47 protein-coding genes (2 of these 47 cut by a window edge) are annotated in these 57,671 nt (G+C 50.4%); 36 read left to right on the top strand and 11 right to left on the bottom strand.

The window, feature by feature from the left end; translation table 11 throughout:
• Nucleotides 1-639, bottom strand: partial view of a PSD1 and planctomycete cytochrome C domain-containing protein gene (locus B036_RS0102335; protein WP_157472003.1) — the start only. Its footprint begins 1,623 nt before the window's first position; 639 of the gene's 2,262 nt are visible here — the first part of the coding sequence; its start codon is at nt 637-639; its stop codon lies beyond the left edge, outside the window.
• A gap of 219 nt (nt 640-858) precedes the next feature.
• Between B036_RS0102335 and B036_RS0102330 the strand changes: the two genes are divergently transcribed.
• The 3 genes from B036_RS0102330 (at nt 859) to B036_RS0102320 (ending at nt 3,074) form a co-directional block, all read left to right on the top strand.
• Nucleotides 859-1,959, top strand: a complete 1,101-nt coding sequence (locus B036_RS0102330) for an NHL repeat-containing protein (protein WP_020567072.1) — start codon at nt 859-861, stop codon at nt 1,957-1,959.
• A gap of 78 nt (nt 1,960-2,037) precedes the next feature.
• Nucleotides 2,038-2,556: a hypothetical protein gene (locus tag B036_RS0102325; RefSeq protein WP_020567071.1), complete on the top strand. Its 519-nt coding sequence runs from the start codon at nt 2,038-2,040 to the stop codon at nt 2,554-2,556.
• Nucleotides 2,556-3,074, top strand: a complete 519-nt coding sequence (locus B036_RS0102320; protein ID WP_020567070.1) for a hypothetical protein — start codon at nt 2,556-2,558, stop codon at nt 3,072-3,074. Before B036_RS0102325 ends, B036_RS0102320 begins: the two co-directional genes overlap by 1 nt.
• 24 nt (nt 3,075-3,098) lie before the next feature.
• Here B036_RS0102320 and B036_RS31530 read toward each other — a convergent pair whose 3' ends face one another.
• Nucleotides 3,099-3,707 (bottom strand): DNA-3-methyladenine glycosylase family protein, encoded by a 609-nt coding sequence (locus B036_RS31530; protein WP_020567069.1) that lies wholly within the window; start codon nt 3,705-3,707, stop codon nt 3,099-3,101.
• Nucleotides 3,708-4,034: 327 nt separating this feature from the next.
• Between B036_RS31530 and B036_RS0102310 the strand changes: the two genes are divergently transcribed.
• The 8 genes from B036_RS0102310 to B036_RS34385 all read left to right on the top strand — a co-directional run bounded on the left by B036_RS0102310 (nt 4,035) and on the right by B036_RS34385 (nt 8,007).
• On the top strand, nt 4,035-4,814 hold the full coding sequence (locus B036_RS0102310) for an SAM hydrolase/SAM-dependent halogenase family protein (RefSeq protein WP_026231599.1): 780 nt from the start codon (nt 4,035-4,037) through the stop codon (nt 4,812-4,814).
• A gap of 314 nt (nt 4,815-5,128) precedes the next feature.
• Complete coding sequence (locus tag B036_RS0102305) at nt 5,129-6,172, top strand: PhoH family protein (RefSeq protein ID WP_020567067.1); 1,044 nt, start codon at nt 5,129-5,131, stop codon at nt 6,170-6,172.
• Between the two features lie 583 nt (nt 6,173-6,755).
• Nucleotides 6,756-6,878: a hypothetical protein gene (locus B036_RS34410; RefSeq protein ID WP_020567065.1), complete on the top strand. Its 123-nt coding sequence runs from the start codon at nt 6,756-6,758 to the stop codon at nt 6,876-6,878.
• 103 nt (nt 6,879-6,981) lie between these two features.
• Nucleotides 6,982-7,104, top strand: coding sequence for a hypothetical protein (locus tag B036_RS34405; protein WP_020567065.1), 123 nt, complete (start codon nt 6,982-6,984; stop codon nt 7,102-7,104).
• Nucleotides 7,105-7,206: 102 nt separating this feature from the next.
• A complete protein-coding gene (locus tag B036_RS34400) occupies nt 7,207-7,329 on the top strand; it encodes a hypothetical protein (RefSeq protein WP_020567065.1) in 123 nt (40 codons plus the stop codon).
• A gap of 103 nt (nt 7,330-7,432) precedes the next feature.
• Nucleotides 7,433-7,555 carry a hypothetical protein gene (locus B036_RS34395; protein ID WP_020567065.1) on the top strand — a complete coding sequence of 41 codons (123 nt, stop codon included), beginning with the start codon at nt 7,433-7,435 and terminating at the stop codon, nt 7,553-7,555.
• Between the two features lie 103 nt (nt 7,556-7,658).
• Entirely contained in the window at nt 7,659-7,781 is a 123-nt protein-coding gene (locus B036_RS34390; RefSeq protein ID WP_020567065.1) for a hypothetical protein, read from the top strand.
• 103 nt (nt 7,782-7,884) lie between these two features.
• Entirely contained in the window at nt 7,885-8,007 is a 123-nt protein-coding gene (locus B036_RS34385) for a hypothetical protein (RefSeq protein WP_020567064.1), read from the top strand.
• Between the two features lie 9 nt (nt 8,008-8,016).
• Here the strand turns inward: B036_RS34385 and B036_RS0102265 are convergent, their stop codons facing one another.
• Both B036_RS0102265 and B036_RS0102255 read right to left on the bottom strand, forming a co-directional pair.
• Nucleotides 8,017-9,564 (bottom strand): hypothetical protein, encoded by a 1,548-nt coding sequence (locus B036_RS0102265; protein WP_020567063.1) that lies wholly within the window; start codon nt 9,562-9,564, stop codon nt 8,017-8,019.
• 665 nt (nt 9,565-10,229) lie between these two features.
• Complete coding sequence (locus B036_RS0102255; RefSeq protein ID WP_020567061.1) at nt 10,230-10,742, bottom strand: RNA polymerase sigma factor; 513 nt, start codon at nt 10,740-10,742, stop codon at nt 10,230-10,232.
• Nucleotides 10,743-11,108: 366 nt separating this feature from the next.
• Here B036_RS0102255 and B036_RS0102250 point away from each other — a divergent pair, with 366 nt between their 5' ends.
• The 6 genes from B036_RS0102250 to B036_RS0102225 all read left to right on the top strand — a co-directional run bounded on the left by B036_RS0102250 (nt 11,109) and on the right by B036_RS0102225 (nt 14,846).
• Entirely contained in the window at nt 11,109-11,426 is a 318-nt protein-coding gene (locus tag B036_RS0102250) for a thioredoxin family protein (protein WP_020567060.1), read from the top strand.
• Nucleotides 11,427-11,442: 16 nt separating this feature from the next.
• Complete coding sequence (locus B036_RS27740; protein WP_020567059.1) at nt 11,443-11,976, top strand: response regulator; 534 nt, start codon at nt 11,443-11,445, stop codon at nt 11,974-11,976.
• 161 nt (nt 11,977-12,137) lie between these two features.
• Entirely contained in the window at nt 12,138-12,539 is a 402-nt protein-coding gene (locus B036_RS0102240) for a YtxH domain-containing protein (RefSeq protein ID WP_169435022.1), read from the top strand.
• 117 nt (nt 12,540-12,656) lie between these two features.
• Complete coding sequence (locus B036_RS0102235) at nt 12,657-13,034, top strand: hypothetical protein (RefSeq protein ID WP_020567057.1); 378 nt, start codon at nt 12,657-12,659, stop codon at nt 13,032-13,034.
• Nucleotides 13,027-13,533: a hypothetical protein gene (locus B036_RS0102230; protein WP_020567056.1), complete on the top strand. Its 507-nt coding sequence runs from the start codon at nt 13,027-13,029 to the stop codon at nt 13,531-13,533. The genes B036_RS0102235 and B036_RS0102230 overlap by 8 nt, the downstream gene beginning before the upstream one ends.
• 239 nt (nt 13,534-13,772) lie before the next feature.
• Nucleotides 13,773-14,846, top strand: coding sequence for a glycosyltransferase family 9 protein (locus B036_RS0102225; protein WP_020567055.1), 1,074 nt, complete (start codon nt 13,773-13,775; stop codon nt 14,844-14,846).
• A gap of 105 nt (nt 14,847-14,951) precedes the next feature.
• Here B036_RS0102225 and B036_RS0102220 read toward each other — a convergent pair whose 3' ends face one another.
• Nucleotides 14,952-17,396 carry a M12 family metallo-peptidase gene (locus B036_RS0102220; RefSeq protein ID WP_020567054.1) on the bottom strand — a complete coding sequence of 815 codons (2,445 nt, stop codon included), beginning with the start codon at nt 17,394-17,396 and terminating at the stop codon, nt 14,952-14,954.
• 641 nt (nt 17,397-18,037) lie between these two features.
• A complete protein-coding gene (locus B036_RS27735; RefSeq protein ID WP_169435021.1) occupies nt 18,038-18,433 on the bottom strand; it encodes a DUF4783 domain-containing protein in 396 nt (131 codons plus the stop codon).
• A gap of 250 nt (nt 18,434-18,683) precedes the next feature.
• Here B036_RS27735 and gpmI point away from each other — a divergent pair, with 250 nt between their 5' ends.
• From gpmI to B036_RS0102180, 6 genes are all read left to right on the top strand, one after another.
• On the top strand, nt 18,684-20,216 hold the full coding sequence (gene gpmI, locus B036_RS0102205; RefSeq protein WP_020567052.1) for a 2,3-bisphosphoglycerate-independent phosphoglycerate mutase: 1,533 nt from the start codon (nt 18,684-18,686) through the stop codon (nt 20,214-20,216).
• 32 nt (nt 20,217-20,248) lie between these two features.
• Nucleotides 20,249-20,698, top strand: coding sequence for an META domain-containing protein (locus B036_RS0102200; protein WP_020567051.1), 450 nt, complete (start codon nt 20,249-20,251; stop codon nt 20,696-20,698).
• A 232-nt stretch (nt 20,699-20,930) separates the two neighbouring features.
• Entirely contained in the window at nt 20,931-21,704 is a 774-nt protein-coding gene (locus B036_RS0102195) for a TIGR02757 family protein (RefSeq protein WP_020567050.1), read from the top strand.
• Nucleotides 21,705-21,894: 190 nt separating this feature from the next.
• Nucleotides 21,895-24,750 carry a peroxidase family protein gene (locus tag B036_RS31525; protein ID WP_020567049.1) on the top strand — a complete coding sequence of 952 codons (2,856 nt, stop codon included), beginning with the start codon at nt 21,895-21,897 and terminating at the stop codon, nt 24,748-24,750.
• Nucleotides 24,740-25,612 carry an RHS repeat protein gene (locus B036_RS0102185; RefSeq protein WP_026231596.1) on the top strand — a complete coding sequence of 291 codons (873 nt, stop codon included), beginning with the start codon at nt 24,740-24,742 and terminating at the stop codon, nt 25,610-25,612. Before B036_RS31525 ends, B036_RS0102185 begins: the two co-directional genes overlap by 11 nt.
• Nucleotides 25,613-25,690: 78 nt before the next feature.
• Nucleotides 25,691-26,263 carry a hypothetical protein gene (locus tag B036_RS0102180; RefSeq protein ID WP_020567047.1) on the top strand — a complete coding sequence of 191 codons (573 nt, stop codon included), beginning with the start codon at nt 25,691-25,693 and terminating at the stop codon, nt 26,261-26,263.
• Nucleotides 26,264-26,821: 558 nt separating this feature from the next.
• Here the strand turns inward: B036_RS0102180 and B036_RS27725 are convergent.
• Nucleotides 26,822-28,105 carry an NAD(P)/FAD-dependent oxidoreductase gene (locus tag B036_RS27725; protein ID WP_020567046.1) on the bottom strand — a complete coding sequence of 428 codons (1,284 nt, stop codon included), beginning with the start codon at nt 28,103-28,105 and terminating at the stop codon, nt 26,822-26,824.
• Nucleotides 28,106-28,933: 828 nt separating this feature from the next.
• Between B036_RS27725 and rnr the strand changes: the two genes are divergently transcribed.
• The 3 genes from rnr (at nt 28,934) to B036_RS0102155 (ending at nt 33,554) form a co-directional block, all read left to right on the top strand.
• Nucleotides 28,934-31,312: a ribonuclease R gene (rnr, locus tag B036_RS0102165; protein WP_157472001.1), complete on the top strand. Its 2,379-nt coding sequence runs from the start codon at nt 28,934-28,936 to the stop codon at nt 31,310-31,312.
• Between the two features lie 154 nt (nt 31,313-31,466).
• Complete coding sequence (locus B036_RS31520) at nt 31,467-32,168, top strand: hypothetical protein (protein ID WP_020567043.1); 702 nt, start codon at nt 31,467-31,469, stop codon at nt 32,166-32,168.
• Between the two features lie 480 nt (nt 32,169-32,648).
• A complete protein-coding gene (locus B036_RS0102155; RefSeq protein ID WP_044101633.1) occupies nt 32,649-33,554 on the top strand; it encodes a DMT family transporter in 906 nt (301 codons plus the stop codon).
• Nucleotides 33,555-33,677: 123 nt separating this feature from the next.
• Here B036_RS0102155 and B036_RS27710 read toward each other — a convergent pair whose 3' ends face one another.
• The gene (locus B036_RS27710; RefSeq protein WP_020567041.1) at nt 33,678-35,159 is read right to left on the bottom strand and encodes an MFS transporter; all 1,482 of its coding nucleotides are present in this window, start codon (nt 35,157-35,159) and stop codon (nt 33,678-33,680) included.
• A gap of 133 nt (nt 35,160-35,292) precedes the next feature.
• Entirely contained in the window at nt 35,293-36,060 is a 768-nt protein-coding gene (locus B036_RS0102145) for a 3-keto-disaccharide hydrolase (protein ID WP_020567040.1), read from the bottom strand.
• A gap of 144 nt (nt 36,061-36,204) precedes the next feature.
• On the opposite strand from B036_RS0102145, the gene B036_RS0102140 reads away from it, so the two are divergent.
• A complete protein-coding gene (locus B036_RS0102140; protein WP_020567039.1) occupies nt 36,205-36,768 on the top strand; it encodes a DJ-1/PfpI family protein in 564 nt (187 codons plus the stop codon).
• 216 nt (nt 36,769-36,984) lie between these two features.
• On the opposite strand, the gene B036_RS0102135 is transcribed toward B036_RS0102140, so the two are convergent.
• Nucleotides 36,985-42,372 (bottom strand): T9SS type B sorting domain-containing protein, encoded by a 5,388-nt coding sequence (locus B036_RS0102135; RefSeq protein ID WP_020567038.1) that lies wholly within the window; start codon nt 42,370-42,372, stop codon nt 36,985-36,987.
• Nucleotides 42,373-42,845: 473 nt separating this feature from the next.
• On the opposite strand from B036_RS0102135, the gene B036_RS0102130 reads away from it, so the two are divergent.
• The 8 genes from B036_RS0102130 to B036_RS34380 all read left to right on the top strand — a co-directional run bounded on the left by B036_RS0102130 (nt 42,846) and on the right by B036_RS34380 (nt 55,230).
• The gene (locus B036_RS0102130) at nt 42,846-44,462 is read left to right on the top strand and encodes a Na(+)-translocating NADH-quinone reductase subunit A (RefSeq protein ID WP_020567037.1); all 1,617 of its coding nucleotides are present in this window, start codon (nt 42,846-42,848) and stop codon (nt 44,460-44,462) included.
• Nucleotides 44,463-44,510: 48 nt separating this feature from the next.
• Nucleotides 44,511-45,923 carry an NADH:ubiquinone reductase (Na(+)-transporting) subunit B gene (nqrB, locus tag B036_RS0102125; protein ID WP_020567036.1) on the top strand — a complete coding sequence of 471 codons (1,413 nt, stop codon included), beginning with the start codon at nt 44,511-44,513 and terminating at the stop codon, nt 45,921-45,923.
• A 145-nt stretch (nt 45,924-46,068) separates the two neighbouring features.
• Complete coding sequence (gene nqrC / locus B036_RS0102120) at nt 46,069-46,806, top strand: NADH:ubiquinone reductase (Na(+)-transporting) subunit C (protein WP_020567035.1); 738 nt, start codon at nt 46,069-46,071, stop codon at nt 46,804-46,806.
• Nucleotides 46,807-46,851: 45 nt separating this feature from the next.
• A complete protein-coding gene (locus tag B036_RS0102115) occupies nt 46,852-47,580 on the top strand; it encodes an NADH:ubiquinone reductase (Na(+)-transporting) subunit D (protein ID WP_020567034.1) in 729 nt (242 codons plus the stop codon).
• A 103-nt stretch (nt 47,581-47,683) separates the two neighbouring features.
• The gene (gene nqrE, locus B036_RS0102110; RefSeq protein ID WP_020567033.1) at nt 47,684-48,292 is read left to right on the top strand and encodes an NADH:ubiquinone reductase (Na(+)-transporting) subunit E; all 609 of its coding nucleotides are present in this window, start codon (nt 47,684-47,686) and stop codon (nt 48,290-48,292) included.
• 174 nt (nt 48,293-48,466) lie between these two features.
• A complete protein-coding gene (nqrF, locus tag B036_RS0102105; protein ID WP_020567032.1) occupies nt 48,467-49,771 on the top strand; it encodes an NADH:ubiquinone reductase (Na(+)-transporting) subunit F in 1,305 nt (434 codons plus the stop codon).
• 165 nt (nt 49,772-49,936) lie between these two features.
• The gene (locus tag B036_RS0102100) at nt 49,937-52,855 is read left to right on the top strand and encodes an ATP-binding protein (protein ID WP_020567031.1); all 2,919 of its coding nucleotides are present in this window, start codon (nt 49,937-49,939) and stop codon (nt 52,853-52,855) included.
• Nucleotides 52,856-52,977: 122 nt separating this feature from the next.
• Entirely contained in the window at nt 52,978-55,230 is a 2,253-nt protein-coding gene (locus B036_RS34380) for a T9SS type A sorting domain-containing protein (RefSeq protein WP_020567030.1), read from the top strand.
• A gap of 89 nt (nt 55,231-55,319) precedes the next feature.
• Here the strand turns inward: B036_RS34380 and B036_RS33375 are convergent, their stop codons facing one another.
• Nucleotides 55,320-55,529, bottom strand: a complete 210-nt coding sequence (locus B036_RS33375; protein ID WP_157471999.1) for a hypothetical protein — start codon at nt 55,527-55,529, stop codon at nt 55,320-55,322.
• Nucleotides 55,530-55,795: 266 nt separating this feature from the next.
• Here B036_RS33375 and B036_RS0102085 point away from each other — a divergent pair, with 266 nt between their 5' ends.
• On the top strand, nt 55,796-57,671 hold the 5' portion of the coding sequence (locus tag B036_RS0102085; protein WP_026231595.1) for a hypothetical protein. 1,673 nt of this gene lie beyond the right edge of the window; the window shows 1,876 of its 3,549 coding nt (coding positions 1-1,876); its start codon is at nt 55,796-55,798; its stop codon lies beyond the right edge, outside the window.

Genomic DNA, 57,671 nt, shown 5'->3' with positions numbered 1-57,671 from the left:
ATGTGGGGAGGCAAGCAGGTCGTCGACGATGGTCAGGTAAGCTTCTTCACTCGGGTTGTCAGCGAAACTTCTGGTGACTTCTAGCGGTGGTGGCAGCCCGATCAGGTCAAGATACAGGCGGCGAATCAGGGTAGTAGGCGCGGCCGCAGGTGCAGGGGATAGGTTGTGCGCAGGCAAACGCTCGCGTACTAAAGCATCAATCGGATGGTCGGCTTTCTCAGGTATAACCGGAGGCTCGGGAAGAGTGTAGGCCCAGTGTTCTTCCCAGACCGCCCCTTCTTTGATCCACCGGCGGATGAGCTCCGTTTCTTCTTCGTTCAACTGTTCCCCATCTGGTGGCATCACTAATCCTGGCTTGTCAGAGATCACCCTTTGGTATAATTCACTTTCTTCTGGCCTCCCGGGTATAATGGCTTTCTTGCCAGATCGTAAGACCGCATACATGTCCTCCTCAAACAGAAAGCTCAATCCGCCCAATTGCCGAACGCCACCGTGGCAAGACATGCACTTCGTTTTCAGGATCGGGCGGATGTCGTTGGCGAAACTGACCTTTTCGCCCCCTTCGTTGCCGCAGCTGTATATAATGGCCCACATGGAACAGATAAACAGGGAGAAGAGAGGGGATTTAGGAAGACGCATTAGCGGGAAGGAAGAACTTTTTGGAGAGTTCTAAAGGTAGGGGTTTCGTTGGTTAGGGCATCATGCCATGGCCAATTTTCCGCCCCTTTCGGCTAGGCGAACTATGTTCCCCGGCACTTGTGCCGTCCCTCTCTTATCAGCCGGCACAAGTGCCGGGGAACCAGGCCCGACGAGCGGTTTCTTCTCTGCGAACTAACTTTAAGGCCATATTCCCAAATCATGCAACGCAGAACTTTCCTCCGCAATACCGCACTGGCCGGCACCGCCATTGTCATGCCCGCTTTTTTGACCGGCCGCGCTGCGGTTTCCGACGACCTCATCGTAGGTCAGGGCGCTCACCAGTATAAAGTGAACGCGAACTGGGCCAAAGTTTCTCCAAGGCAATACCCGCTCATCAACTGCCACGAAATGGTAGCAGATCGGAGCGGAAAACTCTATCTGCTGGGAGACCATCCCAGTAATAACGTATTGGTCTTCGATCGCTCCGGTAAGGTCACAGACAGCTGGGGGTATACTTTTCCCGCCGGGCACGGCCTGACAATCTTCGACGAGGGCGACGAAGAAACGCTCTTTATCTGCGATACCGGTAGCCACTCCGACCAACATGGCCGCCGGCGTAATCAGCCGGGAAGCGTCACTAAAACCCGTCTTAACGGGGAGATCATCTTCCAACTCGGACACCCGCAAACGATCGGTGTCTACCAACCAGGTATGGCTTATCACCCCACCGAAACTGCCGTTGCGCCGAACGGAGACGTCTACGTTGCCGACGGCTACGGCTCCAACTACATCATCCGTTACGATGCCAACGGCCGTTACCTTCAGCATTTTGGCGGCAAAAACAACGAAGATGCCAGGTACAACCTCAATCAGGCTCATGGTGTCGCCATCGATCTGCGCAAAGCGGGGCAGCCCCGCCTGGTGGTCACCAGCCGTAACGATCAGGCATTCAAATTTTTCACCCTCGACGGTAAATTTATTGAGCAAGTAACCCTGCCCGGTGCGTACGTTTGCCGGCCGGTGATCCACGGTGAGAACCTGCTGGCCGGTGTCTGCTTCGCCAATACCGTGGAAGGTAAAATCAGGCAAAAGCACAATGGTTATATCACCATCCTGGATGGGGACAATAAGGTTGTTTCGAATGCCGGTGGAACCGCCCCCACGTATAAGGATGGTCAGCTACAGCCCATGTACCAGGACCCTGCGGTGCATAACCTGTTTCACCACGGGCACGACGTCTGTGTGGATGCGGATGAGAATCTTTACTTGTGTCAGTGGGATGCTAAGGGGAGTGCGCCTATTTTTTTGGAGCGGGTGTGAATTGTCAAGAAGCTGATTATCTATTATCTTTGAACTTAAGCTTGGCGTCATAGTGTTAACCAAGTGAAAACAGTTATCATGTTAGTTGTACCACAACAATCACTGGAGTCTTCAGGCGACGTGCTTTTGAAAAGCATGGTGGCAACTCGTTTATTAAAGTTAGACAGAGACCGATTGAGCTTTCGAGACCGATTGATTTACTCATTTTCGCTGTTCTTTCTCAGAATAATTTGGCTCTTTGTTGATTTTATCATCAATAGAAAAGTTGCAGAAACTGATGACTTAACTTCGAAGTTGTCTTTAGCTGATAATCGAACGCTTTCTGCAGTAAACTACAAACTGTTACGTTTACGCAAAGACAAACTATTGTACCACTTGGAGGACATTCGTAATATAAAAATGGATTTTGATGGAGTCCCGGATTATATGCGCAGTTCAGTTAATAAATATATTGGTTCTTATCAAAAGCAATTAGATGTTCTAAACACGATCTTTGGACAAAGAGGGCTTGATCAGGCGCTCATAGATGGATTTCATGTAATTGACCAAGACGAAGCGTGGAATACGCGTACCACCGCATACGATTATGCCACCTAATGTTTAAAGAAACGTATCCCGTATCTAAGGTTACTGTAAGCAGTGCTTTATCCTCTGATTATCATCTTCGTACTACTATTTACCGTTTCGACGCAAGAGACGATGAGCGCTACTTGATCTATTTAAAGGAGTATCCTGAAAAATTTCATACTGTTGATTTTTGCCGAAACAAAGCTAAGAACTCTCGTCACCGATTTACGGAACTTACTTCTAAGAGAGATGCCATTCGGATTCTTAGTACCGTAGTCGGATTAATGATTCGGCTGTTAGTTGCAGGTCGGGCAGACGCGGTCTGTTTTGGATTTATTGGAGCCAGAATGAGAGAAGAGAATGACGAGGCTAGTTCTAAGCGGTTTAGAGTATATCGCCAAATTATGCTCAACTTAATTGACGCGAATGAATTCCATCATTTAGAAGCTCCAAAACGAGATGCCTACCTCATTATAAACCGAAAGGCAAATGCGCAAAAAGTTGTCGCAGTTGCTAAAAAGGCATTTGAAAAGGATGAGGAAGAGTAGTTGGCAACTTTTATTGCCAGTAAATTACCGTTTCCGCTCCTCCTTCCAGGCCAGTAAATACCGTGTCCCAAACGAACGGTAGGGCGCCCAGGCAGCGCCAACCCTGGTCATCATTTTTGGCAGTTTTTCTCCTTTTTCTCCTTCGTACATATCTTCCATGATCTGCTTCAGGTGGTAGTCGCCGACGGGAAAAACATCGGGGCGGGTAAGGGTGTACAGCAGGATCATATCAACGGTTTGCGGACCGATGCCTTTGATGGCCTGCAGGCGATCCCGGATATCCTTGTCGGTCATCTCCTGCCAATTCCAGGTATCCATCTTCTGGGCGTGCCACGCGTCTGTAACCCGGAAAAGGGTATGGTATTTCGGGTTGGCCATCTTGGCAATGGCCCAGTCTTCTTCCTGAATGGTGTAGATATTGTTGTCGTTGGGGAGCTCTCCGCTGAGCAGACCGATGAGCTTTTTCATGTAGGTGCCACGCGTCCGTTGGGGGATTTGCTGATCAACAATACAACTCACGAGGTCGTGATAAATACCCAGTGAAGGTGCAATGTCGGGGAGGGTCACCTGCGGGATAATGGCGGCGAGAACCGGATCTTTTTGGGACAGTTGGTTGGTGATTTCGGTTAACATAAACGATTCATTATTTGGCGGGCGCGCAGGTGCAATAAATGGTTTTTATGCACAATTGTTCGCGGGTTGTTCTTTGCTTCTATATCCTTTCTTTGCACCTGCGACCGCGCCCTTATTAGTCTCTTAGTCAGTAGTCCATAAATCATAGTCGGTATCGGCGGACACTACCGCCTATGAACTATGGACTACTGACTACCGGATTCCCTATATATTTGTGAAGTTTTTGTTCTGGCTGCTGAGTCCTGAAACCTAAATACTGAGCACTAGCTGCTGAATACTGATCCCTGATCCCTTAACACTATTTTACTGATCCCTGAAAACCAACCCGTGGCAACTCCCTCAACTCCTCTGCTTACCTTAACCTCCGACTTCGGCCGCGAGGATTTTCATTTGGCACGCCTCAAGGCCCATCTTTATTCGGCACATCGCGAGTTGCGAATTGTTGACGTTAGCCACGAGATTCCTACCTACGACATTGTCCGGGCGGCCTTCATCTTTAACCGCGTTTGGCGTCATTATCCGGAAGGGACTATTCACCTGATCAGTGTCAACGATTATTATCAGCCGCGGGGAAGGTTCCTGGCGATCCGGTATGAGCGGCAGTACTTCATCGGCCCCGACAACGGCATCTTTAGCCTTGTTTTCGGTAAGATGCCGACCGAGACGTATGTGCTCGACGGTTATACACGGGAAGACGCGCTTTCCTCTATCTATGCCCGGGCCGTGGGCCACATCGCCCGGGAGAAACCCTTTCTGGAAATTGGACTACCAGCTACCCGCTTCAGCGAGCGACTGGCTTTCCAACCCGTCATCGGCCCTAATTACATCCGTGGGGCGGTGGTCTTCATTGACCGCTTTGACAACGTGACGACGAACATCACCCGGGACCGCTTCGAAGAAATTGGCCAGGGAAGGGGGTTCAACTTACTGATTAAGCGGATGGCACCGATTGATGGCCTGAGCTTCCGTTACCACGACGTGCCCGAAGGCGAACCGCTTTGTCGCTTCAATGGGGACGGGCTGCTCGAGGTGGCAATAAACCTGGGACGGGCAGCAACGTTGCTGGGGATCAATGTGGAGGATATGGTGCAGGTGGAGTTTGTTTAGTCGGGTAGTCAAGTTTGGTCTTGTACAATGACCACTTTGCCCGCTCGGCTTCATTTTTGGTAACCTGATCTGGCCGGACAAAGCGTTCGTTAACTGGCTTTAGCAAGTCTATACTCCTCACGAAGTGGTTTGGGACATTACGTGGCGCTGAGCGCCAGTAAACGCTATTAATCTCAGGTCAACTGTATCCCAAACCTTCACGGTTTGGGTATATTTGACAAATTGGCTTTCAGATCGGCAACTTTTACTGTTATTCCGTAGTTTTGGGGTTAAGCATCAGTCGTTATTTCCATCGGCGATGAAAACCAGTTCATTTGAGCGAAATCATCCTATCCATCGGCGGGGTCGACCCCGTAGCTCTCCTGGGAGAGAACAATAAAAAACTGACCCAAATTCGGGAAGCTTACCCAGAATCTAAGATTACTCAGCGAGGCACCAAAGTCAAGATCAGCGGTGATAAAAGCGAGATGCAAAAGATCAAGCATCATTTTGAGCTGATGATGCGGCTCCTGGAAGATAACCGGGAAGTGAATGCACAAACCGTAGACGATATTCTTGCCGGGGAAAACCCTTTTGTGACCAAACTTGGAAATGGCGCGGCGAACAAGACAATTGTTTACGGCAGGAACGGTAAGCCGATCAAGGCCCGTACGGCTAACCAGGCTAAAATGGTTGAGTCTGCCGAGAAGAACGACATTGTCTTCGCGATCGGCCCTGCAGGTACCGGTAAAACGTATACTGCGGTAGCGCTGGCGGTTCGTGCGCTAAAGAACAAGTCGGTAAAAAAGATCATCCTGACGCGGCCGGCCGTAGAGGCCGGCGAGAGCCTGGGCTTCCTCCCTGGCGACCTGCAGGATAAGATTGATCCTTACCTCCGCCCGCTGTACGATGCGCTGGACGATATGATCCCGGCCGAGAAGCAGGAGAAATTCCGCGAGGAGCGCATCATTGAGATAGCTCCATTGGCCTATATGCGCGGCCGGACGCTGGACAATTGCTTCGTCATTATGGACGAGGCACAGAATACGACTACCAGTCAGCTTAAGATGTTTCTGACCCGTTTAGGTCCTTCCGCGAAGGCCATCATCACTGGAGATTTGAGCCAGGTGGATTTGCCCCATAATCAGCAGTCCGGTCTCCGCCGTGCGGTGAACCTTTTATCTCCGATCAAAGGCATCGGTACCGTCCGGCTTACCGCCGAAGATGTGGTCCGGCACCGCCTCGTAAAATCGATTATCAAGGCCTATGATGCGGCCGATAAGGAGGAGGAAAGAGGGCGTTTCTCAGGCCGACAGGAAAGCACTTTTGAGCGGCTTGGCCCTCCGGGTCGGAGCCGAAATGAAGGTTCAGAAGATTAAATATGCCTTTTTAATAATTGTTTTTAAACGTTTTTTCGCTCACAGGAGGAAAGAAAGCCAGCAACGCAAGTTGCTGGCTTTCTTTGTTTTAGGGCTATGGATTATTGAAATAAGCTTTTTTTTTATGCTAACCGACAGGCGTAAATTGATTTGAGCGGTCGGGGTCTATGTCCTGAGATTTGCAGCAGACAAAAACGAAATACGAACCATGAATAATTCGCTGACTTGCATACTTGATTTAACAATCGATTCTCCATGTTTCTCTGAGTCTTCAACAGCGTGTGATTCATCTTTTTCTCACCACAAAATCAAGCATACTATGATCGACGATATCATGCTTTAATTACCCAGATTATACTAAGCATTATACCTTAGAAAAACAGATTCTTTTACCCATAACCACACCCATCATGATTGATGATATTATGCTTTAACTACTCAGGTGATGCTAAGTATTATGCATCAGGAAAACAGATTTTTTTACCCATAACCTCCTCCATTATGATCGACGATATCATGCTCTAAAAGAGCAACTTTCACCACTGACAAATTCAACTCCTTTCTCACTACTCAATCTACAACAATGTCTACCCTCATTAATAGCCTTACTGTCGACCAAGTCGACGCCATCCTCTCTGCCTACGGCACGATTACCGATTGGCTCGGAACGCTCAATGCTACCGTCATTAACGACCTGATGCTGTAATAAACTGCCTTGGATAACTTCCTTTCGAGGCAACCTAACCAGCCCTCTTTAAGGGTAAAAACTGTCCTACTTCAACTCCTTTCTCACTACTCAACCTACAACAATGTCTACCCTCATCAATAGCCTTACTGTCGATCAAGTTGATGCCATCCTCTCTGCCTACGGCACGATTACCGATTGGCTCGGAACGCTCAATGCTACCGTCATTAACGACCTGATGCTGTAATAAACTGCCTTGGATAACTTCCTTTCGAGGCAACCCAACCAGCCCTCTGTAGGGTAAAAACTGTCCTACTTCAACTCCTTTCTCACTACTCAATCTACAACAATGTCTACCCTCATTAATAGCCTTACTGTCGACCAAGTTGACGCCATCCTCTCTGCCTACGGCACGATTACCGATTGGCTCGGAACGCTCAATGCTACCGTCATTAACGACTTGATGCTGTAATAAACTGCCTTGGATAACTTCCTTTAGAGGTAACCCAACCAGCCCTCTTTAAGGGTGATAACTGTCCTACTACAACTCCTTTCTCACTACTCAACCTACAACAATGTCTACCCTCATTAATAGCCTTACTGTCGATCAAGTTGATGCCATCCTCTCTGCCTACGGCACGATTACCGATTGGCTCGGAACGCTCAATGCTACCGTCATTAACGACCTGATGCTGTAATAAACTGCCTTGGATAACTTCTTTTCGAGGCAACCCAACCAGCCCTCTTTAAGGGCGACAAACTGTCCTGCTTCAACCTCTTTATCACTATTAACCTACAACAATGTCTACCCTCATTAATAGCCTTACTGTCGATCAAGTTGATGCCATCCTCTCTGCCTACGGCACGATTACCGATTGGCTAGGAACGCTCAATGCTACCGTCATTAACGACCTGATGCTGTAATAAACTGCCTTGGATAACTTCCTTTCGAGGCAACCCAACCAGCCCTCTTTAAGGGCGACAAACTGTCCTGCTTCAACCCCTTTATCACTATTAACCTACAACAATGCCTACCATCATTAATAGCCTTACTGTCGACCAAGTTGATGCCATCCTCTCTGCCTACGGCACGATTACCGATTGGCTAGGAACGCTCAATGCTACCGTCATTAACGACCTAATGCTGTAAAAACGGCTTTTATAAATTCCTTCTCAAGGCAGCTTCGTCAGCTCTAGTCATCGTTAAGTGATTGAGTAAAATCAGCCAAAGTTTTTCGTAAGGAATTAACTCTGTATTGTTGAGCTTCGAACGATCAGTTGTGGCTTGTAGCTTTCGAAATACCGCTTCTCCTTTTCTTTCTGCAATTCTGCGATTAAAATTTGCTTTTATCGTAATCAGTAAAAGTTTGAAGAAGCAATTATTCCTCAAGTTTTCATCATCTTTTAAATAACGGTTGCAATAGGCTTCAAGGCTTGCCGTCTTATCTATTGCGTCATCATACTTTTTTCTAATAATGGAGAAAAGTGCTTGAAGAACCAATATCTGAATATTTTCTCCCTTTTTATTTTGAGTAGAAGTGAAAACTTTGTTCATGAAGCTTGAAGCACGAAAATTTCTTAGCTTGGGCCAGTTGTCTTTAGGCACGATTTCACCAGCGGTAACTAAAAAGTTAATACAAGCTTCCAGAATAACCCAATGTTCCTGAGGACGGGAGGTAAGAAACCTGCTTATTTTATGCTGACTAACGGCGGTAAATTGGCGATACGCAAATTCATAATTGTCGGTTCTTAAGCCAAGCCGAACGGCATAGTCTGATAGGGCAAGGTCATTAATCGGATTCTCCTCTACTTGTTTTTTGGCGTACTTTATTTGCTGTTGGCCAAGTTCAAAATCATTAAGCATTATGGTACACTCCACACGGTTTAGCGCCAAAACGCTAAGTACGGTTTGACTGACCCCCTTGCACGCCATAAGCGTCTTACTTCCGCGCAAAGAGACCTCAATGGCTTCACGGTATTCTCCCCGCAACATACACCCCGTAATTTCGGTACCCACGAGCATACCTTGAATTAGAGATATTTTTGGATACTTTTTACTGATCTCGGCACACTCCGCTACGTACCGCCTGGCCTTTTGCCCCGTCTCCATAGGAGAGTCTCGTTGGGCATACATACTATTCCTGACTTCCCGGTAATAGTTAGTTACGATGCTTAGGTCATAACTTGCCTTACTGTAGAAGCGATTAAGTTCACTGTACTTTAAGTATAACTCTTCGTTGTAGAAAAGGCCGAGGTGCAAGGAGGAAATGACATCGGTCAGGCCTTGGTTCAAAGGAATTATTTCGTAATCTCGTACATTTTTAAAAGCTTGGAGGGCAATCTCTTTCGCCGCACTAAATGCTTTCCCTCCCAATAAAAGACGGACAACATCCAATTGTCGATAGCCATGTTGATAAGCCAGATCGTAGGACTTATAGGATGGAGAACTCAATCCTTGCATAATGTAAGCTTCAACCAATACGTGACGCAGCCGAGTTTTTAAGGTGCGGAAAGGTCCATGACTTGGCGTAAGTTTTTGTCCGTAAAGTTTTTTTACGATCTCACTCTCCGTATACTTACGGGCATGAACCAGGTTATAGAGCTTTCTAATGAGGCTTTTCTCCTGTTTTCCACCTTGCTCTTCCCGTAAGATCTTGTTTACCCATTTAGGCAAACAACATGAATCAAGTTCTATGAGTAACGTCATGGTTACAAAAGTACCATGATTTTAGGGTCAAATTCAAATCTTTTAATGATTTGATTTTCAGTTATTTAAGGTGTTTTAGGGCTTATTTAGTGTAAAAAAGCATAGTAACAAACTAGTGTATTTTGATGCTTTTTTATCAAAAACGCACCCTATCTTTGTAATGTCAAAGGGAAACACCTACGACTAGATGGAACTGTCCAATATCCATCTAATACGATTTTCTGTTCATTTTGTCTCTCTTGAAAGTGTTGTTCATAGTGTTATTTCATAGTGTTTCAGAGCATGCAGCAATAGGGACTGCATAGGTGTCTGTTTTGATGTGCCATGACCAGGAAGCTTAACAGTTGCTTTTTTTAGCGCAACTCATAACTTCTTACGGTCATGGCACTTTTATGCCTGCTTAGGTCAGTCTTATAACTATACCAGGCGCTGAAGCTCCCTTTCTTCTCGCTTGGGGATATCCAACTGCTCAAGTATAATTCGCCAAAGTTCTTCGTAAGATACGAGTTCTGTTTCATTTAGTCCAGATTTCCCTGCACTACCGTCCATTTGTTGAGGGTAGCTTTACCTTCCTTAAGAAATTATACAACAAAAAAGCCGGCTCCCTTCAGGGCAGCCGGCTAAAACACGTTAGTCATAAGTTCTTTATACCAGTGCTGTAAATTTTATACGGCAACCGGGCGTTCTCCAATCAGCGCCTTTAGTTTCTTGCGAGCCAGGAAGATGCGGCTTTTAACCGTTCCGATGGGGATGTTCAGGTGGCCGGAGATTTCCTTGTACTCGTAGCCACGGTAAAACATCAGGAAAGGAACACTGTAGATTTCGTTGATCTGGCGCAGTTTTGCCTGCAGTTCGTCCAGGTGAATCTTAGCTTCGCCTCCGTTGGCGGTAGCCGCCTTATTCTCTACTGCGAAGAGGAAGTTTTCCACCGGCTCGTTGACGTGGCGGCGGTTCTTCATTTTACGGTAACGATTGATGTAAGTATTCCGCATAATGGTCGACGTCCAGCTTTTGAAGTTCGTACCGGTAGTAAACTTCTCCCGGTGCTTGTAAGCACGGAAAGTCGTTTCCTGCATCAGGTCCTTTGCGTCCTCATAGTTACGGGTCAAGCGAAGGGCAAAGGAGAAGAGGATGTTTTCTAGGTTGTCCATTTCGGACACGAACTGCTGATTGGTCATAACTGATTGGGTTTAAATAAGAGAGAGAGAGTAGCAATGGGTTAAGGAAACTGTAATAGAAACTCACCAAGGTCTTACCAATAACCGTGCCAAAAACTCAATTTATTGATAATGAGAATGTTATGATAATTTGGTAGCCAGTTTCTCTGCTGACATATCGTGAGTTGATGAAATACAGTAAGTAATCGCCAAGAGGCAAGAACGTGATTAAGGCAAATTCAGAAAAGGAAGAAAAAAATACCATTCACGGAGTAAACACTAAGAGAGAATGTGCTTTCTATCTTCACCCGGCATTACCGGTGCTCTCGCTGAGAGAACAAACTAATCATTCCTTTTATCCCGTTATTGGGATGTGTCATCCTGTTTATGAATAAGCTAACCTCCATTGACGATGGGCAAATCTCTGGTTTGCTGCAAGCCGAAGGGCTTTCTGTTGTTTTGATGACCTCCCCCTGGGATGGTAATGGTATCATCCTGCGCAGCATTATTGAAAACCTCACCGCCCAGTTCCCTGCCGTTCAGTTCAGGGTAGCAGATTACGAAGCCAGCCCGAGGCTGGCCCGTCTATTCAACCTCATGTCTCCTCCTGGTATATTACTCATCAAGGCAGGAGAAATGATTCAACGTGTGACCGGCCCCGTGAGTGCCGGGCGCATCAGTGACCTCATTCGGGAAGCCGCCTGACTAAATAACTTTAACCATGAACACCGACATCTTTAAAGTCTTTATCCTCGAAGACATGCAACTCGACCTTGAACTGAATAAGCGACAGGTTCGAAAATATAACCCAGAGGTACTATTTGCCGTAGCCCGTAACCGGACGGAGTTCGAAGAGAAACTGGTCGATTTTCAGCCCGACATAGTACTATCTGACTACAACCTCCCCGATATGAACGGTCTGGAGGCATTGCTCTACGTACGGGAGCACCTTGACGGTACCCCTTTCATATTCATCACAGGCATTCTTAACGATGAGGAAAAAGTAGCCGAGACCATCTTAAGTGGAGCTTCCGGTTACCTGTTGAAGGAGAACATCAAGAAGCTTCCGGAACTATTAACAACAGTAGTTGCCCAAAACAGCCAGGTGATGCAACAACGTGAGCAGGACTGGCAGCGTCGAAAAGAGCAACAGATGGCTTTGCAAAAAGCCATTGGCACCCTGCGCAATACCGATTTTGTGGGTAAAGACGATGTTTTGGCTCAGTTGTTGAAACTTACGGATGGCCTGGCCTGAAACGCCTGATTTGCGAGGTCTTTAAGAGAATCGTTGAAAAGTTACGCTGTTTGATCATGTTTTTGAAGTGGCTTCGAACAATTTTGCAACTCATCACGATTTATATAGTACTAACCTTGCGGAACAGTTTTACTGCACTCCTCACCAAAATCAAAAAAATAATGAATAAAAATAACGACAACTCAAGTAAAGGATGGATCCTCGGTTTCGGCCTTCTCGCTGGCATCGCCGTTGGTTACTACCTCAACTCTAACGAAGGCCGCGCCGCCCGCCGTAAGGCACAGGTTCGCTTTGATGAATACGGTAATCAGATCTCTGAGTACGGTCATCAGGTATCTCAGCAAGTAAGCGAGCGCGCCAACCAACTGTCTGAAGACGCTAAGCATAAACTCCAGGAAGGCAAACAGTGGGCGGGTGAAACTGCCGACTCGCTGAAGTCTACGATCAATGAAAAAGCAACAGCACTGCGTACAGGTGCCGCAGACACCGTTGAAAGTGTAGAAAACAGCTTTAAGCGTGGCGTCAATAAAGCCAAGGCGAGCATCGAAGGCAAGAAGGCCTAAACAGGCACCTAGCTTTTGCTTGAAACTTAAAGTAACGGCCGCTTGAGCAGATTGCTCTGCGGCCGTTCGCATTTATTATCGGATTGAAATTACCCTCAAGGACACACCAACTAAAGCATGCACGCTAAAGACGAACTAATTGAGAAGCTTGGCGAAACTTATGGCTATATGAACCATATGTTCGACCGGAAAATGGAAGAGTACAAATTGGCCGCCGCTGAGAAATCGGCCATGACCGTCTCTAAAATGATTACCATCATTGTAATGACCATCCTGGGTGTGGTCATGGCAACATTTGGTCTGATCGCTTTCGCCTTTTACCTTGCCGGAGACATGCAAAACTCAGCCAGGGGATTCGGTATCGTCGCGCTGATCATGTTGGTTCTCATGGTGGTAGTCTTTCTGTTGCGTCGCTATATTATTGTCAATCCGGCAGTGACCAAAACCATTTCTTTCTTCTTCCCTGAACCCGAAAACGAAGCAAATAATGAGTAAGTCAAGTAATATCGATAGCCTCGCTGATCTTCATGCGCGCCAGGCTCAAGTGAAGCATGAAACTAAAGCGGCTAAAGAAGGACTGGTAGGTAGCCTCGCTCAGGCGCCCGGAAAAATGAAAAGGTTTGCCTACGAAGATTTAGCCATCCCCGCCATGGGCATTGGCCTGGCGGTTTATGTGGGATACCGGCTGATGCGTTCTACTAATAAGTCGCAGCTCAGCCCTCAGCAGGTTATGCCGGCAGCACAACCAATGGCTCCGGTTCCGGCGACCCCGTCAGCCCCGACCAGGGACATGCCTTCCACGGAGAACCAGGCTCCGCGCCCGGTAAAGCGTTCGATGCCTGAGGTTTCGGCGAAAGAGGTGGCTAAAAGCGGACTGAATCTTGCATCAATTATCTCTGCCGGAAAGCTTCTCATCCCAGCGGCTCAAGCAATTATGAGTGCCGTTCAGGACCATAAGGCGCAGCAGGCTAAACGTGATGAAGCGACTGCGTGACCACCGCTGGTAGCAGCGCAGCTAATTGGCTGACGTAAGTACTGTTCGCATTGCCTTGCGCTTACTCACTAGCGAACAAGTAGTCTGAAGTGAGTGGAAGTAGCGGGAGCTATTCTCCCATTCTTTTATTCACTCAGGCGCGGCCGCAGGTGCAAAGACAGTTTTAAGAAGCAGGCCCTCGGGCGTACGAGTATTCACACTGACTCCCGGACTATTTGACTCTCTGACTATTTCACCCCATGCCCGACAAGGTCCTGATCATCCGTTTTTCTTCCATTGGAGACATCGTTCTCACTACACCGGTCATCCGGTGCGTCAAGCAACAAACGGACCTGGAGGTTCATTTTCTTACCAAGCAATCCTTCGCAGGCGTATTAAGGGACAATCCTTACCTGGATCGGTTATGGACGATAAAGAAGGACATCAGCGAACTCAAAGAATCTCTGCTTAAGGAGCGTTTTAAGTATATACTGGACCTACACGGTAATCTCCGTACCCGGGAGTTGAAAACCCGGCTTGCCCTAAACGCTTTATTGCACCTGCGGCCGCGCCCTAAAACCAGTACTTTTCCAAAACTCAACTTCGAGAAATACCTCCTTACCCGATTCGGTAACAACCGAATGCCGGATATCCATATTGTTGACCGCTACTTAAGTACTGCCCATCGCCTCGGCGTGACGAACGACGGCAATGGCCTGGACTATTTCATCGCCCCAAATGATGAGGTGGACCTGCCGGGCAACGGCCTTCCGGAAGCTTACGTGGCTTTCGTCATCGGTGCCGCCCACGCGACCAAACGCCTGACGGAGACTCAGATGTTGGAGGTGTGCAAACGTTTATCCTTACCCGTCATTCTGCTGGGCGGGCCTGCCGAAAAGGAAATCGGTAGCCGCATCGCCACTGCAGCAGGAAACAGGACATATAATGCTTGCGGTCACTTTAACCTTGGTGGTTCCGCCAGCCTCGTCCGCCAGGCTACCATTGTTCTCACCCATGATACCGGATTGATGCACGTAGCTGCGGCCTTCCGTAAGCCGATCATCAGCGTCTGGGGAAATACGGTTCCAGACCTCGGGATGTACCCTTACCTCCCCGGCCAGGAATCCCTGGAAAAAGAAAGGCGGCAGGAAGTCGTCGGACTTTCCTGCCGCCCCTGTTCGAAGATCGGCTACCAGGAATGCCCCAAGGGGCATTTTCGGTGTATTATGAACCAGGACTTAGCGGCGATCGCCGCTGCAGTTAGTGGTCAGGGTTCAAGAGACATTAATCAGGGATCAGGAGACAGTGATCAAGATTCAGGGTTCAGGATTTAGTGGTCAGCGGGTGTACATGACTGAATGCTGAGTACTTGAAACTTGAAACCTGAAACTTGAAACCTGAAACCTGAAACCTGAAACTTGAAACTTGAAACCTGAATCCTACCGTGCTACCACAAACCGTCGGCTCTCCCCGCCGGCCCGCAACACGTAAGTTCCGCTTTTCAATTTCCCGACGGGTACACGAAAATTCTGCGCTTCGGCTTCTCCACTCAAAACTGTTCTTCCATTGAGATCGAGGATATGGAAGGGGCCAGCGATTAATGCAGCCGGCAGTGAGACGTTGATTTCATAGTTTGCGGGGTTGGGCGTCAGGCCAAGTGATGCCCGGTCATTTGTTTCCGGTAAGTCGGTTTCCGGAAGTTCTGGATTTCCACAAGGCGCTCCTTCGGAAATGACCACGTCGCGGAAGAAGCTGTTTCCGTCCCCGGTACCCACGTCGTGGTCGGCAGTGAAGAAGAGGTACTTGGCTTCCAGGCTATAGAATTGTCCGATAGGAATCTGGTAAAAACGCCAGGCGCCGTCGCCGGGGTAGGTATTGAAATCCCCGATGCCCCAGCCTTGGGTGCCGTACAGCCGGAAGGTAAGATTAGAAGACAGCACTTCGTTATTGTCCATGCCAATACCGTGAACTTCCCCTTCCATCGTCGAACGGAACCAGAAGGAAACCCAGGTGTCTTCCGTCATAGTGTAGTCTACTACGACTGCTTTCCAGGCGTTATTTTCAAGCTTGATACCTTTGTTGCCGGGTAGTAAAGAGAATTGACCACCATCCTGGTTCGTGCCGTAGGTTACAACGGGATATTCGACGAAGTCGATCACCGGGCATTCATTTTCGTCATCATCGTCGTCGTCTCCGGGCGCAACTTCGGGCAAGCAAAAATCAGCAACGGCAAGGGTGTCGAAACGCGTATTGTTTACGATCACGGTTCCGGAAGAGTCCCTTAGCTCGTAACGCCCTTGCCCGTAGGCACAGCAAATACCGTCACCGTCAAGGTCGGAAATCTCGAACACGTAGCAACCGTCGGTTACACATACGGTATCGCGTATGATTCGCCCCTTCTGTTTCTTGGGATAAGGGCCGCCAGTCGCTAGTACTGTACCCGTTTCGGTACGAATTTTCCACATGGTCTCCATGCCGAAGTCATCAAGCGTAACGTTGACGTAGACGGTTTGCTGGTCGCAGGAAATAGGCTCAGCAACATCATCATCATCATCATCATCGCCACCGCCGTTTCCGCCGCCGCCACCGCTGTCACAGACTGCCTGAACGCAACCCTGAGCCGAAGCTACCCGGTTGGCGATAACGGCAGAGGGCTGCGGACCAAAGCCAAAGTCGAAATTTATGCCCTGGGGCCGTAAATGGCAGTAAGACATGATGGTGCCGCCGTTGGTTGGGATGCCGGGAGTGCCGCATAGGCCTTCCGTCAGTCCCGCACAGCCGTCGATGGCCGTATTGTTTCCATTCCATACACAGGCGTGGGTGTGCTGGCTACCCAGAAGGTGGCCGAGTTCGTGCGAAATTACCATCGTCGTCCAGCTATAGACTGGAACGGCGGCAAAATTGGGGTGAATACTGGAAAAGCTCATCCTCGCAGCATTGAACGGATGGCAAAGCCCGTCGAGTACTGCAATGCCTCCACTTGCCTGATAGCTGATGAGCTGAGCAAGATCACCATTAAAGGAGGTGCGTTGTGATTGAAATTGGGTCAGCATCGCACTGCTGGTGGTGCCGAAGTATGGGCTGATTTCATCCCACACCAGTATTTCACTGATCTTTAAGTTGACATCTATTTCAGCATATAAGATGGCTACTTCGTTGAAATTGGCGGCAAGGTGCTGGGCGGCAGCAGTGACGCTGCCTTTGTCGAAAAAGACGTCGTAGTCGATCTCGAAGTAGATGTCTACACAGCCGACTGTTGACTGACTTTTAGCAGTGTAGTCCAACTCTTCGGCGGTGTAAGGAATACCAGTATCGGCAGTTCCACAGTCGAACTCCTGTTTTTCAGCCAACTGAGCATCGGGGAAGACGATGTAGGATATGGCTGAGTTTTTGTTGGATTGACGCTGCATCTTACCAAGGGCAAGGCGCTCGCCACCGGCATAAGTAATGGTGGCGGTCATTTCTCCATCAAGGAGGCTAAGGGCAACCTTACTTTTGGCGTCACCTGCTACTTGTCCGAAGTAATGCAGGCCAAGATTAGGATTGGGCACTGCCTTACCATCAGAAGCACGACGGAGTCGGAAATCAGTCCGCAGAAAAGTGTTGCGCTCTAGCCGTAAGGTCATTTCCGGGTTGATTCCCGCTGTAGCGGGAAGCGTCAGGTTCCAGCTATCTGGCGCATCAGCCAGCAACTGAGAATAATTTTCTGCATCAACTTCAAAAATTCCGTAGCGGACGAGTTCCTTATCCACCAAAGTACTTACCGAAGCCTTATTGGAGACGGGTTGGAGTAGGTTTATCGATTGGCCGGAGGCGAAAGTGGAGAGACAAAAAATAGTTAGTAATGCGAATGCATTACGAAGCGAATAAAAATTAGATTTCATGTTAAACAGCGTGTAGAGAGTGACACGGCTATGTGGGACAGTGTCACAAAGTTAATTATAATTGATATGTTTTCCAAAGACAATAGTGTGCAAGCTGTCTGTACTATGACGTACAGCAGGGCCGTAAGAAAATATATCAGTGATGGCGTCACGGCTCTGGCCGGCTAAATCTCCGTTGGAAGAACGCGTAATGGCGTAGAGAAGCTACCACGGTCAAGGACAGCTCTGGTAGGAACCAGAGCTAAGACCGCCCGGTTATGCTCCGCGCACCATGCGCAGTTCATACTTCGGATCATTATTGATCCAGTACCTTAAATAAGAATGGTTTGGCGAGGGAAGGTGCCAGCTTACGCTACGGGGAAGGGTGTAGCAAAACCAATATGTTCAGCGGGGAATGTTACGGACGCGTTGGGTAGTTAAATCTCAAAGCTCTTTTTTGCGTCTTGTGCGTTTCAGTTCTAATAAGAATCAGTGGTCGTCTGTGTAATGTAGTGCAAAGGTAACGCACCAGCCTAAGGGTAATTTGGACAACCAGCTACCGTTTAGTGAACGGTAGCAGAATAATATAATGCGGAGGCACAAAAAAAAACCGCCGTCGTGCTATGTGCACAACGACGGTCATTAAGTTCTTAAGCTGGAATTTATTCCCGCTCGAAACGTAGCTCCTGCAGAAGTACGCCGTTATTGCGTTTAGCTACGTAGACGTAAACGCGGAACGGACCATTTGCGGTAGCCAGAGTGCCGATACAATACTCCGCATCTGCAGATTTGGAAGCTCCCTGGTGTACTTTTCCAAAGCTGGAGGGCTTGAATTTACCAAAGAACGCTTTCAGGGCGGCAGTGGCTTGTTCGCGGCTGTAGAGGTCTTCTTCGTTGAGGATGCTGAGCTCAACCTCAGCGTCCATGATTGCGGCCAACTCGTCGACATTTCCGCTGCCGATGGCACGACAGACGTCGTCAAGAACAAGTGGTTTCTGTTCCGTAGCGGTAAGCACGGTACTGAAGCTGACCAGAAGGGTGAAGAGAATCGTTTTCATGGGAATATAATTTAGGTTACAAAATTGCCGGTTTCTGAAGAAAACGACGGGTAACCGTTGCATTTGGCCGGGTTTTAGGCCCTGTTGATGGCTAAATGACTATCTATTAGACGTCGTTATGCACAAATGTCACAATAGATACACCTTGCAAACGCCCCCATGGGCATGTGGATTGCTAAGAGAAAGTTAAGTTTTTAGTTGATTTTCAAACAACGTACCTTCGCGGCCAGCAACTCAACTCCCCAAATAAATGAAAACCGGCAAAGCACTTCTCATTATCCTCGACGGCTGGGGAATAGGCCAAAGACCCGAGGCAGACGCCCTCGCTCAGGCCCATACGCCAAACTTTGATCGTATCTATAAGGACAGGCCGCATAGCACTCTGGTAACCTATGGGGAGGAAGTTGGCCTGCCGGAAGGGCAAATGGGGAATTCAGAAGTAGGTCACCTCAATATCGGTGCCGGCCGCGTTGTTTATCAATCTTTTGCCCGCATCAACAAAGCTGTCCGGGAGGGAGAACTCGCTAAACTGGAAGCTTTACAGGATGCGCTGCGCTACGCCCGCGAAAACAAGAAGGCTGTTCATCTTATGGGCCTGCTCAGTGACGGAGGAGTCCACTCCCACATCAACCACTTGCTGCGCTTGTCGGACATTGCCACCGCTGCCGGAAACCGGCGCATCTTCGTACACGCGTTCACCGACGGTCGGGACGTCTCTCCCGACTCCGGCAAAAGTTTCGTGAAAAGACTCATCGAGCACCTTGCCGACCAGCCCACCGAATTAGCCACCGTAACCGGCCGTTTCTACGCAATGGATCGCGATACCCGCTGGGAACGGATCGAAAAAGCCTACGACGCGATGGTGAAGGGAGAAGGCTCCCCGTCAACGGATATCCTGGCCAGTATCGACGCAAACTATGCAGCGGGTACCATGGATGAATTCATCGAACCTATCGTGATGTACAAAGCCGGTGACCCGGTAGCAAAGATCGAGGACGGAGACGTCGTGATCAACTTCAACTTCCGTACCGACCGCCCCCGCCAGATCACCCGCGCTCTGACACAAGAAGATTTTCCGGAGTATAGAATGCAACGACTGCCCAACCTGCGCTACCTGTGCATGACGCAGTACGACGAGAAATTTGAAAACGTCACGGTCCTCTTCAAGCCGGATGACCTCACCCAGACTATGGGGCAGATCGTCAGCGAAGCCGGACGTACGCAGGTCCGCATCGCCGAGACGGAGAAATATGCCCACGTTACCTTCTTTTTTAGTGGAGGGCAGGAAGATGAATTTCCCGGTGAACGCCGTATCCTGATCGATAGTCCGCGGGATGTGGAGACTTACGACCAGAAACCGGAGATGGGGGCCTATGAAATCACCAAAGCCATCATTAAGGATATCCAGGAAAACCAGCCGGACTTCATCTGCCTCAATTTTGCCAATACCGATATGGTGGGGCATACCGGAGACTGGGATGCGGCCATCAAAGCCGCGGAGGTGGTGGATGAATGCCTGGGGGAGCTGCTGAACGTCAGCCAGAACTATGCCTATCACGCACTGGTGATTGCTGACCACGGCAATTCCGACGTTATGAGAAATGAGGACGGCAGCGTTCATACGGCACACACCACGAACCCCGTTCCCGTAATTTACGTTGGAAGCGAAACAGATCTGGTGCTGCGTTCCGGTGGAAAACTAGGTGACGTAGCCCCTACCTTGTTGCAATTTATGGGCATCACCCCGCCATCCGCCATGACCGGCAGGTCGTTGGTCGGATAAACTTATCTTTCTGGTAACCAACAGCTTTCTTTATGCGTATTCTATCCATCCTCGTGGTCCTCTTCCTCGCCCTGGCCTGTCAACCTAAGACCGGTGCCGTGGCCGGAGAAGCCGCAGACAACAAAAAAGAAATGGCTACTATTCCCGTCCCTTCTGCCTGGGTTATTAAGACCTGTGAGCAAAATGGTAAAAGCATTCCCGCAGTAAACAGTAAAGGTTTTATTGCTATCCGTGAGGGCCAAATAGGGGGTAACTCCGGTTGTAACACCTTTGGAGGTGACTGGACGGGCAGCGCCGCAAAAATGAAAGTCCCCGGTGTCATGTCAACAAAGATGTACTGTCAGGATGCCGCCGAACAAGAGCAGATGGTCTTTGACCTGCTGAACGGCACGGTGACGACTAAGGTCTCTGGAAACGAACTCACCATGAGTGGCTCGGGAATTACCCTTACCCTGATGCGGAATGATAAATTGCTGAAGTAGATCATAGATCACAGGCTCCTCTCCTTGTTCTTTTAGCTGGTATTGCACCTGCGGCCGCGCATTATTAGTCAAATAGTAGATAGTCAAGTAGTCAGATAGTAGCTACCGCAAGGGGGGGCTCGCTTCGCTCGTGCGGCATTAAATCTTCCCGATATATGCACCTGATTACCGAATAACCAGACAACCCCGAAACCCCGATAACCCGACATCTGGAAAACCCGAAAACCGGACCATGACCAAAGCTGAACTCCGCGCAACCCTGGACCACTACCACGACCGGTACAATCGCCCAGACTTCATCCCTGATGATCCGATCGGCCTCGTACATGCCTTCGATGATCCGCGTGACCGGGAAGTTATCGGGTTTTGGGTGGCTACTCTTGCCTGGGGGCGGCGAGCCACCATTATCAATAAAGGCGCTCAATTGATTGAGCTGATGGGCGGAGAACCCTACCGTTTCATCACCGAACACCGGGAGGAAGACCGCGCGCGCTTTGCCGATTGGAAACACCGGACATTTACCTATACAGATACCCTGTATTTTTTGGAGTACCTGCAACGGTTTTATCAGGAAAATGCAAGTCTGGAAACTGCCTTCTCCCGCCACCTGACGCCGGAGGACCAAACAATCGAGCCCGCACTTATTGGTTTCCATAACGATTTCTTCAGTTTGCCGGAAGCCCCGCAAAGGACCCGGAAGCACGTGGCCAGCCCCGCCAGAAAATCGCGCTGTAAACGCTTGTGTATGTACCTGCGCTGGATGGTCCGTCAGGATGACCGGGGTGTGGATTTTGGCGACTGGCATCAAATCTCTCCGGGGCAACTTTGCCTCCCGCTCGATGTGCACGTCGAACGCCAGGCCCGCCGCCTGAAACTATTGAAACGCAAACAAACAGATTGGCAAGCGGTACTGGAATTGACGGCCGCGGTACGCCGGTTTGATCCAGAAGATCCCGGTCGCTATGATTTTGCCCTTTTTGGCATGGGGATCGACGAGTCTAAGTAAATAATCACCGGGGAATTCTTTGCTAACCTGCAAATAACCCTCCGTTATCGGGATTGAGTACAGCGCCCATTTTTTCCTGATAAGCCTGGTAGAATCGTCAAATTTCTGTCCTTTCCCTTTACTGATGCTACCGGTTGTGCCGTGTTTCTTACCTTTAGATGTCTTTTTTTACATAATCTCAACATGCGTTATGACTAATAAATTACGCTACGGCCTCTTCGGCTGTTTATTTGTGTTGTCGTTCAATCTTTCCGCGCAAACTGACGATGTTTCCCTGTACCGGACGATCGATGGCCAGTATAATAACCCGAATAACCGCCAACGCGGTGCCACGCATACTGCCCTGATCCGGCTTGCGGGTGATGGGTATGTTGACGGGCAGTCGGCTCCCGCCGGCCCGAACCGACCTAACCCACGCGTTATCTCTAATACCCTGTTCGCTCAGGAAGGGCTACTCAATGACCCCGTGGGCCTGAGTGACTACACCTGGGTTTTTGGTCAGTTCATTGACCACGATATTGCACTTACGGATCAACTGGGAGAAAACCTGCCGATTCCCGTCCCAATGGGAGACCCTGACTTTGACCCCTTCTTTTTCGGTACCGTTCACATCCCCTTTCACCGGAACCTCCCCCGCCTGGGAACAGGGTTCGGTATTGGAAACCCAAGGAATTATGATAATGAGATTACCGCCTTCGTTGACGGTTCAGGTGTTTATGGTTCTGATGAGTCCCGAGCCAACTGGCTCCGGTCCTTTGAGGATGGCAAATTAAAAGTTAGCGCAGGAAATATGCTGCCCTACAATACCCTGAATGCAGAAATAAATGGTCCCCGGGACCCCAATGCGCCTTTCATGGCCAATGGGACGGGATTCGGCGGAGCACTGTATGTGGCCGGAGATGTGCGTGCCAACGAAAACCCATTACTGGCAAGTTTCCACACTTTATTTGTTCGGGAACACAACCTGCAATGTGACCGCCTGAAGCAGGAGAATCCGGATTGGACGGATGAACAACTCTATCACCATGCCCGCAAGCTTGTGGGTGGGTTGATCCAGAGCATCGTCTACAATGAGTGGCTCCCAGCTATGGGCGTACCGGTAGGGGATTACCCGGGATACGATATGTCGATCAACCCCCAACTGGCTAATTCTTTCTCTGCGGCGGCTTTTCGGGTAGGTCACACTTTACTGAATGGTAATATCCGCCGGCTTGATGCTAACGGCGAAGTGCTGGCCCAGGGCAATATGACCCTGCGGGATGCCTTTTTTAATCCATTAGCTTTACAAGAAACCGGACTTGATCCTTTTCTGCGCGGCATGGCCGAGCAAACCCAGCAAATGATGGACAGCCGGGTGGTGGACGATGTCCGCAATTTCCTCTTTGGCCCTCCCGGTGCCGGCGGACTTGACTTAGCCTCCATCAACATCATGCGTGGGCGAGAGCGAGGTCTCCCTTCCTACAATATAGTTCGTCGGGCCTACGGTCTTCAAACCCTCTTTGAATTCGACGCGATAAACCCGGATTTTGAAGTTTATAATACCCTGGAGGAACTGTACGCAGGGGACATCGACGAAATTGATCCCTGGGTCGGAATGTTGGCGGAGCGACCCATGCCCGGTTCCATCTTTGGTCCTACGATCCGGAAAATTATGGAGCAGCAATTTGGCGACTTGCGGGCGGGAGATCGTTTTTTCTACCTCAACGATCCCGTGCTTACTGAAGCTGAAAAAGACTGGATTCATAACACGACTTTTCGCGATGTCATTTACCGCAACAGCGGCGTGGACCTGATGCAGGAAAACGTTTTTGAGGCGATGCCCTTCAGCGAAATTTGCGGCGGCGCTACCGTTGCTGCCGACGGTCTGATCCGTGTACACAGCACCAATGCCAACCTGGAAGGAGTAACGGTTTCCGCCGTGGACGCTAACGGTGAAGTTATGAGCGCAGACCTGACGACCGCCCTTGGCTTTTACGATTTTGACGAACTCCCCGCCTGTCGGGAACTGAAATTGGTTGCAGAGTTAGATGATGACTGGACAAACGGTCTCGACATCTTCGACATGGTCGACATTAACCTCCACCTGTTGGGGCGGCAGGAATTTTCGAGCCCCTACCAGCTACTGGCGGCGGATGCTAACGGAGATACTGAAGTTGACGTTTTCGACATCATCGCCCTCGCACGGCAGATTCTTGGCCTGGCCACTAGTTTACGGCCTGAACCGGAGTTGCCATGGATATTCGTACCAGCAGGCTACGAATTTGAAAACCCGGCCAATCCCTTCCTGGAAAACTATCCTACCAGCATCGATTTTGCTGACGTAGATCCGGCGGACATCAATCAAGGATTCGTGGCGATGAAACGCGGAGACGTGAATGCAGATGCGGAACTAAACGTTAGTAACCTGCGCGTGGGGTTGGTTGTCGATCTACCCGATGCCGTAGTTTCGGCGGGGGCAGAGCGCCTGGTTGAAGTACGCTTCAGCGGTGACGAGCTGGCAGGTTTTCAGTTGGAACTAGAAACGGAAGGCCTGGAGTTACTCGGCGTGGCGTACACTGATCTGCCAGCGGAAAACTACCGGGTTGCGGCCGGTAAATTACAGCTGCTTAACCTGGAAAGTGGCGCTGCGGAGCATGCGGTAGTGCTACGGGTAAAGGCGAATAGTACGGGCAACCTCCGGGAAATGTTCTCCATAGCGGAGGATGCCGGGCGGTCCGTTGCGGTTGCCGCCGATGGCTCGCCATTGCGCGTGGTTTTGGGCGCGGTCGCGGGTGCAGAGGAAGGTTTTTTAGAAAGCAAGATTTTCCCTAACCCCTTTGCCGATGTAGTTACTCTGAACTTCGCCGCTCCGCTGGAGACAAGCTCTACCGCCGAGATACTGGACGTAAATGGCCGGGTACTCCGCACGCAGGCTTTGCCTGCGGGTACTGAAACGACCCGGTTCAGCGGCTTGGCGCTTCCGTCTGGAACTTACCTTCTTAGGGTGGTTGGTGCTGCGGGTAAAGTTGAGATGGTACGGGTGCTGGAGACGGTGAGTGCGCGCTAAGGGAAGTGACTGGAAGTTGGGGGGATCTCCTCACTATCGGTTTAATGGGATCGAACGGAATGAGGACTTGGGACTAGATTTAGCGGCATTTAGAAGCTATGATCCGGCGATAGGACGGTGGTTGCAAGTGGATCCTAAGGCTGAGTCTTTTGTCCAAATGTCTCCTTACACTGGAATGGGTAACAATCCAATTTCATACGCAGATCCTCTTGGAGATAGCATATGGGTCACTATCGAACAGTCACGTAATAATGACGGAGTATTAGTCAATAACTTCACCATACATGCTGAGGGGAAAGTGCTTAATTCAGCAGGTTGGTTTGGCAACGCTAAAAAAGTAGCCACTGGCATAAATGATTATTACAACGGGCAATCATCAAGCACTCAATCAGGCAATGGAATTACTAATATATCATTTGATGTTAATTTTTCGGAGGCCAGCTCTATGAGCCAGGTTGCCAAAAGTGATCATTTATTAGTGATAGTTGACAATGTTTTAGGTAAAGCCGACCCCGACCTAGGAGGAGGAAATGCTGGGGGATTAGCTAATACTCCAGGTAAGATAGGATACATCGAAGGTAATTCCGTCTCTACAGCAATCCATGAGTTCGGGCACAATATGGGTTTGCCCCATGTGCCCAACGGAACGAGCAATATCATGTCATACGATAATCCAAAGTCAGTTTTGACGGGTTCACAGATGGTCAATATTCTATCTAATGTGAGTGATGCAAATCGGGGGTCAAACCGAGAGATATCCAAATTCACTAATACCAATTGGTTTTATCATACTTCGACGAACATTGCGCCCTGGGGCTTCAATGTGAAGAAAGGTGATATAATACCTAAAAGAATATATTAAAAGAGGCAATGTATGATAAACCGACTTAAGGCACTGGTGCTAATCAACATATTTCTGTTTTTCTTAATAGGCTGCCACATGCAACATGATATAGCCTACGGTTTTCCTATTTCAAATTGTGAGAAGAAAACAGAATTTTATAGTGACACGCATTTCATAATCTATGATTGTGAAGAATGGGAAGTTCAGATTGACTATGGATATGGAGTTTACTCTTCGAGTACTCCATATTCCGGTGAAGAATATATCAAAAGCGGTCAGTGGAAAATAAATGCGATTCCGAAGCTAAAAATCAATAACGGAGAAAAGGTTGACATTGAAGCCATCATGGACAGTATGAGTGTCGTGTCAATTGGCGATGATTTACACGTCAACTTTTCATACTTCGATAGCAACTATTCTCATGCCATTACAGTTCCAGAGGAAGTTGCAAAATTCTCTAAAATGAATAGCCTAGATGATGGCGAAGTAACGATACAGCTATACGGCAATGCAAAAATGAATGAATTTCAATATTTCATGATTGACAATTCCAACAAAAATAGTAATTTTCCAAAATCTCTTTCCATTCATGTAAAAACGGAAAGAACGATGACCACCTCTGAAGTATCTGCTCTTTTTGAAAACATAAGTTTCCCCCCCAATGAATAGCTACCCGCAGGTGTCTCAGCACTTGTCGGGTAGCGGCAATTGGGTAGGGCGACTAAATTGTTTTTATTGTGGCGTTGTTTTGGAACGCAGAACGGGTTTCAGCTTTGCTGTTTATTCCTTCTGCGTTCGTAACGAAGGCCGTTCCGTTAACCTAAGCGCCCCCAGTCTTAGCCGCTCAAACCAGTACATCAATAGCCCTGGTATTCCGTTCGCTCACACCCTGAGAGGAAAGCACGCAACTCGACCAAAATCGTCTGACGAACCTCTGGCCTATTAAAGGTCGTCTGGCGGCTAACTCAGAATTCTAAACGGAATAACCTATGTATGATGATTATGGTCGAACCTGCAACAGCGAACGAAGTGAGCGGCTGCAACCTGCAACGTGAGCGCAAGCGAACGCTGCAACCTGCAAAAAAAGAACCCCCGTACCCATCAAATAGGGTCGGAGGCTCACTTTACACTCACTAGTATATGAAACTTAATCAACTAATTCTTTAACTCCACTTTGGAGCAAATTGTTACGAAATATAACTTAAAAAATGTTAAAATTTCGTTAGGTTATTTTGAAACCGTTGAATCTACTGCCGGAAGCTTGCCAGATTTGGCCCGAAAGAGCTTCCACCAGAACATTGGTTTGACCAATTGCTTGCGCAATTCAAAGTCGGTGTACATTCTACAGAGTACCTCAATCACCTTAGGGTTGGCTGCAACGATGCCAGTTAGGAAATTAGTTAGCCATTTAATCTGCATGATTTGTTGCATCCGGTAACTCAGACGGAGTTCGGTACGCAATACCCGTTCGATGCGAACGTCGTAATCTTTCAGAAAAACAGCGTCGAACCGGTTTTCGGCCAGGCATTTCTCGGCCAGCTCGGCGGCGATGAACCCTGAATAAGTGGCGTTGCCGATCCCTTCTCCCGTTAAAGGATCGATCAGGTGCCCGGCATCACCGACCAGCAGGTAGTTGTCTCCCGATAACACCCGGTCTTTAGAGCCGAGGGGAAGACCGTAGCCCATGGTCGGGTCAATCTGCTCGGCATCTTTGAAGCGTTCTTTGAATTCGTCGGAGGTAACGATCTCGTCCAGCGCCTCGCGGAGGTTGATCTTTTTCTTCTTCACAATGTCTGACCGCATACCGAGGCCGATGTTGGCTTCTCCGTTGGGCAAGGGGAAGATCCAGAAATATCCGGGGTTGTATTTTTCCAGGAAGTGGAGTTCGATGAAATTGTCTTTGTGAAATCCGGTGATGCCTTTCCAATAAGCACGCACGGCCGCAGCGTAGTGGTCGTGGTCGATTTCCTGACCGGCCTCCTTACGGCTGAAACGGCTGTGGGCGCCGCTGGCATCGACGAGGAGGCGGCAGCTCCAGCTTTCGGATTTGTCTTTGGTCGTCACGGTGTAGCCGTCCTCCGTTTTTTGCCAGCTGCCGATCTCCGTATTCAGCCGCAGGTCAATATTGTCCCGGCGTTGCACCTCCTCGATGAGGAAGGCGTCGAAGTCCATCCGCTTGGAAACGTAGCCTGGTGCTGCGTCGGGAATACGCTCGTAGCCAACTTTGAATGGTAGCTCGATCAACTTTTTAGAAGGTGGAATGAAACGGATACCCCAAACATCAATGGGCGTGAACCGCTGCCGGAACCGCTCCATAATGGCTGGGTCCAACCTGTTGAGCAGGGTAGGGACCTTGCCGCTAAGGGCATCACCGCAAATTTTATCGCGGGGGAACGTCGCTTTATCGATCAGAACGCAGGGAATATCCAGGTAAGAGAGCCTTAGGGCGGTGGCTGCGCCACCGGGGCCGGCGCCAATAATGACGATGGGGGTTTCTTGGAGGGTTGACATGGGGCTAAGGTACGGCGGTTTTTACTCCTCTTCCGTAATTAGCGCGTCATGGATTTGCCGTTCCGCCTCACTAAGAAATGGGTGGTCTACGTTACCTCTTGGATAAACTTCTCCATACTTTGAGCGGTAGTAAGGAGTAAAGTCATCTTCAGTAGCCCTTCCCCGTAAGCGGCTGTCAATTTTGCGTTTAACTATTCTTCCAGAGTACCTTTCAAACCCCGCATACAAATTGCCTTTCTAATGTGAGTTCTTATTCTCTTGGTAAGGTCATCAACACCAATTTCCTCATCAGTTATACCAAAGTACCAGATGAACTTTTCATGGTGGTCGTAGAGTATGTTCTTGTCGATCAGGTTCCAGTAACGCTCTTCACGGTTTTTTCTTGGCCTGAAGTTTAGACAGGTTCGTAATGAAGTTAATGGCCTCTTCCTGCCAGTCCTTAGGTAACGCAATGAAATGTTCCTTGAGGGTATCGATACTCATACTTCCAAAGCTAAGGTTTTCAACATAATAACGCCTTACCTCCCAGGGACGTTGCAGAAGCCTGCTATCTCTAACCTTAACGGCACCTGCGGCCCCGCCCTGATTATTCACAAAGTCAAGCAGTCAGGTAAAGCCAACGTAAAGGATACATAACTTCCTTCAATCAGGACCATCCGAAAAAACAAAAACAGAACTTTTCCAGCTGTCCAACCGTTATCCCACCGATAACAACATAACCCAATACCAAAAATCCGCGTACCGGGCCGGCCTTGTTCTAAGGCAAAAGGCTCACTTAACCAAGCCGCGCGGTGGTGTCAAATGGGCACCGAACTCAGTAAATTTTACATGTCTAGAAATAAGATTAAGGGCACTAAGCTCAAGGCTCGCGAATTAGAGCGCGCCATCCTCAAAGAATTAAAAGCCAACGACCGCAAACAGTATAACCCCAAACAGCTCATTCGTAAGCTAAAGGTTAAAAATAGCCAGGACAGCGTCCTCAGCGCGCTCGAAAACCTGGAAAAGGCCGGCACCATTCGCCCCACCGACAACTTCAAGTACCAGATCGCCCGCGATTTTCAGCAGAAGACTTCTTCTGACTACATCGAAGGACGTGTCGACAAAACCCGCTCCGGTGACGCTTACATCGTTATCGATGGTGATGGAGAAGACATCTTCGTCCCCGGTCGCCGCCTCGGCAACGCCCAGGACGGTGACAAGGTAAAAGTCCGCTTCTGGACGCCAACCCGCCGCCGGAAACCCGAAGGAGAAGTTGTAGAAGTGCTCGAACGCAGCATCACCCACTTCGTTGGCACCTACATAGAATATCCGAAGTACGCCGAGGTGGAAATCGACCAGGTCGGTGCCCCTAAGCTACTCGTTGCCGTACACCGCTCTGAAAACCTCGGTGCGGAAACGAACGAGAAAGTGGTGGTGCGTATCGATGATTGGGAGCCTAACCGCTTCAAGCAACTATCGGGTACACTCACCGCCGTACTCGGCGAAGAAGGTACCAGTGAAATCGAGATGCAAAGCATCCTGATCAACAACGGGTTTCAAATTACCTTCCCCGATGATGTGGTCCGCGAAAGCGAGGCCTTACCCTCAAAGATCAGCCCGCAGGAGATCAATATTCGTCGCGATATGCGCGACGTGACGACCTTCACCATTGATCCGTTGACGGCGAAAGACTTCGACGATGCCCTCTCCATCCAGGAGCTGGAAAACGGACAGATTGAGATCGGTATCCACATCGCCGACGTGAGCCACTACGTGCGCCCCGGCAGCGCGCTTGACCGCGAAGCAGCCGAACGTACCACATCGGTTTACCTCGTAGACCGGGTTTGCCCGATGCTGCCCGAGCGGATCTCCAACGAGCTGTGCTCCCTGCGGCCGCACGAAGACAAACTGACGTTCAGTGCCGTCTTTACCATGGACCCCAAGACGTACCAGATCCGCCAGCGCTGGTTTGGCCGCACCGTTACTCATTCCGATCGTCGTTTCACGTACGAAGAAGCCCAGGATGTGCTGGACACCGGAAAGGGTGACTTCAAGAAAGAGCTTTTCCTGCTGGACAAGATATCCAAGGTGCTGCGGAAAAAGCGCTTCAAAGAAGGCGCAATTGACTTCGCTACCAATGAAGTCCGTTTCAAACTCGATGAAGACGGCACCCCGCTGGAAGTCTACATCAAGGAGCGGATCGATACCAACATGTTGATCGAAGACTTCATGTTGCTGGCTAACAAGGAAGTGGCTACGTTCATGATTCAGAAGGCCGAACGATTGAAGGAGGTGATTCCCTTCGTCTTCCGGGTACACGATGAGCCGAACATGGAAAAAGTGGAAGAATTGGCCATGTTTGCCGAAGCGCTGGGCTATAAAATGGACCTGCGCACACCGCAAAGTATTGCTAATAGCTACAACGAACTTTTAGGTAAGGCATCCGAAGACCCGATGGTGAAAATGCTTTCGCCGATCGCAATCCGGACAATGGCCAAAGCCATTTATACTTCTGAAAACATCGGCCACTACGGTCTTGGTTTCGACAATTACACCCACTTCACCAGTCCCATCCGCCGGTACGCCGACGTGCTGGTACACCGCCTGCTGGACGCTAACCTGGACAAGGGAAGCCTGTACAAGACCAACCCCATGAAGCTGGAGGAGATTTGCAAGCACATCTCCGCTCAGGAAAGAAAAGCGGTAACCGCCGAGCGGGAATCCATCAAGTACAAGCAGACGGAATTCATGCTCGACAACGTCGGGGTGGAATTCGATGGCATCATTAACGGTCTGGCTGACTTTGGTGTCTTCGTGGAACTCACCGAGAACTACGTGGAGGGCATGATCTCTTTTGCTGACATGGACGAGCCGTATGATCTCGGTTCGGGTAAGCTATCCATCACCGGTCGCAAGACGGGCAAAACCCTGAAGATGGGCGACCAGCTGCGCGTTCGGATTGAGGATGTGGACCTGGACCGTCGTCGGATTGATATGGCGCTGGTCAAGGTACTGAAGATCAATGGTGAGCCTGATTCCGGTTCTGGGAAGAAAAGCAGCAGTCGGCGTAAATCTTCCGCAAGTAAGGCCGGATCAGGTCGTGCATCATCAGGCGCGGCCGCAGGTGCAAAGAAAGCTACCCGGAAGAGCAGTGCCCGCAAGCCAAAGTCAAAAACCGGGGCTGCGGCCCCGGCCCGTAAGCAGCGGACGCCTCGGAAGAAGAAGTAGATGCTCCGATCCGAACGATCGGAGCGGACGGCGAAGGGAAAAACTGACCTCCCATCGGGAAAAACCGGTACTTTTTTCCCTTACAGCGACCTCCATCTTTGCAATATCAAATCAAACGGCTGATAAAGCCATCACAACTACAATTGATAAAGCAATGAAAAATTTCGCAAAACTTCTTTCCCTCCTGGCCTTGGTGCTCACCTTCTCTCTTTCCGCTACTGCTCAAATGACGCATAAGGATAATATGGTCGCTAAAGGCGAGACCATGAAGGCAAAGAAAGCTGCGCCTACAGTCATCCAGCTCAGCCAAATTGAGGGGGAGTACACGAATCAACTGCTGAACCTTACACCCGGCGATTATATTTTTGAAGTCACCAATACCGAAGTAGACAAAGACCTCGGCTTTTACCTGCAGGATAAAACCGGTGCGCAGGTTAAGAACTCCGGACTTGAAGCGCTGATCGGCAATGGTGAAACCAGCCGTACCGGTATAGTGACCCTGACCGAGGGCCTATTCCAATACAGTTGCCCGCTGAACCCGACGCCTCATTATACGATCAACGTAGGTACTCCCCGTGTGATTCACCTGAACCAAACTGCCGGCGTCTACGAAACCTCCGGCCTGAACCTGGCACCAGGTTACTATGTCTTTGAAGTAGAAAATCTGAGCGTAGAAAAAGACCTTGGCTTTTACCTCCAGGATGAAGACGGTGAGCAAGTCGCGGATTCTGGATTGAAAGAATTAGTTGGCCGTGGACAAACCAGCCGCTCGGGTGTCGTTTACCTCCCTGCCGGTGATTACCAGTACAGCTGCCCCCTGAACCCAACACCTCACTATAAGGTGTCGGTAAAATAATTGCCACCTTAATCTCAAATTGAAAGGCCGGATCATCCATTATGGATGGTCCGGCCTTTCTCTTTTTACAGTGGTCCTACTGCGGAAAGATCAACGCCCCCGCCAGGTAGGGCTCTTCCGCCTTGATCTGATTGATTCGCAAACTCCGCGCCATGAAGCCAGAACTCAATTTAACGACGGCCACTAATCCGGCAGTCCTATTTGATCACGCTTCTGGGATAAGCTACGAGCTATTGATCATCAATTCTTCGTCCGTTCTCCAAATAGGGTAGCCCGGTTCTTGTACACGTACTTACCGTCAGAACCAATCAAGCGCGCGCAGCGGCTTTGGCCGTTGTACTGCCAAGTAAGCGCCGCCGCACTAGCACGCTCCGCGAGCCTTTATCCCCATTCTCGCCCGGGCTGAAAATCGTCGACCAATTCACGTTTAATTTCTCGATGTTTTGGATGACCTTTGCAGAACAGCCCAATTGCACCAACATGGCCTACTCCGAATCCCGCGCCTATGCGGAACTCCACCTTGCCGTTTTTCTTTGGGGGTTTACTGCCATCCTGGGAGATATCATTCCCCTCAATGCCGTCACCCTCGTCTGGTGGCGGGTGATGCTCACCAGCCTCAGTTTGTTTGCCTTTGTCCGCGTAGGGCGAATTATGCAAGAACTTGGCCGCAAGCAGGTGCTGATCTTTGCCGGTCTGGGCTGTATCGTAGCGCTACACTGGGTGACGTTCTACGGCGCCATTAAGCTGGCCAACGCCAGTGTTGGGCTGATCTGCATGGCTACCACTTCCCTGTTCTCCAGCATCGTGGAGCCGTGGATCACCGGCCGGAAATTCCTCTGGTATGAGCTGCTGTTGGGCGCTTTTATCCTTCCCGGCATCTGGTTGATCGTCGATGGCGTAGACGCTTCGATGACGCCAGGGATTCTGGTAGGATTGCTCTCTGCTCTGCTTGTCGCCATCTTTTCGTCTTTCAACAAACGCTACGTAGAAAAGGCCGATCCGCTGCGGATCACCTTCATCGAACTATCAGCGGGCACCCTTTTTCTCACGCCGCTTTTGCCGTTTATGCCCGGCAGATTTTGGCCGCCAACTCCGATGGATTGGCTGTGGCTGATCGTCCTGGCCATCCTCTGTACCACTTTTACCAACTTCCTTTTCCTGCGGGTGCTGAAAAAACTCTCTGCTTTTGCTGCTAACCTGACGATTAACCTGGAACCGGTCTACGGTATTGCCTTAGCGTATTTCCTGCTCAACGACGCCGAGGAACTTGATCCGAATTTTTACTGGGGTACGGCGGTGATTCTGGTGGCCGTCTTCGGCTACGCGGGCCTGAAACGGTACTTTCGGCATCGTGCGGAGGTGCTGTCCCGGAAGGCCTTGCTTTAAAACTTTCTTTGTATCCTGCGTTCGCGCCTCTTTACAAAGTCGAGCAATCCAAAATCAAACAGCTAAGTAATGCTTGATTACTTAGCTGTTTGATTTCAGATTGCTTGACTATTTACTATACCACTACATTGCGGAACCAGGAGTAGACATAGCGTCAGTATTAAGCACTGCCTCCTCTGCTGGCGTACGGTTCTTCATGAAAAAGTAGAGCCCGGCGAAAACGGCAATGAGTACTGCGGGGAAAAGCAACAAGCGGCTGAGGGTGCCTTGACCCGCAGCGAGTTCTACCTCATTGGCCGGTTCTAATTCTTGTTTAATGGCCATTGCTTCGGCGGAATTAGGATCTTCACCTGCTAAATCTTCCATCAACCCGGTACGAGTTCCTGTATATGCCGTATAAAGCGACAGAGTACGGTCATTTCCCTCCTCGGGAAGGTTTTCAATTGTCGCTAATTCGTCAGGATTTTCCTGGTAATAGTTACTTACTTGCTCAACCAATTCAGGGTTTTCCCGCAAAGCTTCCCCCCGGTAATTATCAATCCATCCTCCAATAAATGGCTGCCATATTCCGGCACCAAGCATTCCCGCTCCGCCAATTAAGGCAAGTCCGAGGGCACCGGACTTTGGAATGTTCTCCGCCGTGAAGCCAAGCATTGTCGGCCAGAAATAGCATATACCTAAGCCGAATACAATAGCGCCGATATAAACCATACCTCCGGTAAAATTGCCCAGAATATATAATCCTATCACGGATAATATGGCAGATAGCAGCAAGACTCCCACCGCGTTAAAACGATGAACAATTGGCCCGGCGAAGAAACGGCCAAGAGCCATCACGCCGTAAGTAAGCCCTAATAGAATCATCGGATGAGCACCGGAACTACCCAGGATTCGGTCTACCCATTGGCCTGCACCAAATTCGGTGGTCGCAGTGACAGTCATAATAAGCGCCATGATGATGAAAAGCGGCGTCAGCACTCCTTTTATGTTCTCTCCCATATCACCGACGATGTTCTGGGTTTTCGGGAAAGTCTGCCCAAAAATTAGGGCACCGTAGATCAGGGTTGGTACCAGGGCAACAGCTACTAGCATTTCCCACCCCAGGGATCCACCAAAGAAGTAAGCAATCAGGCTACCGATCACTAATCCTCCCGGGAACCAAACATGAAATCTATTCAGCATCTGGGTTTTCTTGTCAGGATACATGTCTGCAACCAAGGGGTTACAGGCTGCTTCCACGGAACCATTAGCAAATCCAACAAGGAATGTTGAACCCATCAGTCCCCAATAACCGGAGGAGGTAAACCACAGCGTCAGACCTATTAAGTGGCAGACGAAGGCTACCAACAATAGCAGTTTGGGGCCGAGTTGATTGTAAAGAAAACCTCCAATCAGCATGGCAACGGGGAAACCGTAGAATACCATGGAGGCAACCTGCCCGTTCTCCGCATCGGAAAGACCAAAATCAGAGGTGTAGTCTTTAAGGGTAGCCGCTCGGATGGCGAAGGTCATCGAAGTGACGACAAGGGCCATACAACTGGCAAAAAAGAGCCGGTCGCGGTTCGCCGGCACGTCCGCAAACGTTTTAGTCGTGGTAGTAGACATGTGTTTAAGCTTTTTTGAAGATGGAAGTGTAAAATAGGTAGATTGGTTAGTGGGGAGTGAATAGCCTGTAGTGAGTAGTAGGTAGTTCCGTATAGCACGTGTGCCGGGGGACTACCTACTACTCACTACTCAACTATTCTCCAAGTTGCCGAATCCGGATATTTCGGTACCAGACCGCGTCGCCGTGATCCTGGAGGGAAATTTTGCCGGAGGTAGACATGCCAAAGGCGTCAAAGTCCTTAAACTTCGACTTGTCGATCATCGCTTCCCATTCCGGGCCTTTGTTGACGTATTCAACCTGCTTTTTGCCGTTGAGCCAGTGCTCAACTTTACCGTCGGTAACGACCAGTTTGGCCATGTTCCACTCGCCAGCTGGTTTTACATTCTCCTCCGCAACGGAGATGAAATCATAAAGGTCTCCGGCACGGTGGGTCTTGATCTTGGCATCGGGGTGGCACTTGTTGTCCAGCACCTGCATTTCCGGGCCGGTAAGCCAGGGGTAGTCGTATTCATCGAGTTCAACGATGTTGTAAATGACGCCGCTGTTACCGCACTCACCGATTTTCCATTCCAGTTCCAATTCGTAGTTAGCGTAGGCTTTGTCGGTCACGATGTCACCGCCGCCTTCGGCCTGCCAGCCTTCTTTGTTGGCTACGTCAAGGTGGATGGCACCATCGTCAATTTTCCAGGCAGCACCCACACCTTCTTTGCCGTAGGTATGCCAGCCGGAAAGGTCGGTTCCGTTGAAAAGTGGGGTCCAATCGCCGGCCTTCTTTTCTGTAGGGGTTAGTGGTGGCGCGGACGCAGGTGCAGCGGGAGAATCGGTGGAAGCAGTGCCCGGCCCTCCGCAGGCCGCCAGCAGAAGCAGGGCGGCAGGGAGTAAAAGTTGTTTGATTTGCATGAATGTAGTTATGAATATGTGGAGGGAAGATAGACAAGAATTGGAAAACGAGTAGCCAGGAATTGGTTTTAACTCCGGTCCTCAAGCAGCAACTCACCGTACCTTGCTATCTGAAACCCATTCATTGCACCCGCGCCCCCGCCCATGAAAGCCGCCTACATCCTCTACGATAACCTCACCCTGCTCGACTTTATCGGCTTCTACGATCCCCTGAGCCGACTCCAGTCCCAGGGCCATTTGCCTGGTTTTACCTGGGACCTGTGTGGGATCTCCCCACAGGTTCACGATAACTTCGGCCTGAAAATAGTTATGGACCGCGTCTTACCGGACCTCAGCGACTACGACCTCATTTTTGTCCCCGGCGGCTTCGGCACCCGTGAACTGCAACACGACCCCACTTTTATGAATTGGCTGAGGACTGCCGCCCCGGTCCCCCTCAAAACCTCCGTTTGTACCGGCGCTCTGCTGCTGGGCGCCGCTGGGTTCCTGAACGGGCGGAAGGCCACTACCCACTTTAATGAATACCCAGCACTGCGCCCCTATTGCGGCGAAGTCGTTGAAAAAGAAGTCATTGTAGAAGATGACGGGATAATTACTGCAGGAGCCGTTGCCTCCTCCCTTCCATTGGGCCTTTACTTGTGCAATAAATTTGTTGGGCCCGAACGGACGGAGCAGATTCGGAAGAGTATGGCTTTTAATGCTGGTTAATGCGACGCGCTCATCGGATGTAGGGTAGTTAGAATTTTAGATTTCGCGAAATACAGCGGTTCGCTCATCGGATGCATCTTCCAGCCTGGCGCAGCCGGATGGAAGTTCATCCGATGTGTCTAATCGCGTGCTCTACCACCTTTTATACATCCGATAAACTTTTACGACTACGTCAGCAAAAGATACACCGGATGAAAAAGGCATTATAGCCATCACCTACTTTATTACCGTAACGTCCCCCCCAATCACCGCAGAACCAACCCCCCGGTCATCCCGATAGGTAAGTTCGATGCTGTAGAGGTACACGCCCATTTCTACTGCCTGACCTGCATCCATTCCGTCCCAGCCATTGGTGATGTCATCTGAGGCGAAACGCAGTCCTCCCCAACGGTCAAAAACTTCCATTCGATAGGAAATGATTTCGATCCGAGGGTTAGTTCCCGGACGAAATTCATCGTTGACACCATCGAAGTTGGGAGAGAAGGCTGTCGGCATATAAGCCTTGAAGTCTAAACATTCTCGTTGGGTAATGATCACGGTGTCCCTGACCAAACATACGCCATCGTCCAGGGTCGCGACAAGAGGTCCAGGGGATATCACTTCGAATTCGGGACTGGCACTGCCGTCGGGCCACGAGAGGTTACCCGGTCCGGCCAGGGGGGTAAGTAGGTAAGGCCGATCGTCACAAACCGTCGTGTCCTGCCCTAATTCCAGCTCCGGAGGTGCCTGGAAGGTAAGCTGAACCGAGTCCCGGGTAATACAGCCATTGGCGTCTTCTACTTCGACCCAGTGGAGTACGGAGCTCGTGAATGATCGGTTTGCGACATCCAACCCGTCGTCCCAGAATATGATGCCCAGGTTGTTGGGCGTGACGGCTACGTTGAGGACTTCACCCTCGCAGGCAAGTTGATCGTCGCCGAGAGAGAATTCCGGGGCGGCCAGGAAGGTCACGTTCAGGCTATCTGCTACCATACAAGGACCGTCGGTGACAACCACTTTAAATTCACCGGGCATCAGTGTACTGAAGGTCGCTGCCGTTGAGCCGTCTTGCCAAACGCCGGTCATCCCGGCATCGAGTACTACTGGGATGCCTTCGCATTCCGTTACGTCCGGGCCAAGCTCTACCACCGGCGGCGCGAGAAAGTCTACCTGGAATGGTTTGTCTACCGTACAAGTGCCAAAATCCATGGACACGGAGAAGTTGCCGCCGACGGTGACCACGAACTCAGAGCCGTTCTGCCCGTTGTCCCACCGAATTGCGTCAGCAGGCGTTTGGGTGACGAGCCGGAACGTCTCACCGTCACAGATCTCGTAGCCGTCAACGACGTCGATAACGGGCAGGTCCGGGAAGACCAGGTTTATCGTGTCGGAGGAAGTACAGCCGGCCGTATCGATTTCTACGAAGTATTGTCCGCTGGCAACGGCCGTAAAGTTCTGTCCGCCACTACCGTCCTGCCAGGTGTAATCATACCCTGGGGCTCCGGCATTTAGGGTGAACTGGTTGGCAACGCATAAGGTCGTGTCGGTGCCCAGGTCAACGGTCGTTGGCGTAACGTAGGTCACCTCAACGCTGTCCCGGACGGGGCAGGCACCGTTTAAGGCTTCCACCCAGTAAAAACCGGGCTGGTCGTTGGTGAAAGTTGTGCCCGTTGAGCCATCCTGCCATTGGAAACTTTCGGCACTGACGTTAGCAGTTAGCGTAAAATCCTCCTGATCACAGGCTACCTGGTCCTGCCCCAGGGTGACGGTTGGCAGATCGGTAACGGTGACCAACGTACTGTCGGATTTTTCACACCCACCTAAATCGACCACTAATTTATAGAAACCAGTGGCAAAGGCGGCCAGGGTAGGGGAGGTACTGCCGTCTTGCCAGAGGTAGTCGGCGGAGTTAATGCCGGCATCTCCGCTCAGGATCAGGGTATCGCCGGCACAGATGACGGGGTCATCAGGCAGTGCAACTTCAAAATCCGCGGCATCGAGTACGGTAATACTGTCTCTGATAACACAACTTGTCTGAAACGTTACCTCCACAGCGTAAGTACCTGCCGCGCTGGCGGTGAAGGTGGTGTCGGTCGAGCCATCCTGCCAGCGGTAGGTTTCTCCCGGACTGAAATTATAGGCATTAAGGGTTACATCTCCACCAGCACACAGTGTTTGATCCTCCCCTAAGAAACCTACAGTTTCGAATTCCGGAGCAGTTTCGAAGACCCAGTTAAGGTTAGAGTTGGCAATGTCCGTACTCCGTGAGCCTGCCAGGAAGCTGGCCCCGCCCACCCCGGTAATGTCTCGCATCTGGATGAAATCAGCAAGAATCTCTCCCTGTACCGGCATGCTTGCCGTAGCGGCAGTGCCCAGTATGCTTGATTGCAGGGAGATAGGTGTACAGTTGTTTCCTATAACCTGCCAGTATTTATTGATGAACTGGGTTTTGTTAGCCCGGAATACGTAAGACTTTCCCGGGGCCATAATCAGGGTGTCGGTGGTCATGGCCAGGTCCACCTGGCCGTTTCCGTTGAAGACGACAGCGTTGGCCATAACGGCGCTTGACGGAACGAATTCCGCCTGGATTTTTCCGTTGCCTCCGGCATTGCTGAATAGAACATTGTTCAGGTTAATGGGGATGCCAGCGTCTATGTCGGCATTAAAACCAGTAAATTCCAGTAAAGAAGTGCCGGGGTCAATGGTAACTTTAGAATCGCTGTACACGTACAGCCCGCGGATGTAAGGATCTGTTTCACCGTATATTTTGAAGTGTGTACTTCCCAGATTTAGGAATTTGGGGTTGACACTGAATTCTACCCTGATGTGCCGTAGTTCTGCCAGCTGGTTGGCGAAGTTGACGGTACCGGTTTGGTGGACGATGTCTTCCCCTTCCAAATCATCGAGGAAGGTATAAGTGCCGGTCGGCCGCATTATGAATTGGTAAAAACGTATCCCGCCAGTGGTAATGGTTTGATCTTCGGCTCCGTAGAAAATGACGGGGTTAGACTGAAAATTTAGGGCTGTGGAACGGTTGGTAAAGCTACCCGCGACCCGCAGTTGATTAACCTGAAAATAAACCGGAACGGTAAGCCCTGCAGTCCAGTCAATGTTGTGGCAAAAGACGGTGTTGGTGGTGCCGTTGATCACGCTGAAGCCGATGCCCGGCGAAAGCGGGCTACCCTCGTCGAAAATAACATCATCAATCGGAGTGGGAACACATTCTCCCCCCATCCCGCCGGAGGTCAGGGACCAGTGAGCCCGGTCGAACCAGTCACCATCACCGTCACCACCTACCCAGTAGAGGGTCCGGCTGGCTTCTTCATTGATCGTCCAGCCAGAATTTCCACCGCCGTCTACAGAGTTATTGGCGATCGCTGGCGCACCGCCCGTGACGGTAATGCCCTGCAAGAATAGCCGGTCAAAACTTTGACCGGGCGGCAGGCTGATGGAGGAAGTCGTTTCAGGGTAAGAATGAATGATGTTAGTGTGACCTGCGTCGCAGCTTCCACCGGCGTCGAGCTCCGTTATGTTTTGCGTGCTGCCGTTGGCCAGTTCATAAGTACGGCCGGGCTGGAAGTAGAGGTAATTGATGTTATTCTCCCCGCCCAGTGATCCGGAGTTATAATAGAGCAGGGAATCGACAGCAAGCGGAGAAGGGTTTGCTGGATCGAAGATGGACTGATACAAGGAACCATAAGTGGAGCTGAAAAGGACTACGTTTAAGGTCAAGGCCCCGTTCCCGTAAGCATAAAGTCCTCCGTTGTAGCCGCCCGTAAACTCGATGACCGAGGTGCCGGCGTCGAAAGTCAGGTTATCAGCCAGTAACTGCATTTCGGAGTAGAAATAAATGTTGTTCCGGGATTCCAGCGTTATGTATGAACCTCCCAAATAGAGCTCCCTTACGTCGCTGGTATTGGCCCAGAAAAAGTTGGTGTTTACCGCCTGGTCGTTGGTCCGTAGTGTCCCAGAGCGGAAGTACAGGAAGTACTCGACGTGGAGGCTATCGGTAAGCGTCCATTCACCACTCCCCTCGAAGGTGACGTCCTGGTTGAAGTCCTGGCCGGCACTGGTCAGGGTATTACCCATCATGCTGGAAGTGAAGAAGTAGCTCCCCGCGAAAGTATGCTCCATGTTTTGCGTAAAGGCAAGTGACCCTGCTACCCGCATTCGGTGATCGTCGGGCCCGGCAAAGAAGGGGCGGAAGGTCGCCGCCGCCCAGCTCATATTGCGGCAACCAGCATTTTCTATGTTGACGTTTACGGTCTGCCCGGTGGCGGAGAAGGAATTGCCATCGAAGTAAACATCATCGGCCAGCGAAGGGACGCAGCCGCTGGCCGGGCCACCGCTGGTGGCCGACCAATGCATCGGGTCGTTCCAGTTCCCGGTGCCACCGATCCAGTAGAAATCCGACGTAGGCCGTTGGTTCAGTGTCCAACCGGTATTGCCGCCCAGGTCGATGGCGTTATTGGCAGTGAAGCTGCCCGCTCCACCGGCTTGTAGTGAACTCAGGGTTACGAAATCGGCCGTGATTGGAGCAGAGGAGGTGAAGATGGCCGGCGTTCCGGCGTCCGTTCCGCCCAGATCGATGTCTCCCTGGCAATCTCCCACGGCCACCAGGTCGCCGATGGTGAAGGTGTCTCCGCTGCGGAAGCGGTACTGCTGGCCAGGATGCAATTCCAGTTGATCAAAGGCGTAGCTTCCGCTCAGTTCCGTACGATGGAACAGATCCAACCGGGCGAAACTGACCGTAGGCTCGGTGCCAAAACCGTTTTGATCGCCCCACCGGATCAGGCGGGAATTACCCATAGCTGCATCGAGGACGACTTCGTTGAAAGCGAGCGTGCCCGGACCCTCAAAATAAAGATCCGTTCGGTTGCCCCTTAAGGTAACGGTGGAGGTGCCGGCATCCAGTGTCAGGTTACGGGCATCGATCCATAATGAAGGCCAGGTGATGGTGGCATAGGCCTCCGGGTAAGGCCGCCAGGTGTTTTTACGGATGGTGAGGCGGGAGGCACCCAAATTCAGTGTCCGGCTGGCGTCCGTGTCACTGCGAAAATAGCCGGTGGTTACGGGTTGGCCGTCGGTGCTCAACGTGCCTTCGTTGAAAAAAAGCGTACTGTCTACCGCAACGGGGCCGGTCAGCGTCCAGTCACCACCACCCGAAAAGGTGAGGTTCGTTCCAGCTAAATTGGCGCTGAAGTTAACGGTGTTGTCCGGCAGGTCTCCGGTAAAAACGATGCTGCCATTCATCGTGTAGGTCATGGCGGGGATCAGTTCCAGGGAACCGTAGACCATGACGGTTACGCTGCGTCCTCCAGTAAAGGTAGGAGTGCCTGTAGCACCTCGCCAGTCGAGATTCCGGCAAAAGATGATGTCCGTATTTAGGGTCACCGTTTGGCCGGGGCCAGTAAAGGAATTGGCGTCAAAATAAACGTCGTCGTCCGAACCGGGGGCTTGTGCGTGGGTGGTGACGCCTCCCGAGGTCGTAGCCCAGTGGCTGATGTCGGACCAGTTGCCGGTCCCGCCGATCCAGTAATAGTCGGCGGCGGAAAGGTTAAGGAGGCTGGAAAGTACAAAAAGACCGAGCAGGCTGGTACGCAGCAAAAAGGCAGAAAATCTCATATGGGCAGGGACTATGGAATAGGGAATCTTAAAAACATACCAAAGATACACCCTTTCCATTGTTGGACGATTTGTGGCGTTGGACAATTACCGGACGGTGATTAATGACACGGGAAGGGGGAGTTGTTACCAGATGTTTAAAGAAGTACCGGGCGCGGACGCAGGTGCAGGGGTGAGATTGGTAAGCCGGGCAGATGGTCAACAATGCAATGGGCGGAGATTATGGTTACCCTGCTCCTGAATTTTTCCTAAGGCACCTGCGTCCGCGCCCGGGAAGACTTCCAAGTAGTGGCCTTAATTATATTCAATCTAAATAGTAGCTGCGGTTCAACATGCGCCTAACTTTCTAGCTTAGAACCTTCTGAAGTTGTAACTTTGCGGCAAACTCGAAAACCTCCTAATAAAATGGCGGTTTTTCGAGCATTTTCGGGCTGATCTCAGCCTCTTATCTTAGTTTTAACGCAATCAAGCGTATGAAATCTCTTAAGCGACTGATCGGTAGCCTCGCTCTGATGGCATTGGTCAACCTTTCTTTTCAGTCTCAGGCTTCGGCTGGTGGCGGAAACATGCTCTTTTACGGCCTTGCTGCCGTAGCTCTGCTCATCTTCTTTTTTATCGTGATCAGCGTGGCGGATAACTTCATGGTTATCGAGTCCAACGAATCCGGCATCAACGGTGAAAAGGCCAATATGGGGCTGTACCCAAGGCTCAACGAGCTGTTCAGTAAGAAGGCACCGGCTTACCTGGACGGGAAGCACAGCTATAAACTGAACAAAGGTTTTGACATCCCGCTGGAAGGCGTGGCTGCTAAATCTATCGATACCGACGTGCAGGCCGTTCGCTTTGCCATCATGCCACCAGATTTTCCCGGCCTGATGCCCATCCCTAAGGTGGTCGTTGAAGTTGGCGACATTGTCAAAGCCGGCGATGTGGTCTTCTACGATAAAAAGATGGACCGGATCAAATTCGTCTCCCCCGTTGGTGGTGAGGTGATTGAGATCAATCGTGGCCTGAAGCGTTCCATTGCCAGCATCGTTATCCTGGCAGGCAAGGAACAGGAAAGCCGTAGCTACGATGTTCCTGCTGCAAACGCTACCCGTGAGGAACTCGTCGAGTTTCTGTTGGGAAGCGGTGCCTGGCCTGCCATCCGGCAACGTCCTTATAATGTTATTGCAGATCCGGAGGTGACGCCCCGTGACATTTTCGTGTCTACTTTTGATTCAGCGCCCCTGGCACCCGACAGCAAACTACAGCTGGCTGGTCGTGAAGATGTTTTCCAGGCAGGTATCGACCTGCTGAACCGCCTTACGCCAGGTATCGTTTACCTTGGTCTCGACGGGCGGGAGCCCGCAGAAACGGGCTTTAGCCGGGTCAACGGTGCGGAGCACCGTTACTTCATGGGGAAGCATCCGGTTGGCAACGTTGGTGTACAGATGCACCACATCCACCCGGTTGGCAACGGTGAGAATACCGTTTGGACCCTTGACGTCAACTCCGTCATCCTCCTCGGTGAGCTGTTCAAAAACGGTCGTTACTCCACCGAGCGTGTGATTGCGCTCGCCGGAGCTCCCCTGAGCAACCCGCGCCACGTCCGTACGTACGCTGGTGCCAACATCGGCGATTTGCTGAAAGGTGAAACCCTCGAGAACGCTCGCGTTATCAGCGGGGATGTCCTGACCGGCGATGCTGTTGGTACCGACGGTTACCTCGGTTTCTTCGATGATCAAATCACGGTTCTGGCGGAAGGCAACGAAGCAGAGATTTTCGGCTGGTTGCTACCACTTAAGCCACGGGCTTCGGTTTCAGCTACCATTCCGACGTTCAGTGATTTTGCGGCTACGACCAACACCCACGGTGAAAAACGTGCCTTTGTGGTCAACAATGTCTATGAGCAGGTAATGCCCATGGATGTTTACACCCAGCAGCTCATGAAATCGATCATGGTCAACGACTTCGAATCGATGGAAGGACTTGGTATCTACGAACTTGTGGAAGAAGATGTGGCCCTGGCGGAATTCGCCTGTGTTTCCAAGCAGCCCCTGCAGCGAATTTTGCGTGAAGGGCTCGACACGATGATTGCACAGGGATAAATTAAGAACAATCGGCGGCCTCTCGGTCGTCTCAGCTAGAATAGCAATATGAAAGCATTACACGATTTCGTCAAAAAGTTTGAGCCGGCCAAGGAGAATAAATTGGCCCACACGACTTTCGACGCCTTTTACACTTTTCTCTTCCAACCCGATACCGTTACAACGGGCGGGACGCACATCAAGGATGGCATGGACCTTAAGCGCCTGATGGTGCACGTGGTACTTGCGCTCCAGTTGCTCTACGTTTTTGGTACCTGGAACATTGGTCACCAGCACTTCGTATCGTTGGGAGAGCACACCGGTTTACTGGAGGGTTTTCACCTCAAGCTCGTGTATGGTCTGATCAAGATCATCCCGATCTTCATCGTAACGCACGTCGTCGGTCTGGGAATCGAATTCATCTATGCTGCCCGTAAGGGACACAGCGTAGAGGAAGGCTTCCTGGTTTCTGGTGCCCTGATTCCCTTGATCATGCCACCCGATATTCCATTGCTTTGGCTCGCCATCGCCATTGCTTTTGCCGTTATCCTCGGTAAAGAAGCCTTTGGTGGGACGGGTATGAACATTTGGAACGTTGCCCTGCTCGCACGTGTGTTCATCTTCTTTGCTTACCCTACTACTATTTCCGGCGATGAAGTTTGGATTGCGGGTATTGAGAAGGTAGGCACCGAGCACTTTGGCCAGGCCTATGGCTGGATCTACGGTGTCTTTGATTCGATCTTCGGCTTCTTCGGCGGCAGCACCTTCGGTGCTGGTGGCGCGGCTGTTGTTGACGGTTGGACCGGAGCAACACCGCTTGGCATTGCTGCTAAAGAAGGTTGGGAAGGCGTGACAGCAGTGTACTCTACGGACCAGATGTTCTGGGGCGGTATCCCCGGCTCTATTGGTGAAATGAGTGTGCCGTTGATCATTATCGGTATGGTCTTCCTGATTGTAACCAAAATTGCGGATTATCGCGTGATCTTCGGCGGCCTGATCGGCTTCGTGGTCTGTGCGCTTATGATGAATGCTATTTCTCCTGCCGAATTGACGGCGGACACTCCCGGCGTCTTCAAGTTCATGGCCATCCCGTGGTACTACCAAATGATCATGGGCAGCTTCCTGTTTGCGATTACCTTCATGGCTACCGACCCGGTTTCCAGTGCGGACACCCCCACGGGTAAGTGGATCTACGGTTTTCTGATCGCCTTCATCGGTCTCATCATTCGCGTGATGAACCCGGCTTACCCCGAAGGCTGGATGCTTTCCATTTTGCTGCTCAACACCTTCGCTCCGCTTATCGACCACTACGTCTACGAGGCCAATATGAACCGCCGCGCCAAGCGTACGTCGGCAATGGCCGAACAACGCAAAGAGTTGATCACGATGCGTGGAGCCACGCACATTTATGATGCTGATTCGGCGGCTACGAAGTCGGGAGCTTTACACGATACTTCTTTTAGGCGCGGGGCAACTACATAAAGTAACCTCGTCAGGCGTTATATGGCGAGAACGCAGGTGCAATGAAAAGGACTAAAGCAAGGAACGGTGTTACGAACCTTGCGCCTACAAAAAACCTTTTTGTACCTGCGGCCTCGCCCAGCTAAAGAACTAAAAACTAATAACCATGAGTACCAGATACATCTATATTTTTGCTTTGGTCATGACCGTAGTAGTTGCACTGCTGCTGGCCGGTTCAAAGGTGGTTCTCGAGCCAATTGCTTCCAAGAACGAAGACATCTTCAACAAGCGACAGATCCTTGAGGCCATTGCTACTCCACTGGAGGAAGCCGGGAAAGCCGTTGCCAGCTTGTCCGATCAGGAAGTGCTGGACATTTTCGAAAAGCAGGTAGAACAGGCAGTTGTTACCGCCGATGGAGCTTCCGTTGAGAGCATTAAGGCGATTGATGTCGACATGGCCAAGGAACGCAAGAAGCCAGAAGCCGAGCGTATGTACCCCGTTTACGAGGTGTCGCTTGACGGTAAGTCTTTCTATATCTTCAGCGTACGCGGCTCTGGTCTGTGGGACGCAATCTGGGGCAACATCGCCCTGGAGGAAGACATGAACACCGTAGCCGGCGTTTCCTTCGACCACGCTGGTGAAACCCCGGGCCTCGGTGCCGAAATCAAAGACAATAATGCGTGGAAGGCGCAGTTTGTCGGCAAGAAAATTTACGATGGTGACAAGTATGTCTCCGTCTACGTCCGTAAGGGCGGTGCCATCGATATGGAGCACGAAGTGGACGGCCTCAGCGGTGCCACGGTTACTGCCGACGGCGTGACCAAAATGCTCTACGATGGCCTCAAAGCCTACGAACCTTACATGGAGGACGCCGAAGGCCCCACCAGCATGAACCTCCAATAAAAAGCCCCGACGGTTTACCCCACCGACGAACAACAACCATATATTATGGCTACATCAACCGAAGCTAAAGTCGCCGAAAAGGAACCCTTGTTTGGCAAAAAAGAAAAGGCATTATTGACCGACCCGTTGCTGGACAATAACCCGATCACCATTCAGGTACTCGGCGTTTGTTCTGCACTGGCCGTAACCTCACTCATCTACCCGTCGCTGGTAATGGCGGTGGCGGTAGTTTTTGTTTGTGCTTTCTCCAGTCTGGCAACTTCCATCCTCCGGAATACGATCCCGAAGGCTGTCCGTCTTATCGTGCAGCTGGTTATCATCGCTACGCTGGTAACACTGGTGAACGAAGCACTCAAGGCCATCAACTACCCGGTCTATAAGCAACTCTCGGTTTACATCGGTTTGATCATTACTAACTGTATCGTGATGGGCCGCCTGGAAGCATTCGCAATGGCCAATAAGCCCTGGCGGTCTTTCCTTGATGGCATCGGTAACGGCCTTGGCTACGGACTGATCCTTGTTGTGGTTGGTGCCGTGCGGGAAATTTTCGGTAAAGGCAGCTTGTTTGCCGGTTCCGGCATAGCGATGAACATCATTGGTGCAGGCCCTCAATACTGGATCGATACGGCTACCGCCGGCCAGTGGGGTAACACCTTCTTTGGCTGGTACGCCAACAACAACCTGATGGTTATGTCTGTCGCCGCCATGTTTGTCATTGCTGTCCTGATTTGGATTCAGCGTTCACGTAACCCGAAACTGGTCGACATTTCTTAATGATTGTTAATTCTTGATTGGTGATTGTAAATCAGACACCTCCAGTTGAGAACGATCAATTAACAATCAAGAATTTCCAATTAACAATTAACAATCACTCCTAATGGGCGATTTCATAAATATCTTTATCCGGTCGGCGTTCATCGAGAACATGATCCTGGCTTACTTCCTGGGCATGTGTTCCTTCCTGGCCGTATCCAAATCCCTTAAAACGGCCTTTGGTCTTGGTCTGGCGGTGATCTTCGTACTTGGCATCACGATGCCGATTAACTGGTTGATCAACGAATACCTGCTGGTTAGCTTCGAAGTAGAATTCCTGCGGTTCATTGTCTTTATCGCGGTAATTGCTTCAATGGTACAGCTGGTAGAAATGGTGGTGGAGAAGTTCAGCCCCAGCCTATATGCGGCTCTTGGTATCTTCCTGCCGTTGATTACGGTAAACTGTGCCATCCTTGGTGGTAGCCTCTTTATGGTTAGCCGTGAGTACAACCTGTCTGAATCCGTAGCCTTCGGCCTCGGAGGTGGTTTCGGTTGGTTCCTGGCCATCATCGCTATTGCCGCTATCCGGGAGCGCATCCGCTACAGCAACGTGCCTCCTGCGCTGCGCGGTCTCGGTATGGCCTTCCTGCTTACCGGCCTTATGGGCCTGGCATTCCTTTCGCTCTCGGGTATCGATCCGGCGGTGTTCGGAGGTTGGAGCCCGGCTAAGTAAAGGCAAAAGGAAGAAAAGGAGTAAGGGGAGTAATCACCTCCCTTTTATCCCTGCTATCCTTATTCCTTTTTTTTGACACAAATTGCTGAACTACCGGTGTACTTTCCGGCTTTAGCTTTTACAATAAATGAAACTTCCCTTTTGGCGGTTTTCAACCTTTAAACACCGAATAAGATGACTACGATTCTCTTTGCGGTTTTGATCTTCACTGCGGTAGTACTGGCGCTAATTTCTTTGCTGCTGGTCGCTCGCAAGCGCCTTGTCCCCCAGGGAGAGGTCAAAATCGTCGTAAACGGCGATACGGAAAACCCGCTGATGATTCAGCCGGGAACCAATCTGCTCTCCGCACTTTCCGACCAAAATATCTTCCTGCCTTCTGCCTGTGGCGGTGGTGGTACTTGCGCAATGTGTGAGTGTCATATCCCTTCCGGCGGTGGTGATGTACTCCCAACTGAACTCAATCACCTCACCCGTCGTGAAGTAGCGGAGCACAAACGCCTGGCTTGTCAGGTGAAGGTGCGTGAAGACATGGAGGTTCAGATTCCCGCAGAAATCTTCGGCATCAAGAAGTTCGAATGTACGGTTAAGTCCAACTACAACGTGGCTTCCTTTATTAAGGAGTTTGTAGTACAGCTGCCGGAAGGCGAGACGATGGATTTTGAATCTGGAGGCTATATCCAGATCGATGTACCGGTAGTCACTGTCGATTTTAAGAACATAGACATTGAGGGGCACCCCGAACACCATGGCGATGACCCGAAAAAGTTCCAAAGCGAGTGGGATAACTTTAAGTTGTGGGACCTCAAGATGGTCAACGACGAAGAGCAATTCCGTGCCTACTCCATGGCCAACCACCCGGCGGAGGGCGACATCATCATGCTCAACATTCGTATCGCCACGCCGCCGTTTGACCGTAAGAAGAACGGCTGGATGGACGTTAACCCAGGCGTTTGTTCCAGTTACGTCTTCGACCAGAAGCCAGGTGATAAGGTGACGATCTCCGGTCCTTACGGAGAGTTCTTCATTAAGCCGACTAAAAAAGAGATGGTTTACGTTGGCGGTGGTGCCGGTATGGCCCCGCTTCGCAGCCACCTTTTCCACTTGTTCCATACCCTCAAGACCACTGATCGTAAGGTTTCTTACTGGTACGGCGGGCGGACCAAGCGCGAGCTGTTCTACATCGACCAGTTCCGCGAGATCGAAAAAGAGTTTCCTAACTTTAAGTTCTACGTCGCACTGGACAACCCCCAGCCCGAAGACAATTGGAAAGTCAAGGAAGACATTGACGCTGCGGGTGACGGCTTCAAAGGATACATTATGCCCGTAGTAATGGAGCAGTACCTCTCTAAGCACCCCGAGCCGGAAGAGATCGAGTACTACTTCTGTGGCCCTCCGATGATGAACCAGTCGGTCATCAAGGCCTTGGATGAGCTTGGTGTGCCAGACGAAAACATCGCCTTTGATGATTTCGGTGGATAACCGAAAGCGAGATAGAGAAAGCCCCAACTGCCAGTACTGGTGGTTGGGGCTTTTGTTTTATTGACAGTTCGATAATGTATTTTCGATAGTTTAAGCGATATCGATCGGGACAATTGGTTTTGACAGGAACTCCATTTACCTTTTACACGAAATTACCGATTAGCCATGATTCGTTGGATTGCCATATTGTTCATTTCTTTCCTGGCTGGGTTTAACCAGGAGGCAAAAGCTCAGTCAGGCATTCGGGACAGTTTACTGGGAATATGGAAGAATGCAAATGAAAACGATACGGTACGTTTCATCGCCCTGAATCAGATTCTTGCCGATCAGCTTTTCCGCCAACAACCGGATAGTTCCATCTATTACGCACACGAACAATACAACTTAGGACTTGAACTGGGAAACATGAAATGGCAGCACCTGGGGTTGGCCAAAGAAGCAGATTGGATGATTAAAGTGGGGAAGATGGAAGAAGCCCTTACTATCAGTCGCCAGGCGCTTGTGCTGCAACAGGGCCTGGAGGACAACAAGTATATTGCCGGCAGCTATAAACGCATTGCCTATATTCTCCGTAAAAAAGGACGTATTGCTGAATCTCTGGCAACTTATAAACAAGGCATGGATCATCTTACGGCAATAGGTAAGGACAGTTCCTTGCAAATGGCTGGCATGTTAAATTCCTTGGGGTCATTATACCTCAATATCGGTAATAACGAAGAAGCCAAAACATATTATGAACGGGCTTTGACAATATATAGCACTCTTCAGTCTAAGCAGGGTGTAGCCAGCGTTCTGATTAACCTGTCCGCCGTAGCTCATAGTCTGGAAGCGTATACACTTTCTCTTGATTATTTAAATCGGGCCTTGCCAATAGTAGAAAAATCTGGAAATAAGGGACGGCTGGCCAATGTTTTTCAAAGCTTTGGGAATACTTATCTCAGCCTGCAAGATTATGGGCAAGCCAAAGATTTTTTCCTAAGAAGTCTGGCCTATCGGCAGCAACTGGGACTGATCGAAGATATAGCGTCCACCTATGGTACGTTGGGGCGTACCGCTAACTTAACTAATAGACCAAACGAAGCCATTGATCACTGTCGGAAAGGGCTAGACCTTGCCCACCAGGCTAGTAATGTTAAGCAAGTCGCCCTTAGTTGCCTTTGCCTATACCGTGCTAATAAATCACTGAACCGGAGTAGCACTGCGCTAGCTTTTTATGAGAAATATATTGTTTACCGGGACTCCCTGGTGGGCGTGGAAACTACCCGGCAACTTGCCCTTCAGCAGGCAGAGTACGCTTATGAAAAAGAAAACCTTGCTGTTCAGGCCAGGTTTGACAAGGAAAGAACGGTTTTAGCGGTAGAAGCTAAGCGGCAGCAACTGCTCCGAAATATTTTTATTGGGCTGGCGGCAATTCTGGTGCTGATCACATTATTGGCCTATCGAACTACTCGTATCGTACAGCGAAAAACTACGCTGTTGGCGGAGCAAAACAATACGATCACTACACAACGAAATGAGCTGTCGAGGTTGGACGAAATGAAGTCACGGTTTTTCACCAATATTTCCCACGAACTGCGCACACCGCTTACATTAATCCTTTTACCAATAGATCGGTTGCTCGCCAATACGGCCAACCAGCTTAATGCCACTGCGCTGAATTCTTTGGACATCGCTAAACGAAATGCAGAAAAATTGATCCTGTTAGTTGAAGACATCCTGGATTTGGCAAGCATGGAAAACGGAGGGGGGATACCGGAAGTCACTTGGGTAGATGTCCAACGGGAGCTTGAAGTTATCTTCGACGTGTTTCGTCCCGCCGCTGAAGAACAAAATATTGAGTTGATAGCTGATTGGGTTGAACTTCCTACGCGCACCATCCAGCTGGACACCCGTGGTTTCCATAAGATTATGGGCAACCTCTTGTCTAATGCGCTAAAATACACACCACCTGGTGGCCGTATTGAAGTGCACGGCAGGACCGAAGGTGATCAGTTAAAGGTGTCGGTCACCGACTCCGGAGAAGGGATTCCTCCCGAGGATCTTCCGCATATTTTTGATCGATTCTTTCAAACGAAGAACCCGGATAAAAAACTCAAGGGCGGAAACGGCATCGGCCTGGCTTTAGTCCGGGAACTGGCTTTGGGTATGGGCGGAGGTATTTCCGTAAGTAGTGAGGAAGGGATTGGGAGTAGTTTTATACTCGTTTTACCCATTGAAGTAGACGCAACCCATAAGGAGCAAATGCTTCCTGCCATCAACCGTATGGAAGGGGCGCGGCCGCAGGTGCAGGTAGAGGTATTAGAGGAGCAAGGCAAAGCGCTTGTCGCCAACTGGCCGAATTTAGAAACGACCGGAAGCCATGTTTTAGTGGTAGAAGACAATCCCGATATGCGCCACCTTTTAGAGGGTTTGCTGTCACCTCGCTATCGATGTACCGCCGTAGCGGATGGCCGAAAAGCACTGGACCTTATCACTTCGAGTAATGCCAGGTTCGACCTCGTTCTCAGCGATGTCATGATGCCGGATATGGACGGTTACGAACTACTCCAGGAACTAAAAAAATCTCCGGCTACGGCAGCAATTCCCGTTGTCATGCTAACGGCAAGGACGGCAGAGCAAGACCGCTTGCAGGCCCTGCGCCTTGGCGTAGATGATTACCTGGACAAACCCTTCTCCGCCGAGGAGTTGATGCTCCGTATCCACCACCTGCTGTGTCGGGTACGCATGAGGGAGACAGCCACGGTTGAGACACCGTCTGTCGATGCCGCCTGGTTGAAAGAACTCGAAGTGCTGGCCAGAGAGGCCTTGGCAAAGCAACTTCCCCTTAACGCCGAGTATTTGGCCAGCAGTAGCCATATTAGTAAGCGAACCCTTCAGCGGCATTTGAGGGCTGCCACCGGTCTCTCCACCAAACAATACCTGCTGGAGATCAAGCTCGACCGTGCCCGCGCGTTGCTGGAAACTAAACAGATAAAGACGGTAGCGGAAGCAGCCCACGCAAGCGGCTTCAGCACACCAACATATTTTTCCCGGATTTTTGAAGAGCGGTTCGGACGGCGCCCCATCAGCTATTTGAAGGCCTGATCCCTCGACTTTTACTGGGCTTATCCGCGCATTTGGCCCGTTTTTCACCTAGATTGGCGCGTTTTTCCCTTTTGTCTCCTAGCACCTTTGCATAACTGTCCACGAACTAAAATTCACCGGTTATGCGCTTTATTATTACTGTTTTAACGATCGTTTTTTATGCCTTTTTTACACCACTAGCGGCACAATCCATTATGCAAACCAATGGTATTACTACCTCCGTTCCCTTTAGTGGCGACTACGTAGAATACCAGATCCCTGCTGGTACATCAGCTACCAGAATTGAGTTTAACCTCAAAGGAGGAGATGGTGGGGAGCACAATGCGTGTAACCGTAAAGGAGGAGAAGGTGCCGTTGTGCGGGCAGTGTTTAGTATTGGAACTGGCACAAACCAACTTCAACCAGGGGGATATGTCCGGTTCATTGTTGGTGGCAGAGGAGATAGCTTCGGTAACCAAAATGATGGCGGTGCCGGCGGTGGCGGTGGAACAGGGATTATTTACTCACAGAACAATACATCCACTATCGTCACGCCGAGTATTACCCAGCAAAGTAATCGTTGGGTCGTTTTGGCGGTAGCAGGTGGTGGTGGCGGAGTAAGTGTCAATAGGGACCTTTTTGGGTGTTCCGGCGGAGATAATGGCGGTGGTGGAAATACCGGAACTAGTGGAACTTCGGGTGGAGGGGGTAATGATGGCGGTGTCAATGGTACCGGAGGGGAGTGGGGACTAAGTGATGGCGGTGCTGGGGGGGGGTATGTAACCAACGGAAATAATAATAGTACGCAGGTAATTCATGGCAGAAAAGGATGGCTAGTTGGCGGCGCTGGCGGAGCCTCTACGACAAATAACTTTACCCGGACCGGTGGATTCGGCTACGGAGGAGGAGGAACTGGACGAGGTGTTGTGGGCGGCGGCGGCGGCGGTGGCGGCGGTTATTCCGGCGGTGGCGGCGGAAACTACGCCAGTGGCGTTAACGGCGGCGGCGGCGGTGGAGGTGGCTCTTTCATCAACCCGGCCAGCATCGGACAATTCGACATCATCACCGGCCTGCAGACGACCAATAGCCCCGAAGACGGTTGGGCTAATTTTGCCTTCCGGTCCGTAGCGGGTACCGAAATAGCTTGTCGAACCAACGGTTCTGTAAGCATCTCCACCGACAATACCCGAATTTTTGGGAGCTCAGTCACTAACTACCGCCGCGTAGATGTCGGGGAGACAATAACTGATTTTGGGTTTATCATCGCCGGACAAATTGAACGCTTTATTGAATTGGACTGCTCCGACGTTGGGACCATCCTCGATCATCGTATGATTGTTGCCAGTAGCAGCGGTGCTATAGCTTTTTGCAATATCAATGTAGTGGTTAGGGATAATGTTGCGCCAGTACTTACCTGTGTCACACCGGTCGTAGGTATAGGAGAGAGTGGTATGGCCACCATCCCCGTCAGCTCAATCCGAAGCAGCTTAAGCGATGCCTGCGGAGAGGTGGTCTCCCAAGTACTTAGCCGATCCGTTGTTAACTGTGATGATGCAGACGTAGCTATTCCCATTACGCTTACAGTAACGGATAATAGCGGAAACACCGACGCTTGTACGGTGACGGTTACTCCCTTTGATGGGAATCTCCCCGTTGCCCGTTGCCAGGACCGCGTCCTGGAGCTCACTGGAAATCCCACCAGTATCGCCCCGGTATCAATTAACAACGGTTCGACAGATAATTGTGGTATTGCCTTCTTTTCGCTTAACCGATCAACATTTACGACCGCTGATATTGGTCCCAACCCCGTGACTTTAACGGTACGGGATCTCAGCGGGAATATTCGTCGTTGTAATGCGGTAATCACCGTACAAGATTTAATCCTACCCGTAAGCTGGCGCTATTTCACCGCAGAACGAAGCACTGGTAAAAGGGTACTTCTCAACTGGGGAACGACCCAGGAAATAGATAATGCAGGCTTTACCATTCAACGATCCGTGAATGGGGAAAACTGGGCAAACATTGGGTTCAAAATTGCAAGTCCGGAGGCTGCACCAACCTATAGGTTCGAAGATGAAGAACCACCTGTCTCAATTCTTTACTACCGCCTACGGCAAGAAGACCACGATGGTGCTTTTGCATTCAGCGATGTTCGCCAAATTCAACAGAGCCTACTGGCCGAAACGGCTTATCCCAACCCTTTCTCAGAGGCGATCACCCTCTTTTCTTCGATTGCCCAAAAAATAACAGTTTATGACGCACAAGGACGGGTGGTTTCTACTATTTCCCATACTGGAAACGGTGCCCAAAAAGAAAGATTAGACCTGTTGGCGGGATTGTACCAAGTTCATTTTCAGCATAGCGGAACGGTATTGCGCTTGGTGAAAGTACCGTGATTTATTAGCCAATGGTGGAATCGCTATTCATGCGGCATCAATTTTGATAGGGTGCATTTCAGCATAAATGCTGAGTAACCACCCTACTTCTAAGGCGCCGTAACTGCCTGGGTAAATGTAGTGATAGCTTCTTCCAGCTTCTTACGCTCTTCGTCGATCAATACGCCATCCAGAACAGTGTAGCCGAAGGACGGGACGCCGTGAGAGACAACGACCCTGGCCCCTAGCCTCGGAAGGTTTACTTCATAGTAAGCCCGGCTGACCATTGCAGCCCTTCTACCCGGAGAAGTGCTTAGCAAAAGCTTGTTTCAGGAACGCCGTAAAAAGAAAACGGGGGAGATCATTGTGATGACAAACAGCGAAAGTAACAGTCGTGCCCGCCGCCAGCGTACCCCAAAATCCTCGTTGCGCCAGCAGAGCAGGAAAGGCTTCACTAAGAAGAAGGAGAGAACCTTACCTGTGGTACATTTTTTCGGGCGCGGACGCGGGTGCAAAGTGAGTTGATGAGTCACCAACTCACTAACTCGATAACTCACTATCTTTAGCGACCCACCACACCACCCATATGATGTTAAGAGAGCAAGAAGAAGAAAAAGAAATTGGGGAAGTCGCAAAAGAGACGGACATTCTCTTTCATCAGGACGCCACCGTCCGTTGGCGGTTTCATTATCATGGTTTCTTACAGCTGGCCTTTCTGGGCTTTTTCGTCGTGGCCATTGCTTACCTTTTTTTTAAGAGCAGGCCTACGGTTCCAACGCCTTTTGTCGGTTCGTTGATCGACTTGCTCGACCTCAAGTCCCGTTGGGTAATCCCCGATTTGTTGGAGACGGGCTATATGTTCTTCGTACTGAGTGCCTTGTTCATTCTTGCGCTTACTTACCTGTTGTACCAGTTGTTCTACAGTGCCGTCTTGTCCGAAATCAAGGAGGCAAAACTTAGAGATGGGAAACCCGTGGTTGAAAAAACTAAGGGAGAAAAACTGAAGGGAGGAAAGCCTGAAATTAAAAAATCCAGAGAGGAAGAACTTGAGGAAGAAGAATCCAGGGATAAGGAGGAACATCGTTTTACCCGGATTTTCAGGTTGCAGCCGGTGCGCTTGCTGCCCACTCCAATAAACTTGCAAAAAAACATCTGGCGCCGGCTTTTCTGGTACGGAACCTTCGTGCTTTTTGCCACCATGCTGGTGAGCAATACGATCTTGTTTACCTACTTTTTTCGCTTGCTGCGAAATCCGGACATGGATCTTTCCAGTGGCTTTTTTACCTCCATTTACTTGCTGGCCATCATCAGCAGGCTGTTGTGCCTGTTTCTAAGTGTAAGTACGCTGTTGCAGTTTATTTACCACGATTTTGCCGTACGGGTGGGCAAGTTCACATCCGATTTCCTCCCCTACTTCTATCCCACGATCATCTCCGTAGGCATCATTACCTTCGTTTTTTCGAAGCTGGCCCAATTCGATGCTTTCTTCATCGAGTTAGTCCAGAGTCCCGGCAATCTGTTGCTTTTTACCTTATTCCTTTTCCCGGTTTCCCTGGTCATCATTTGGTTCGGACCGGTGTACTCCTTCTTTACCGATCAGAAATTTGCTCACCGGGCCGACAGCTGGAATGTGGCGGAGACGCACCTGGCGGGTAAAACCTCTGCCATCAGTCGACTGGGAATCTTCGGTTGGCTGTTCCTTCACGAGCGCCTGTACGGGGTGAAACCGGCCAACGTTGAGCCAATACCTCCACCAAAGTATTACCTGCCGCTCCAAAATGCGAAAATCCCTCCGCCCACTCTTACCTTTTTTAGCACGGGTCGGCTACTGGGGGTCGTTTATTTGTTCAGTTTAATCTCCATTTGTACGGGGATTTACCTGGGCAACAACTCTGCACTGGCGTCTTTCAGTACCATCGTTCCGTTAATCACCCTGGGGCTGGTACTCACTTATTGGGTGTACATCCAGAAATCTTTCTCCGGGGCAAGGCGTCCCGATAACCTGGCCGACCGGGTGGTGAGCGAAAACAAGACTTTTAGCTTCAAGCCCTGGCAATGGTGGTACAACCTCCGGGACCGGGAAGGGGATAAGCCCAAAGACACCAAAATCTACTTCGTGGATCGGCAGTGGACCTTCTGGCTTGGCCTGGTATCGGTTGGGTTCAGCTTGCTTTTCTTTTTATTGACCTTGTGGAAAAGTATTGCCGGCGCAGCATGGCAAGTCACCTTCGGGTACTTCCTTAGCTTCCTGTTGGTCAGTATCTTCTCGTTTGTCTGGCTGGTGATGTACGGTGGGTTCTATGAACGCTTTACTTTTGACGCCAAGCTGCGTAAATCTGTATCGGACGAAAATGCAACGCGCGTTATGCAGCACGCACAGGTCAGTCGCTGGGATCGCGGACTGGATTTTCTGGGGTATTCCAGCACACAAGCAATGCTGATCTTTCTCTGGCTGGTAGCGG

The sequence above is a fragment of the Neolewinella persica DSM 23188 genome (assembly GCF_000373105.1).
In the GTDB taxonomy this organism is placed as follows: domain Bacteria; phylum Bacteroidota; class Bacteroidia; order Chitinophagales; family Saprospiraceae; genus Neolewinella; species Neolewinella persica.
The sequence above is the reverse complement of the archived record's forward strand: the minus strand, read 5'-3'. Positions and strand labels throughout refer to the sequence as shown.

Excerpts from the sequence above, each read along its gene's own strand:
- B036_RS0102330 (WP_020567072.1), top strand. The coding sequence starts at position 859 with ATGCAACGCAGAACTTTCCTCCGCAATACCGCACTGGCCGGCACCGCC.
- B036_RS0102325 (WP_020567071.1), top strand. The coding sequence starts at position 2,038 with ATGTTAGTTGTACCACAACAATCACTGGAGTCTTCAGGCGACGTGCTT.
- B036_RS0102320 (WP_020567070.1), top strand. The coding sequence starts at position 2,556 with ATGTTTAAAGAAACGTATCCCGTATCTAAGGTTACTGTAAGCAGTGCT.
- B036_RS31530 (WP_020567069.1), bottom strand. The coding sequence starts at position 3,707 with ATGTTAACCGAAATCACCAACCAACTGTCCCAAAAAGATCCGGTTCTC.
- B036_RS34410 (WP_020567065.1), top strand. The coding sequence starts at position 6,756 with ATGTCTACCCTCATTAATAGCCTTACTGTCGACCAAGTCGACGCCATC.
- B036_RS34405 (WP_020567065.1), top strand. The coding sequence starts at position 6,982 with ATGTCTACCCTCATCAATAGCCTTACTGTCGATCAAGTTGATGCCATC.
- B036_RS34400 (WP_020567065.1), top strand. The coding sequence starts at position 7,207 with ATGTCTACCCTCATTAATAGCCTTACTGTCGACCAAGTTGACGCCATC.
- B036_RS34395 (WP_020567065.1), top strand. The coding sequence starts at position 7,433 with ATGTCTACCCTCATTAATAGCCTTACTGTCGATCAAGTTGATGCCATC.
- B036_RS34390 (WP_020567065.1), top strand. The coding sequence starts at position 7,659 with ATGTCTACCCTCATTAATAGCCTTACTGTCGATCAAGTTGATGCCATC.
- B036_RS34385 (WP_020567064.1), top strand. The coding sequence starts at position 7,885 with ATGCCTACCATCATTAATAGCCTTACTGTCGACCAAGTTGATGCCATC.
- B036_RS0102265 (WP_020567063.1), bottom strand. The coding sequence starts at position 9,564 with ATGACGTTACTCATAGAACTTGATTCATGTTGTTTGCCTAAATGGGTA.
- B036_RS0102255 (WP_020567061.1), bottom strand. The coding sequence starts at position 10,742 with ATGACCAATCAGCAGTTCGTGTCCGAAATGGACAACCTAGAAAACATC.
- B036_RS0102250 (WP_020567060.1), top strand. The coding sequence starts at position 11,109 with ATGAATAAGCTAACCTCCATTGACGATGGGCAAATCTCTGGTTTGCTG.
- B036_RS27740 (WP_020567059.1), top strand. The coding sequence starts at position 11,443 with ATGAACACCGACATCTTTAAAGTCTTTATCCTCGAAGACATGCAACTC.
- B036_RS0102240 (WP_169435022.1), top strand. The coding sequence starts at position 12,138 with ATGAATAAAAATAACGACAACTCAAGTAAAGGATGGATCCTCGGTTTC.
- B036_RS0102235 (WP_020567057.1), top strand. The coding sequence starts at position 12,657 with ATGCACGCTAAAGACGAACTAATTGAGAAGCTTGGCGAAACTTATGGC.
- B036_RS0102230 (WP_020567056.1), top strand. The coding sequence starts at position 13,027 with ATGAGTAAGTCAAGTAATATCGATAGCCTCGCTGATCTTCATGCGCGC.
- B036_RS0102225 (WP_020567055.1), top strand. The coding sequence starts at position 13,773 with ATGCCCGACAAGGTCCTGATCATCCGTTTTTCTTCCATTGGAGACATC.
- B036_RS0102220 (WP_020567054.1), bottom strand. The coding sequence starts at position 17,396 with ATGAAATCTAATTTTTATTCGCTTCGTAATGCATTCGCATTACTAACT.
- B036_RS27735 (WP_169435021.1), bottom strand. The coding sequence starts at position 18,433 with ATGAAAACGATTCTCTTCACCCTTCTGGTCAGCTTCAGTACCGTGCTT.
- gpmI (WP_020567052.1), top strand. The coding sequence starts at position 18,684 with ATGAAAACCGGCAAAGCACTTCTCATTATCCTCGACGGCTGGGGAATA.
- B036_RS0102200 (WP_020567051.1), top strand. The coding sequence starts at position 20,249 with ATGCGTATTCTATCCATCCTCGTGGTCCTCTTCCTCGCCCTGGCCTGT.
- B036_RS0102195 (WP_020567050.1), top strand. The coding sequence starts at position 20,931 with ATGACCAAAGCTGAACTCCGCGCAACCCTGGACCACTACCACGACCGG.
- B036_RS31525 (WP_020567049.1), top strand. The coding sequence starts at position 21,895 with ATGACTAATAAATTACGCTACGGCCTCTTCGGCTGTTTATTTGTGTTG.
- B036_RS0102180 (WP_020567047.1), top strand. The coding sequence starts at position 25,691 with ATGCAACATGATATAGCCTACGGTTTTCCTATTTCAAATTGTGAGAAG.
- B036_RS27725 (WP_020567046.1), bottom strand. The coding sequence starts at position 28,105 with ATGTCAACCCTCCAAGAAACCCCCATCGTCATTATTGGCGCCGGCCCC.
- rnr (WP_157472001.1), top strand. The coding sequence starts at position 28,934 with ATGTCTAGAAATAAGATTAAGGGCACTAAGCTCAAGGCTCGCGAATTA.
- B036_RS31520 (WP_020567043.1), top strand. The coding sequence starts at position 31,467 with ATGAAAAATTTCGCAAAACTTCTTTCCCTCCTGGCCTTGGTGCTCACC.
- B036_RS0102155 (WP_044101633.1), top strand. The coding sequence starts at position 32,649 with ATGGCCTACTCCGAATCCCGCGCCTATGCGGAACTCCACCTTGCCGTT.
- B036_RS27710 (WP_020567041.1), bottom strand. The coding sequence starts at position 35,159 with ATGTCTACTACCACGACTAAAACGTTTGCGGACGTGCCGGCGAACCGC.
- B036_RS0102145 (WP_020567040.1), bottom strand. The coding sequence starts at position 36,060 with ATGCAAATCAAACAACTTTTACTCCCTGCCGCCCTGCTTCTGCTGGCG.
- B036_RS0102140 (WP_020567039.1), top strand. The coding sequence starts at position 36,205 with ATGAAAGCCGCCTACATCCTCTACGATAACCTCACCCTGCTCGACTTT.
- B036_RS0102135 (WP_020567038.1), bottom strand. The coding sequence starts at position 42,372 with ATGAGATTTTCTGCCTTTTTGCTGCGTACCAGCCTGCTCGGTCTTTTT.
- B036_RS0102130 (WP_020567037.1), top strand. The coding sequence starts at position 42,846 with ATGAAATCTCTTAAGCGACTGATCGGTAGCCTCGCTCTGATGGCATTG.
- nqrB (WP_020567036.1), top strand. The coding sequence starts at position 44,511 with ATGAAAGCATTACACGATTTCGTCAAAAAGTTTGAGCCGGCCAAGGAG.
- nqrC (WP_020567035.1), top strand. The coding sequence starts at position 46,069 with ATGAGTACCAGATACATCTATATTTTTGCTTTGGTCATGACCGTAGTA.
- B036_RS0102115 (WP_020567034.1), top strand. The coding sequence starts at position 46,852 with ATGGCTACATCAACCGAAGCTAAAGTCGCCGAAAAGGAACCCTTGTTT.
- nqrE (WP_020567033.1), top strand. The coding sequence starts at position 47,684 with ATGGGCGATTTCATAAATATCTTTATCCGGTCGGCGTTCATCGAGAAC.
- nqrF (WP_020567032.1), top strand. The coding sequence starts at position 48,467 with ATGACTACGATTCTCTTTGCGGTTTTGATCTTCACTGCGGTAGTACTG.
- B036_RS0102100 (WP_020567031.1), top strand. The coding sequence starts at position 49,937 with ATGATTCGTTGGATTGCCATATTGTTCATTTCTTTCCTGGCTGGGTTT.
- B036_RS34380 (WP_020567030.1), top strand. The coding sequence starts at position 52,978 with ATGCGCTTTATTATTACTGTTTTAACGATCGTTTTTTATGCCTTTTTT.